Origin of the sequence: Picosynechococcus sp. PCC 8807 (assembly GCF_001693295.1) — a bacterium.
Classification (GTDB): Bacteria; Cyanobacteriota; Cyanobacteriia; order Cyanobacteriales; family MRBY01; genus MRBY01.
This window is the reverse complement of the sequence record NZ_CP016483.1, coordinates 1,936,278-1,992,863: the sequence shown is the minus strand read 5'-3', so window position 1 is coordinate 1,992,863 and position 56,586 is coordinate 1,936,278. Positions and strand designations below refer to the sequence as shown.

Genomic DNA, 56,586 nt, shown 5'->3' with positions numbered 1-56,586 from the left:
CGTCACCAAGGGCAGAAACAACAGGGCATAATAGGCCACATCCGCCGCCTGAAGGCCATCTTTCGCCATGGCAATTCTAAAAAGCTTGTCCTTATCCGGCTCCGGCACGGCTAAACCTCACTGCTGGGCTTAAAAGTCCGCTCCCAAGTAATCGGGCCGATCACCCCGTCCACTTCAAGACCCCATTTCTCTTGTAAGGTGCGGCAAGCTTTCTCACTTTCCGGGCCGTAAATTCCATCAATCTCAATGGAAATTCCCCAGAAATTTACCTGTTTTTGCCACTCCCTCACGTCATGGCCTGCCATGTATGGTTTTCTGAACTTTATAAGCCTAAAATAAGCAGATTTGCCGATTTGTGCCTGAATATCAAGAGGTCGATAAAATCCCCGACACTGGGAGACATTGCGCGATCGCCTTTGCACCATGCCCCCATTCGCATTGCTGGCCGCTGAGGTGTTGCCCTCGATGGAGCTAAATTTTCCGCCTGAGATATTTTCAACAATCCCGATATGCACCGCGAGCCGATTGCCAAAATGGAATAACGCCAAATCTCCGGGCCGTGGGGTTTTGTGCCATTGCCCAACTCGCCGCGCATACCCTTCGATGTAGGGGCAGTAAGCCGCGCCACTGGGAGCGCCGTCCTGCATTTTCGGCAAAGGAAAACCCGCCTCAGCATAAACCCAGCTCGTAAACATCGCGCACCACGGATTCCCGTCCATCCCGTACCAGCGGCCATACTTAGTTCGGTTTGACCCTGGGGGCGATTCTTTATAGCCAATTTCTGCCCGGGCCGTGCTTAAAATTTTCTCAATCACGATGACCCTCTAAATTTTCAATTTGAATGCGGATCGTCCCTGCCAAATAACTTAATTTGCGCTCTAGGCTATCCAGCCGGGTATCAGTCAAGGCCGCCAAATCATCAAATTTGCGCCACATGGTTTCAAGTTGACTTTCTACTTTCTCTAATTCAGCCGTTATCTGTTGCGGTGATTTTGCTACGGTCTGCCACTTCTCCCAAAAGGTGAGCAAGGTTTTAAGGGCGGCCCAAAAGGAAGCAATAAGGATTGTCAGGCTGACTAAAATCTGAGTGATTTCGTTCACGATTCAAGGGTTGTAATTTCCAGTTCGTAGGGCAAATTAATCGAGTCCTCGATCACCTGCCTAATTTCTCCGAGGGTCACCTGTTGCCCAGTTCCCACCAATCTCGCCTCAAGAGCGGTGATTTCCGCCTCGATTTTGGCGTGGAGCGATTCGATCAACCGACCCTCAAGGGCTGCGATATCTTCTTTCGTGGCAATTTGGGGGCAGCTCATTGTCTTCGGAATAACCTAAAAATGCGCGTTGTTTCAGACGCGGGTTCTGGAGCAGGCTCCTGGGTGGGGTAGGTGACATTGCTATCAATTTTTTCTAGGAGCTGGCACGACCAACGGCGATCAATAGCCAGCCGCCGTGCATACCGAGAATCAGAAAGCTTTACTTGGTATTGCCGCTGGGGAAGCGGATCATTCATCAAATCTGGAGGATAGGGATATTGCAAAATCTCCGGCTCATCCTTGGGGTAAAGCCTGAGCCAATTCCGATCAAACCAATAGCTAGACCCCGAAAAGTAAACCCCCCGGAGATAGCCCCAGGGATGACGCGCATTAAACCCAGCTTCTGGGACTTCCGAAAAATAGATGATTCTCAGGGCAGTAGTAGGGGAATTGGTGAAAAGTGGTAAAATTTGCCAGTCAAAGGTAGGCCGCACAACCCCTAAATTTTCCCAAACCCCAAAGCTATCAACTACTGCCATTCATCTTCTCCCATGGCCTCCAGGCGCTCGTCATACTCTCCCCCTTCGACATAATCGATCATCTCGGCCCTAGTCGCAGGGCGCATTAACCCAGTGGCATGATCCACCACAAAGGCAATTTCCTCTGATGCGTGGTTTTGCCAGCCTGGGGGCCGCGCCGTCTGCAATGTCAAATCGAACAAAGGATTATCAGGAAGGATGAGCATGGGTTAGTTCGCCGTTACGCCATAGAGAGCCGCAAAGTGCCCCTGGTTGTAAAAACCAGCATCTTTCTCCTTAAACAAACCGCCACTATTTCGCAGTTCATTTGCCTGAGAGGGGTCTGTTTTGGAGCTAAACACGGATCCGTCTTCCAGATCGTAGGAGTAGCTAGGCAGGCGCGGGAATTCTGCCCCATAGACTAGCTCTCCAGTATCTGCAGAAGTCGCAAGCCGTACCCCATATTGAGACGGGAAACCAGCCGCGGCCCCTCGACCGCCGCTATCCAGCGCATTGGAGAGAAAAGCAACCTTGATCCCGTTCACCGTGGCGAAATAGGTATCCGAGTGGTTGCCCCCTTGAATTTTGCTGGGCTTGGCACGAGTGATCGAATAGCGATCTGCTCTTAAAGCCGCAATTCTATTTGTGGAGCAATAAGACCCCTCATAACCGGTCTCTGTCCGTCTGGAAGCCCGCGCCGGCTTCGGGGAGTTTGCCCCAATCACCAGATTTTGAATAGAAACACCATTGGCGATCACCGTTTGCCCAAAGTTATCCCGGAGAGAATCCCGGAGGCGGGAACGAAAGCCATATTTAAGTTCACCACCACCTAAAGGCATGGTGACGAATACTAACGTTGCAGTTTCACGATTTCTAGCCATTTGTAAACCTCAAAATAAATAATTTATTCCCCTTTAAAACCGGAGATTAAGCCTAAAGGGTGACTACATTTACGTCGAAGGTTTGGGCCGCTTGGTCAAGGGCAACTTGCACCGTCCAAGAAGTCGTGAACTGAAGCAAACCAAGTTTAGGTAAATCTGCTGCGGCGATCCCAGTGGTGGGGTCAGTCTCAGCGGTGGCCGCAGGTGCCAGGGTAAAGGTCGTTCCTGCGGGTCGGGTAGTAGTGGTTACCCCAGAGGCAACGGAAGCCGTCCGGATCGGCAATAGATCGGGCATGGAACGAATCATCGCCGCGACAAAATCACGGTTATCAACTCCGGTGATCGCCGCCGGATCAGCACCACCGAAATCAGCTAGATCAGCGTAGGGAATCACGACGCCCTCACCAGTGATCGCGCCCTCGGCCGCAACCTCGGCAGCATTAGCGAAAAGGTCATCAATGGCAAAACCACCGACGCCAGAATTAGCCCCAGAAGCAGGTAAGGGAATTTGCCCAATGGTTTCCGTTTCCAGGTCTGCGACGTACTGACAAGAAAAGGAGAAGGTCAGGTTATCGAGACTGTCAGAAACAGAAGCCTTGGCCCGCGTGGAAGTCAGGCCCACAATGTCGGCACTGTTGGCGGAAACATAGGTATGGATCGCGTTGGCAATGGCGAGAGCTGCTTTGCTTTCCTTAGTGGCTTGGGTCTCGCTGTCAGCAAACTCCCCCGCAACTACCCCAGGCAAATCGGCGATCGGTAAAAACAAACCAGCGGGAACCCCGTTAGATGCCCCTGCGCTCACGGAACTTTCAAAGAACGTTAAAGCCATGAAAAAAATCCTCAAATAGTCCCTAGCGATTCATCCCAAAAACGCTAGAAAGCTTGTGTTGTCTAAACTCTAGCAATCGAACCTGTTAGTGTCACGTACTATCGTTAAACTAGGTCTCTGCGTAGTACGCAGTTAAAAAAACGGGAATTTAATTCCTTGGTTATCATTGTGATAATTAATTGACTGTATAGGCATGGATAAATATGGCGATTTGGTTTTGTACCCTTTACTGGGGACAAACTCCAAGCGGGCCTTGCAAAGAGTCAGAAGAAGGGGGTACAAACCCTATCACTATCGCCCCAGAGCTAGGCTGCTTTATCGCCTTGCTGAGGAAATGGATTGGACGATTGATCGGGTTTATAACCAACTATTGAAAGAACGCTCTATCCTGCTGCGGATGAACCGGGAGGTAAATAATGGCGACTTGTGATTGTAGTGGGGCAAGCCGCGCCTATGTGATTGTCAACCCGAACAGCGTCAACCGCCGGGAAATCCTAAGCCTTAATCCCCCCATCTGCCACGACGTAAAAACCAAGGGGCTGCTAATCAATGGATCGCCCTGGACTGCCCCAAAAGAGATCCAATCATGGGAGACAGAGCAGTTACCTACAGGCCCTTTATTAGTAGCAAATGGGATGTTTTCTTACAATACAGCTTTACAACAACCTATTTGTTTACAGTCCACAAATGCACCAGACATCAATGTTTTTCACCCTAGCCTTTTCTCTCAATCTGGAATTAGCAACACAACAGGGTTACAGACTCTAAGCGAGGGATTTTCTCTAGAAAATACTCGTGGAGGGGCTGCAAGCGGCCCTAGTGGAACGGTGAATTGTAGAAAATTCCATAAACACAATTGCAACTGGGGAGAAATAAGTTTTAATGGCGGCCCCTTTAGGCAATTAGGGTCTGGGCGTCTCTATTATTCTTCCCCAGGTAATTGCATTCTAACTATCACCTACACAGACAACACAACACAAGAATTAATTTATGATGAATGTCCCGCAGTTGAGCCGTTGCAATGCCTGGAAATAACCGACCAAGGGGGCGTATTAGCTGATATTTGCCCCTACAACGGAGAGCAAATAGCCTTTCAATGCGATGAGCGAAAATGTCCGCCAGAAACCTGCTGTGAATTGGAATGTGGGGGCGGTCGGGTGTGTTGTTATGGGCCGAACAGTGGGACGGCGATCGATTCTTTTATTCGGAGGACTTAATTTAATGGCGCTTACTTTACAGGACTTTGGGGGACAATTTTCCCCGACCACAATTACGTTTAATATTGCCGAGCTAAATGCAAAACTTGAGGCCGCTGGGTTGCCTAAATGGGATGAACCTAGGGACGCAATCGAGCCATTATTGTGGGTATTATTGAGGCTTTTTTATTCAACACAAATTGATTTTTCCCAGGTGAGCGGCGTTTTATTTGATGAGCAGAGTTTGCAAAATCAATCGCGCACCTTGCGGGTCAGTCGGGCTAATCTGTCGCCTGCTCTTTTGTCGCCAAGTGCTATTTCTGCCAGGGAACTTTACACTCTGCAATTTAATTTTGTGGGAGCAAATGATTTAACTGATCCAGATTTACTTTAAGGGGCGTTATGGGCTGTTTGAATGTGGGCTGTTTTACGGTGTTTGTGATTTTTGTGATTATTTCACTGCTGATTTTGTCGGGGGTCATCCTTTAAATGTCTTGTCCAAATCTGGCGACGAAATCGGATATATCGGCCCTTGAGGGAAGAATTTTAGAGGCGCTTTCGGGGCTGGCCACTAAGGATGATATTTCGCGGATAGAGTCGGCTATTGAAAGTTTTAATTCGACTATTAATAGCAAGTTTGATTCGATCAACAGTCGCCTAGGGGGAATAGAAAGTATTTTGGCGGATCATTCTGCGGCCCTAGCCAGGATAGAGGCGGCCCTGGATGGGGTAAATGGCACTGTCCAAGGATTTTGGGGCGCATTGGCCGATATTTTTGAATCTTTGGTGAGCTTAATTCGTGATCCGATTGTTTCGGCGTTGGAGGCGCAAAGGAGCTTTATTGATGGTTTATTTGGGTCGCTAGAGGCTTTTATTTCTGGCCTATTTGATGGGATAGAGGCCGCCATTTCCGGGGCGTTTGATGCAACCAGCACCTTGATCCGGGAATTTTTTGGGACGCTGAGGACTTTATTAGAGGAAGCGTTTGGATCGGTACAGACGGCATTAGGGGGCATTGATGGGAACCTGGATAATGTGCTGTCGATGTTGGGGGATTTGTCCTGGGATGTTCGGCGGGCTTTGACGGAGATAAACCAGCTAGATTCTGCCCTGTCAACGATCCAATCGGGGATTAATAATTTAGATGCAGGGCAGGACGCCCTAAACGCTCGGATTGTGGAGGTTCGGAACGGGTTAGGGGTTATTGATGGTCGCCTTGCAAGTTTGGCCGATGTCGTGGCGGCGATCAACAATCGCACCAGTGATATTTACGGCAGGCAGACAGAATTACTAAATCGAATTGCTGATGTCCTGGGGGCGATCGCCAGCGTAAACAGCGCCCTAGATGCCCTTGAATCGGAAGTAAGGGAGATTTATGGATCCATCAATGCTCTACAGGGAGAAATCAACGGAATCCCTGGGGAGGTTTGGGGTTATGGCCTGAGCTGTGGCCCTGCGGGGAGTGCAGTTTGTCGATCCCTGTCTGCTGCGGAAGATCCAGAGAAAAACTTTAGTGATGATGACCGCCAGAAGCTCGACGATATCAAGGATGACCTGGACGATTTGGGGAATGAGTTGGAGGCGATCGCCAAAGTGACAGGCGTCCCAGATTTCCCTGGAAAGCTGCCTAAATCGTTACTAGGAGATGACAACCTTAAGGGGACTGAAGAAGTTGAGAGCATTCCCCAATTCATCCTCTGGTTAACCAAACAACTCGATGCCCTAGTTGGCGAATTCCCGGTGAGCATCGAAGTCACAGACAATGATCTGACCCAATCAGGGAACCAAAAACAAACCATCCAGCTCCGGAATATCGCCGAAGCCTTTGCCGAGCTGTATGGACAGGGAGTCTTAACCACAACCCATCAATCAGTGCAAACAAATGGCCTTGTCCGGGTGGGAACCGAATTAACCTCTCTGAAAGTGATGGTGGCCGTAGCCCAGGATTTAATTATGGCCACGACTGAATTCCTTGGGTTCAAAACCAAACAGAAAAGAAGGAATATCGACACATCCTTCACCCTTAAAAAATCAGGCGATAACAATTACACCCTGGCCAATTTCCTTGACTCAGACAAAATTTCCTACAAAGGCTATGAATTTGATGACGATGACATCTTGATCGAATATCTGCCCCAGTTGATGTATGGCGTCTCCCTCATAAAAGCGGCCACTCTCCGCGGAGAAGATGACGTAAACGAGATTGAGGATCGCGTTAAGGAAGTATTGGAGGATGGGGCTTCCGCTTGGGATAAATTCCAGGAAATTGTCAACAATCCCGACTCTGAATACAACATCGATCAAGACGTGAAATTCAAAATTACTGACCGCGATGTGGAGATTGATGAATAATGGCTTTTGAGCTGGACATCGGCGATCTGATTAGCCGCCAAATTAGGGTAGAGGTGGCCCCAGAAGGCCGAGAGATTGGTGATCTTCTTGATGTTTTTGAGGATGACAGTGGGGGATTTCTTGGGAGAATCTTCTCCTTTACCAAGCAATTGATCGGGTTTGCTTTAAAGGCAATCCCGGTAATTAGATTTCCTTTTTCTTCTCTGTTTGGCTGGGCGGTCCAAGCTTTTAACTTTATTCGCTTCTTTGATTGGAATGCCTCGGACGCCGAATTACAAGCCGGAATTAAACAAAGAAATTTAGCGGTGGCTGATGCCTGGGGCGCTTTCTTTGGGCAACTGGCCGGGACGCTGGTCGTGGGAGGCTTGGGGGCACTGGGGGCGCTATATATTCCTGCCATTGGGGGGAAAATGTTGGCAATTTCTACCCTCGTCAAGCTATTTAAAGAACGGGGGGATGAGGTCTTCGAGGAATTGCGCTTTGCTGTTCGACAATCAGCAGTCGTCTTTGGAGAGAAAAAATTTATTCAAGCTTATATCCGGATCCGTCGCCTAATAAAAAATCGTTTCCCTCAGTTGAAAAACTGGGGCGCTGACGATGGCGATCGCTGGACATTTGCTGAGAAATTTGAAGAGAAAATTGACAGCATCGAAAATGATGGCCTCCGGACATTTTTAGAATCCTTCTTTGATGAATTTGAGGAAGCCTTTATCGAAGGGGGCTATGTGATTGCGGGCTATTGGGACAACCTTATGGCCCAAACCAATGAGAATCGCCTAGAAATCCTAGGGGAAGACAAGGCCGGAACCATTCAGCTCAGGGCTGGGGGAGAAGATACGCCATTCTTGCGTTACATCCAGCTCCCCTCTAATTTGGCGATCTCCGGTCTCCAGCACCAAATGAATACCTACCGGTCTTTCCAAGGACTAAGAATTGGGGAGTATGGTGGGGAGCCATCCGAGCCGGATAATACCCTACGCCCTTACCTCCGCACCGCCAAAATTATCATGCGGTCTGGGAGTGAAAAGCCACCATTCACGAATCCTGACGGCACCATTAGCAGCCGCCATCAGATCACTCTGAAATCCCTAAAGCCAGATTTACGTTGGCGAGATTTTAAGCGGGTGTTCCGTCGCCACACCTGGGGGCCATGGAAAATCGAGGTGGTACTCCAGAGCCGCGCCTCGATTTGGCTCTATGCTGACAGTCGAGAAAATGGGGTGCTATTTGCGCGGGAAATCGTGGACGAGCTGATCGAGGAAGATGCAATTCGGATCGCCGCCACGATTGAGGAAGTTGACCCAAGGGTGACCCAACGGCCCAAAGTAATTTATCCCCAGGAGGTCTATATCACCCTCAAGCGGGCGATCGCCTCTGGGAGAATTGTGGATCTGTCGGGGAAACGCTGGGAGCAACAAAAGTTTACTTATGATCTGTGGCCGGATGATGAGCCATTCGGGACGCCACAATTTATTACGAATTTTCCGGTCGATCCGACCTAATCAAAAGGTGATTTTAGGCAAAATTTAGGCAAGAATTAAAAAGAAGTCCTCAAATCCTTTCCTAGTGGCCTTTCTGGAATAACAATGGGTGTCTGCAAAACCTCCACTCCCCAGTTCGAATCTGGGTACCACCTTATTTTAAAAAAAATCAATCTTAAGCTCTCTTTATTGCAAGGATTTTTATCTATTTTTTTGGATATTTAGTTCAACCGAGACTGAGCAAAGCATGTCTTTTAGAACAACTCTAGGAGACGACAAATCACTAAAAAAACGACATAAATTTATACCCAGTTCCCCTTTAACCCAACAAAAAAAGGTCTGGAGACAAACTCCCAGACCCTGTAAATATAGTTCAACAGCTAACGACAAAGATTTTTGATCTTTCTATATTTCGCCGGATAGAGCCTTTGCTTTATCGGCCTGTTTTTGAGCAAGCATTGCGGCTGTTTTTTCTCGATCAATTTTTAGGACAACCACGCCGAGGGGCGGCAAACACAGATCAATGGAATAGGGAAGATTATGGAAGCGCCAATCTTCAGTCCAAACGCCGCCGAAGTTGAGTAGATTACTCCCCCCAAAGGTTTCGGCATCACTATTCAAAATTTCTTGATAGTAGCCCTCTTCTGGAATGCCAATTCGATAATGGCTATGGGGTTGCGGCGTAAAATTGCAGACCACAACTAAAAAATCATTGGGATCTTTTGCCCGTCGAATAAAAGAAAGAACACTATTTTGATTGTCAGAACAGTCAATCCATTGGAATCCTTCCTCTTCAAAATCCCGTTCGTAAAGGGCCGGTTCCTGTTTATAGAGACTATTTAATGCCCCGAAGAAACCTTTGAGTTTGGCGTGGGGTTCATGTTGCAGCAAATCCCAACTCAAGTCACTCCAAACATTCCACTCGTTCCATTGGCCAAATTCCATGCTCATAAACATGGTCTTTTTACCAGGATGGGTAAACATATAGGCAAATAAAGCCCGCACATTGGCAAATTTCTGCCATTCGTCCCCCGGCATTTTGCCAATAATCGAGCTCTTACCATGGACGACTTCATCGTGGGAAAGGGCCAACATGTAGTTCTCGCTGTGGTGATACCACATACTGAAGGTAATGCTGTTTTGGTGGTGCTGCCGGAACCAGGGATCCATGCTGAAGTATTTAAGATTGTCATGCATCCAACCCATGTTCCACTTGAGGTTGAAGCCGAGGCCACCGAGATAAGTGGGACGAGAAACCATGGGCCAAGCCGTGGACTCTTCGGCAACGGAAATAATTCCTGGATAGTATTTGAAGATGAGATTGTTGGTTTGACGGAGAAATTCTACGGCTTCGAGGTGTTCGTTGCCGCCGTAGTCATTGGGAAGCCACTCGCCATCTTCCCGGTCGTAGTCGAGGTAGAGCATTGATGCCACTGCATCGACCCGAATGCCATCGATGTGATATTTATCAAACCAGAATAGGGCATTGGCAATGAGGAAGTTGCGAACCTCATTGCGATTGTAGTTAAAGATCAGGGTGCCCCAGCCTTTGTGCTCACCTTTGCGGGGATCGGCGTGTTCATAGAGATGGGTGCCATCGAAGTAAGCGAGACCATGGGCATCCTTAGGGAAATGGCCAGGAACCCAGTCAACGATCACCCCGATACCATTGGCGTGGCATTGATCGATGAAATACATCAGGTCTTCGGGATTGCCAAAGCGGGAAGTGGGGGAATAGTAGCCGGTCACTTGGTAGCCCCAGGAACCGTCAAAGGGATGTTCAGCGACAGGCAGTAGCTCGATGTGGGTGTAGCCCATGTCCTTAACGTAGGGGATGAGCTTATCAACCAGTTCGTAATAGCTCAGGAAGCGGGCACCGGGTTTTTGATCGCCCACGGGAATGGGATCGACTTCACCGGAAAGGAGTTGCATTTTTTCGGTGGCGGAACCATGGAGCCAGGAGCCGAGGTGTAGTTCGTAGATGGAAACAGGATTTTTGAGGGGGTCTTGTTTGGCACGTTGTTCTAGCCAATCGTGATCCTGCCATTGGTACTGGTCGAGGTCAGCAACGATGGAGGCAGTGTCGGGGCGCACTTCCCGGAGAAAGCCGTAGGGGTCTGATTTTTCGTAGATGTGGCCGTGTTGGTTTTTGATTTCGTATTTGTATTTGGTGTTGGGGCCGAGGTCAGGAATGAAAATTCCCCAGATACCAACGTTTAAACGGCGCATTTGGTGTTTGCGACCATCCCAGTTGTTAAAGTCGCCCAGGATGGAGACGTTGCGGGCATTGGGCGCCCAAACGGCAAAGTAAACGCCTTTGATGCCATCGACTTCGACGAGGTGTGCCCCCAGTTTGTTGTAGATGCGGTGGTGATTCCCTTCGGCAAAGAGGTGGAGATCGAGATCGCTAATGTGGGGGGCTTCGGCAAAGGCATAGGGATCGTTGATGATGTGTTGGCGATCGCCTTCTTGGAGCTTCAGTTGATATTTCGGCGTCGTTTCACTCTGGAGGGTGCACTCAAAAAAGTGGGGATGATGCACCGTTGTCATCGGGTGTTCCGTTTGGGAAGGGGTATCAATCACCCAAGCTTGGCTAGCAGAAGGTAAATAAGCGCGAATTGACCAGGTTTTCGGATTGGGATCGTCGTTGGTGGGATGACAACCCAAGACAGCATGGGGGTTGTCGTGGTGGTTAGAAACAATTTGGTTGATCTGGTCTGGAGTGAGGAGAGTAGGCATTATGGCAATTACCGAAAATCGATTAGAGGTTTATTAAAGAAATTTTTTTGTTTGGCGATATGGAACAAGGCTAGCTCAGGGTAGGGTAATCCGAGGGAGATTATAGGACGTGGTGGGCGTTTGGAAATGATTGTGACAAAGAGGATAGGGGAGAAATGTCGTGTGTGATACCTTGCTCCTGATCGGAGGCCCTGGGGTTTACTTTTCAGGAAAAAAGAAGAGAAAACTATAAATTGAGCCTTATTTTAGGGGATTGATCCTCACTGTAAACGGTTTTAGCAAATCCGCAATCGTTCCCCTGGGGTATGGTTGAATTTTTTTATGGAAGTCGCTGCCACCAGTTTAAACTTCAAAAGAGATCCCGTTTGCCGCGCAATTTTGTAAAAACTCGCAGGGGATCTGTTGTTTTTAAGTTAGCTTGCAGTTGGCGATCGCCACAGCGCAAAAAAGGATTTGTCTGTTTTTCTAAAGCTAACACCGTTGGAATGGTCGGTTCCTGGCGTTGTCGTTGAGTCTGCACTCGCTGAAAACGTCTCTGAAGAGCCTCATTTTCTGGATCAACCGTCAAGGAAAATTTAATATTTTTCAGGGTGTACTCATGGGCACACCAGATATTCGTGTTATCCGGCAAATCACAAATTTGCTGGAGCGAGGCAAAAAGTTGAGCAGGCATTCCTTCCAAAAGACGACCACAGCCATTGGCAAACAACGTATCGCCACAAAATAAATCACCACTGTCTTCAGGCCGCAGGGGAGGGAAATAGTAGGCGATGTGACCTTGGGTATGGCCTGGCACAAACAAAATTTCGACGGTGCGATTAAATAAATCTAAGTGATCACCAGCCTTAAGGCTCACCGTTTGGCCTGGAATACGTCTTTTTTGTAAATCTATCTCGCTACCATACACAGCCGCTGCGGGAAAATGATTTAATAGTTGACGATTGCCATCCACATGGTCAGCGTGATGGTGCGTAATCAGAATGGTCTTAAGCGTTAAATCTTCTTTACTTAGATACTCCAGAACAACCTCAGCGTCGCCTGGATCAACAACCGCACAATCCCCTGTAGCTCGATCAACCAAGAGAAAAATATAGTTATCGTTAAAAGCTGGTAAACGAATAATTTCCATGCCGGAATGTCCCCCATGAGTCACTGATGCTGATCATAACAAGGGGGATTTTGTACGCAAAAACGAGTCATTAATCAAGGGAAATTTTATAAACCCAATCGGCAAACTCTGGATCGCGGTTTTCTGTGATTGCCGTTAGTTTTTCTCGCAATTTTTCAGTGATGGGCCGTTCGGTGGGCAAGGTATAGTTTTCGATTCGCTTCACGGGGGTGACTTTGGCCGCCGTCCCACTTAAAAAGACCTCATCGGCAATTAGAAGCTCTGATTTATCAATGGGGCGTTCGATCACGTCAATACCCAGATGTTTAGCAAGGGTAACGACGCTGTCACGGGTAATGCCTTCGAGAATATCCTGGTCAGAACCAGGGGTGATCAGTTTGCCATCCCGGACGATAAAGACGTTCATTCCAGATGCTTCACAAACTTTCCCTTGAGAATTCATTAGCAATGCTTCATCAAATCCAGAGGCGACGGCTTCGGTTTTGGCTAGGGCCGAGGCAATGTAAGCACCGCTAATTTTGCCCCGGAGTGGAAAACTCCGGTCTTCTTGGCGTGTCCAGGAGCTGATGCGACAAGCGATCCCGTCGGGGGAAAGGTAATCACCCAGTTCTAAACCATAGACGAAGAAATCTTTTTCAATGTTGTGGAGGCGGGGGGCAATGCCTAAATCAGAGGTATAGACAAAGGGGCGAATATAAAAGGATTTTGTGGGCCGATTTTGTTTTACAAAGTCCACAATGACGTGTTCAATTTTGTCAGCCGGGAGATCGAAATGGAGAAATTTTGCGCTGTTGCTAAGACGGCGGCAGTGGCGTTCGAGACGAAATAAAAGAATTTGGTTTGCGTCGGCGGGATCAGGAATACCCCGTAAGCCCCCAAAAGCCCCTGTTCCATAGTGGAGTGCGTGGGTTGCAATGGAAATATTTGCATCAATGAAGGGAACAAATTTTCCTTGGAAATAGGCAGTGGGAAGGAAATTATGCATGGGTTGGGGGCAAACGGTAGGGTGCGAAATGAATTACAGAAAGGATAATGAAGCAAGGAATTTATCTTACCGCACCTGAATCTTTGGGATTCAGCCAGCCCTTGAGGTTTTGCAACTGCTTGGCAGAGGCTTGGGGATTTTTCACGACTTGATAACTGCTCGGTTGGGGGGCAGCGAGGGTGACGGCAAGGGTTTTCAGTTGGTCTTGGTGAAAAATCGTGATCGAAATTGTATCACCTGCTTGGTAGTTCTGAAGGCGATGGTTGAGTTGTTCGGCATTGGTGCGATAGTTGGCGATCGCCAGGAGTTCATCTTCTGGATCAATGCCCGCTTGATAGGCCGGGGAATCAACATTGACCGTTTGCACCAGGGTGCGATTGTTTTGGTCGGTGACGGTGAGACCCAGGTAGGGGAGATCTTTGTTGGTGTAGACGGGTTTGATCTGTAGGCCGAAGGTTTCGAGGGCTTCGCCGAGGGGAAGTTCTGCCGTGGTATGAAGAAATTCGTGGAAAAAGTCACTCAGGTCAAAGCCCGCCACCTCACTAATTACCTGCTCCACTTGGGCCGGGGTAAAGCCAATTTCTGGTTTGCCAAATTTTTCCCACATGATCCGCAACACATCATCTAGGGATTTTTGGTTTTGGTGGCGATCGCGGATTTTGAGATCCAGCAGCATTGCCACGAGAGCACCCTTGAGATAGTAGGACATCTGGTTATTGTTGCTATGGGCCTCGCGGCGGTAAAGCTTAATCCAGGCATCAAAACTCGATTCGGCTAGGGGCTGCACCAAACGCCCAGGGGTGAGGAGGTAGCGGGTGATGTCCTTGCTGAGGCTTTCAAGGAAAAAGGCCTTGTCATAGATGCCAGCCCACAACGGAATGAGCAGATCGTAGTAACTGGTCACACCTTCGGCAAACCAAAGGGAAGGGGTGTAATTTTCTGTTTCGTAGTCAAAGGTTTCGAGTTCCTTGGGGCGAATGCGCTTCACATTCCAGAGGTGGAAAAACTCGTGGGCCACCAACTGCATAAAGCGGTTGTACTGGTCGGATTTTTGGAAGCCAAACCGAGGATAGTTTAAAGAGCAACTTTCTTTATGTTCGAGGCCCCCATAGCCACTGCTAGACAGGTGCAACAAAAACATATATTCGTCGTAGGGCAACTCACCGCCGAAAATTTTGGCCTCGGTCTGGATGATTTTTTTGGTATCGGCGATCGCCTTTTCCGCTTCAAAATTGCCTTCCCCCCAAACGACCCAACAGTGGGGCTTCCCTTCACAGAGGAACTCATAATTTTCATGGAGACCCACCTCCACAGGGCTATCCACCAACACATCAAAATTTTCGACCCAGAAACAATTTTCCTGGTCTTCGATCAGAGGCAAGGTGGTATTCACTTCCCAGGCGATGTGGGGCGGTTCGACGGTCAGAGTGCAAGCTTGGTCTTGGTAGCCCGGAATAAAGCAAAATAAAGCCGCACCGTTGAAATAACCGTGGGTTCCATCGAGGTGATTGGTGCGGACGGTGAGGTCATTGGCAAAAACCCGATAGTGGACTTGGATGTCTGAGGTGTCAGTGGTTTCAACTTGCCAGTGGTTTTTCGTCACTTTGCGCCAACTGAGGTCAACACCTGCCGCTGTAGTCGCCCGAAAATCCTGGAGATGGCGGGAATATTCGCGCACCATATAGGAGCCAGGCGTCCATACGGGCATTTTTAGATCCAAAACTGCGGCTTCCCATTGGCTAATGTGAATGGTTACCTCAAATAGGTGGGTTTGGGGTTGGGGCATTGCCACTTGATAGGCGATCGCCACCGTATTTTGCGCGCTTGGGGCTGGCGTTGCCATGGAAGTTGCCGTATGAACCATCAGAAAAAATTTACTCCTATGCTCGGTTGGCTAAATTTGTCAGTTGCTTAAAGTTGATCAAATGAATGCGACCTTCACCCATTTCGATCCACCCTTTCCCTTCCAGTTTAGACAGAATCATCTCAACTTCTTTCGTGCTGATATCAGCCACATCGGCCAGGTCAGACACCGACAATTGAATAATTTCTAGGCCCTGTTCCGTCGGTTGACCGTAGTTTTCTGCCAGGAGGAGGAGAGTTTTGACTAACTTGAGGGCGGGGGGCTGCTTGCGCCAAGAAAACCGGGCATTGGCATTACGGAGGCGGCGCACCATGAGTTGCAGCATTTTGTGGTGCAATTGGGGGTCTTTAAACAGTAGCTGGATAAACCGTTGGGCCGAAACGCTAAACAGTTTGACTGGCGAAAGGGCCACCACATCCGTGGAACGGGGCGATTCATCTAGTACTGACATTTCCCCAAAAAAATCACCTTTGCCCATAATTGCGAGGGTCACAGTTTCACCATCCCCTGTGAGGCGGCGCACCTTAACCCAGCCGGATTCGATGAAATAGACGGCATTGCCCCAGGAGTCTTCCATTAAGACGGTTCGTTCGGCGGGATAGTCATGCTCGGTGGTGACAGACAGGAGCCATTCGATGGTTTCGGGGTTTGCGGTGCTAAAGAGGGGGAAAAGCTCGCTAAAAGCTTCAATGTCCATGAAATCTTGCCAGGATGTGCAGAATGAAACAATACAACGAATACAAGGTGATTGGCTGTTAGGCGCTATTTTCGCACGTTTTCTTTTCAGAATAGCTCACTTTCTGGTGAGGTCTAAATGGGGCGATCGCCCTACGGGAAAAGTCAGCCCCCTCACATTACAGTTTTTGTCACGATAACCATGGCGCGGGGTGTCCTTATTCATAATTTGTAGTGAAGCACTCTTGGAATGCAAAAGGCGCGTGTTAAATACCCTTGATCTAAAGCGAACCCTAGCAAAGGACACCTACAAAGAACAATTAGAGGAGTTGATGCAGCAATTGCGGTCTTTGCAAAATGCCTGTTGGCAGCACCAATTACCCGTAACGGTCGTCCTCGAAGGCTGGGCGGCGGCTGGCAAGGGCGCTTTAGTCAAAAAAATGACCAACTACATGGATCCCCGTGGGTTTTCGGTGTTACCGATCTTTGAACCCTCAGCCCGTGAGAAGCAATATCCATTTCTTTGGCGCTTTTGGCATAAGCTCCCGGCGAAGGGGAGCATCGCTTTTTTCTACCACAGTTGGTACACCCACGTCCTCGAAGACCGTCTGTTTGAGCGGCTGGATCCGGTGGAAGTGCCCCTGGTGACGCGGGAAATTAATGCTTTTGAGCGGCAGCTAGTAGACGATGGTATGGCGATCGCCAAATTTTGGATTCATCTATCCCAAAAAGAATTAAAAAAACGCCTCAAAACCGCCGAGGCCGATGAATTAGAAGCCTGGCGAGTTCGTCCGGAAGATTGGCAACAGGCGAAAAACTACAAAGAATATCGGCACCTCGCGGAGGAAATGTTGATCTACTCCAGCACCGGTGCCGCTCCCTGGATTCTTGTCGAGGGCAACGATTACCGGTGGTCGGAAATCAAGGTGCTCTCCCAACTGGTAGCGACCATTGTCGAAGCCTTGGATCGCCGCAAAATCACTATTCCTGAAGCGGTTCATATTCGTCCCCAGTCCCAACTCTTGCCCACGGAACCAGACTTTCTTGCCAAGGTGGATTTAAGCCTAGAACTAGAGGACAAAGACTACAAAAAACGTCTCCGGGCGGCCCAAATTAAATTACGGCAACTGCAACTCAAGATTCACCAAGAAAAATTACCAGTTCTGCTGTTGTTTGAAGGCTGGGATGCTGCGGGCAAAGGGGGGGCCATTAAACGCTTAACTGATGTCCTCGATCCCCGTAGCTACAAAGTCGATGCCTTTGGTGCGCCTACCGAAGAAGAAAACCGTTACCATTACCTCTGGCGTTTTTCTCGCCATTTACCCGGTATGGGGACGATTGGTATTTTTGACCGCAGTTGGTACGGGCGCGTTTTAGTTGAACGGGTCGAAGGCTTTGCGACGGAGGCAGAATGGAAGCGGGCCTATCGCGAAATCAATGAGTTTGAAGCCCAGCTAATTCATAAGGGTTATGTGCTTGTAAAATTTTGGCTCCACATTGACCCGGATGAACAACTAAAACGGTTTGAGCAACGACAGGACAATATTTTTAAAAAATATAAGCTGACCGACGAAGATTGGCGCAACCGAGGAAAATGGGATCAATATGCGGTAGCCATTAATCAGGCGATCGCCCGCACCAGTACCCCCGCCGCCCCCTGGACGATTGTGCCGGCCAATGACAAACTTTATGCCCGTGTTTTCGTGATTGAGACCGTTATCGAAGCCATTGAGTACAAGCTCAAACGTTTAAAAAATGGTGAGGCCATTGTCTAAACCAAAAAAAGCCGTCCCCTCGGAACGGCCTTGTGTTCACCTGAGATAGATGATCAATGATCACCAGGAGAAAACATTATGCTCAGCTTCGTCCCTAGAATTGAATATCAGTGAAAGTAAACACTTTTTTATCAACTTCTTGATCGTTTTCTAGGTAAGTAATTTCCCGACGGGTGAGGACATAGTAACCGCTAACTTTTTCGAAGCTATCCCGGAAAAGGCTCTTACCCGCTTTGGGTTCTTTGGTGGCCGCATCAAAATAGACCGAATCATAGCCCAAAGAAAGATAGCCTTCGTCGGTATTGAGCACGTCAAAGGTATTGATGTTAACGATGATGTCGCGGATCTTGCGGTTCACAAAGGTAACGACATTATTTTTGATTTTGTAGGAATTCCCCATGGACGCGCCAGTCACTTGGATTTCCTGGGCACCGTCGGCAAACTTTTCGCCAAATTCAAAGCTATTTTTGCCGTGGCTGTCTTCAAAGGAGCGGCGTACTCGGTGGACAGTGATTTCCCACAGTTGACCTTCGATTTCTTTTTTTGCTGCTTCGGCTTCAATCCCTGTGACCTCAAAGGACATATCGGCTTTGATGGCTACTGTGCCGGTGTAGCTCTGGTCGCCGTGGGTAAAGGTAACGGTGGCAGTAAAGCCGGGAAAATCTTGATCCCAGGTGTAGCGGTTTTCGTAGGCGGCCCGAAAGGCATCCTGGGCGGTGAGAGTCTGTGTCATAGTGTGCTCCAGCGCTTGCGTGTAATCACTGTTATTTCAACTTTTCTAAGATAACAGGTTCGTTTAAGTACAATCTACTAATAAAAGAGTTTTTCAATATTATTGAGAATTTAATTAACTATTTTTGGGCGATCATGTTGTTTTTGATCTTGTCAGGGGCTAGCGCTAGGAGTTGTTGGGGGTTACCTTACATAGGTCGGTCTCTGTGGCCTGTTTTCTACACTGTCTAAAAACCTTTGATGAGTCCTGTACTGCAATTGGCGATCGCCACCCTGATTTTGGGAACCTCCGGCGTCTTTATCAAACTGGCCGCTTTGTCTCCCCTCGTGATGACCTTTTTTCGGGCGGGCATTCCCCTAATCTTCGTCTCAGGCTTATTCCTCTACCGTCGGGAACCCCTTTTTTGGGGCGCAACTCCTTTTTTGTTGCTCATTTCCTTTCTCGATGCCGTGCGGGGACTGTGCTACATCATTGGCTTTAGCTATGCCGACCTCAGCAGTGCCGTCGTGATCCTCTACACCTGGCCCCTATTTACGACCCTATTGAGTTGGATTTTTCTCAAAGAAACAATTCCCCGCCGTAACCTGTGGCTATTGCCCTGCTTCATTTTGGGGATCATCGTTATCTACGCTGATGCGGAAATTAGTCTATCGAGCCGGAGCTTCTTGGGTCTTACCAGCGTTCTCATTGCTGCCGTTTTGGTAGCGTCTACCGTGGTGATGTACAAAGTTAAAGCCGCTGATTTTTCGGTATATCGGCTGATTTTTTACCAAAACCTTGTGGGTGGCGTCGTTTCCTTTCCTTTTCTACTGGGAACTCAACCTTGGCCCAACTTATTTCAGTTCACCATGGGAGGGATTTACGGGATTTCCATCGGGATTATTGGTTTTATGCTGTTTTTTTCTGCCCTCAGTAAGCTCAAAGCTTCGACCACAGCCCTACTCTGTTATCTCGAAATTTTAAGCACTATTGTCTGTGGCATCGTCTTTTTCCAAGAAGAGCTTTCCGTAAATATTATCCTGGGCGCTTCCCTAATTTTAGGAGGGAGTTTCTGTTTGAAAAAAACCGGCGATGTTGCCCCCTAGGTCAGGACGTCAGCCCCCAACAATTTTTGGTATTTGCGCTGGAGTTCCTGTTGCATCAGGGGATATTGCTCTAGGAGAGGATCAATTTTGAGCAATTGTTCTGCCGCTTGTCGGGCAATAAGTAAAACCTCTTGATCTTCTGTCAGACTGGCTAGGGCAAAATCTGGTAGCCCCGACTGTTTCGTCCCCAGCACTTCCCCCGGCCCCCGCAGGCGTAGATCCATTTCTGAGATAAAAAAACCGTCGGTGGATTGCTCCAACACCCGGAGACGAGTTTGGGAATCAGGATTTTTACTATTGGTGACGAGCAAACAGTGGGATTGATGTTGACCCCGACCGACACGCCCCCGCAACTGGTGCAACTGGGAGAGGCCAAAGCGTTCGGCATTTTCGATCAGCATTACCGTCGCATTGGGCACATCAACCCCCACTTCGATCACAGTGGTGGAAACAATAATGTGGTTTTGGTTATCGCGGAAAGCATTGAGGGCGGCGTCTTTTTCCTCGGATTTCATGCGGCCGTGCAGTAAACCCACGTTAAAGCTCTTGAACACTTGCTCAGAAAGCCTTTGGTGTTCGGCGACGGCGGCCTTAGCTTCGAGTTTTTCGGATTCTTCAATTAGCGGAAAAATGACGTAGGCTTGGCGACCCTGGGCTACTTCCCGCTTAATCAGTTCGTAGGCTTTGTGGCGATCGCCTCCTTTAATCACCCGAGTATCAATGGGTTGGCGGCCGGGGGGCAGCTCATCAATTTGACTAACATCCAAGTCCCCATGGAGGGTGAGGGCCAAACTCCGGGGAATCGGGGTGGCGGTCATGGTGAGGACGTGGGGGGCTTTTCCCTTGGCGAGGAGTTTACCTCGTTGTTGGACGCCGAAGCGGTGTTGTTCGTCGATCACCACCAGACCAAGGTTTTGAAACTGTACCGGATCTTCAATCAGGGCGTGGGTGCCGACGAGAACTTTAAGTTCTCCCGTGTTTAGTTGGCTGTGGATCTCCCGGCGTTTTTTCGTTTTTGTCGAGCCCGTGAGCAGTTCTACGGGCAGATGGAGCAAGTTAAACCAGCCCACCAATTTCCGGTAATGCTGCTCGGCAAGGACTTCGGTGGGCGCCATGAGAGCGGCTTGGTAGCCGGACTGGATCGCGGCGAGGATTGCAAAGACCGCCACCACGGTTTTCCCGGCCCCCACATCCCCCTGGACGAGGCGATTCATCGGTGTTGACTGGGCCAGATCCGCAAGAATTTCAGTGATCACCCGTTGCTGAGCGTTGGTGAGTTGGAAGGGCAGCAGTTTTTCAAAACGTTTAATGAGTTCCCCCTGGGGAATAAACACAGCACTTTTTTGGCTCGCTTTCTCCTGTTGCCGCCGTTGGAGGAAACCCAGTTGCAAATAGAAAAATTCATCAAAAACCAGCCGTTGCCGCGCCTGTTGGAGAATTTCGGCATTTTCTGGGAAATGAATATTGGCGATCGCCTCTTGGAGTTTCATCAGCCCATGTTGCTCCCGAAAAGCGTTGGGAAAAGCATCCTTAAGCTGCGCAATGGCAGGTAGAGAGTTAATGACCACTTTCCGAATTAGGTCAGCGGGAACTCCTTCCGTGAGGGGATAAACGGGCAATACTCGGCCAATTTTCAGGGATTTAATATCAGCGCCACTGCTGTCGAGCACTTCAATTTCTGGGTTGTCGAGGGTGAGGCCATATTTATTTTTTTTCACCAATCCCGACGCGGCGATCGCCACCCCCTGGGGATACTGTCGTTTGAGTTTTTCCTGCCAACCCCGATTACTGTAACGGGTGCCCGCATAGAAACGACTGAGCTTAATGCGGCCACTGCTATCCCGCAGCCACAACTCGAAAATACTGAGCTTCTGGTTTTTCGGGCTGGTAAAAATATTGCAGCGCACCACATGGCCCACCAGGGTCACCGTTTCCCCTGCTTCTAGGTCGGTGATTTTGACCTGCTTGGCATAGTCGATGTGCTGTCGGGGGTAGTAAAAGAGTGCATCCCGCACTGTCTCTAAACCTAGCTTTGCCAATTGGTTGCTGCGTTTCGGCCCGATGCCTGGCAAATACATCAACGGTTGATCTAGGGAAATTCTCTTGCCATAGGTTGAACTTTTGACATTACTTTCACAAACCGATTGGGTGCGGGGCACTTTCGCTTTGGGAGCAATCTGGCTTGGCTGTTCTAGTTCTTGTTTAAGTTGCTGCAAAAAACGCCTCGCCCCAGCTACCAAAAGACGGCGATCGCCTAACGTTGCCACGGGGTAATCGGCAAATTTCTGGGCAAATGCCTGCCACCGGCGTCGCTGATCCGGATCAATGCCTGCCGGGGGAACTGCGCCAAAACTCAGGCAAAGAAATTCACTAAAACGATGCTGATGGCCCTGGAGATCCTGAAAGCCCCGTTCCACTTCGATGGATAAGGCTTTTTGTAATCGCAAAAAATCCGGCTGATTCATAACACCATAAACAAAAACGTAGGCTAACCCCTCTGCCAACATTAAACCTTATCTGCTAATAAGCTTGTACCGCAATGGAAACGGTAATCACACAGCAAAGGAGATCCAACATCCCACGGTGATTGTAGAAGTCCTTTCTCCCAGCACCGCCAACTATGACCAAAGCCGTAAACTAAAGCTCTATCGGCAAATCCCCAGCCTCCAGGAATATGTTTTAATCGACAGTCAACAAATTTCTGTGGCCCTTTACCAGCGGCAATCGGGGCGGACGTGGGGTTACAGCGACTACGGCCCCGACGAAACCTTTTGGCTCCCCAGTATTGAATTTGAATGTGCTGTGGCTGATCTTTATGAAAATGCGATTCTTGAGACTCTTGATGACGAATAGAAAGGCGATCGCCCTTCGCCCAAACACCCAAAATATTAGATGATGGTCTGTGCTGTCCGTTTCCCTGGCTGATGACCCGCACCCTCTATCTCCACGGCTTCGCTTCTAGTCCCCAATCCCGCAAAGCCCAATATTTTGCTGAACATATCCCTGATCTCGTTATTCCCGATCTCAATCAAGACGATTTCAGTGGCTTGACCATTTCCCGACAACTGGCGCAGCTTAAACCCCTGCTCACAGAACCCAGTTACATCATTGGTTCAAGTTTGGGGGGCCTTACTGCGGCAATCCTGGCGGAACAATGTCCAGAACTGATTAAAAAAATTGTTTTACTGGCCCCGGCTTTCCAATTCACCACCAATTGGCATCGTCGCTTAGGCGAAACCACCATCGCAAAATGGCAAAAAGAAATTTATCGTCCGGTGTTTCACTACAGCTACCAGCGGGAAATTCCTCTCCACTATAACTTTTTTCAAGATGCAGAAACTTACGCGAATTATTCGTTTAAAAATACAACATCAACGTTAATTCTCCACGGCATTCATGATGAAACAGTACCCATTCAAGTAAGCGAATATTATTGTAAAGATCGACCCTGGACAATGTTGATTTCTCTCGACAGTGACCACAGTTTAGGTAATTGCTTAGACACGCTTGTGCAAGAAACAAAACAGTTTTTATTTGGGGGTTAACCGATGCGGATTTTATGTCTCAGTAATGGCCACGGAGAAGATGCGATCGCCGTCCAAATCCTCAGCGCCATCCAAGCCCAAAACCCGGAAGCAAGCCTCGCTGCGTTGCCTATTGTTGGTACAGGTCATGCCTACCAAAAATTAGATATACCAATCATTGGTCGTACCCAGCAAATGCCTTCCGGGGGCTTTGTTTATATGGATAATCGGCAATTAATGCGGGATCTCAAAGGGGGTTTACTGCAGCTCACTTGGCAACAATATCAGGCTGTGAAACGCTGGAAAAATCAAGGAAAAGAAAAGTCCTTAATTCTTGCGGTGGGTGATATTGTCCCCCTTATTTTTGCCTGGCTCAGTGGGTGTCAATATGCTTTTGTGGGGACAGCAAAGTCAGAATATTATTTGCGCGATCGCCAGGGAAATTGGCTCCCGAAAACCTCTGCCCTCGAAAAGTGGTTTGGATCAGTTTATTTGCCTTGGGAACGGTGGCTGCTCAGTCGGAAAAATTGTGTCGCTGTCTATCCACGCGATCGCCTCACCACCGATGTTTTAACAACCTACAAGATTCCCGCCGTGAATCTGGGCAATCCCATGATGGATGGTCTCGAACCTCCTGAAAATTTGCCCCAGAAGGAAACAAAACAAACTTTGACCTTTGTCTTGCTGCCCGGTTCGCGCCCCCCGGAAGCCCTGCACAATTGGCAAAAAATTCTTCAGGCCGCACAATTATTTGTGGAAAAGTACCAGGCGGTGAATTTTATTGCGGCGATCGCCCCTAGTCTCGACCCAAAAGAATTCTTCGACTGTTTGTCCTCTTTAGGTTGGCAAAAACTCGATTCTCAGCCCACTGAACTCACGTTTGGTGATCCTGAAGCCCAGGTTTTCCAGCAAAATAAAGCTCAGCTTGTCTTCACCCAACATCGCTATGCCGAAAGTTTGCACTGTGCTGATTTGGCGATCGCCATGGCGGGTACGGCTACCGAACAATTTGTTGGCCTTGGAAAGCCTGCTTTGACCATCGTCGGTGCTGGCCCCCAATTTACCCCGGCCTTCGCTGAGGCCCAAACCCGGCTCCTGGGAGAATCCGTGCTTCTTTGTTCTAGCCCCAAAGCCGTTCCTGACAAAGTGGATTTTCTGCTGAGTCATCCTGATTTACTCCAGGCGATCGCCATTAACGGCCAGGAACGCATGGGTACGGCTGGTGCAGCGAACCGTATCGCTAGTCATCTTTTGGCACTTTAATATTTAGAGAAGAAACAACCTAAACGGAATTGAGGCGTGGGAAACGATTCTCTGCTTGGAGCGCCTGATAAAAAGTTGTCACCTCTGCCGTGGGCAACCGTTGCAAACTGGCGAGCAGCACCTCTCCCTGCTGTATAAAGTCCACGAGATTCAGGCCACCGTAAACTTCTTCTTCCGTCTGGCGGAGGCGACGTAGCCCTTCTCCCATGAGAATTGTCGCGCCCCTGAGATTATCATTACTGAGGTGATAACAAGCCACGGCAATTTGCAAAATACCTTGGTAAAGAGACTTTTCTGGCTCCATAGCCTCAAACCACAGAGCCTCGAGGGTATCGTGGCACGCATAAAACTGTTGAGTGTTTAGTTGCTCTACCCCCACGAAAAAAGTCTCTGGAATTGTCATCGGCTCTATCCTTTCATGCTCGCCGCTACTTCTTTGACGTAATCCAGTTCAATTTCCTGCTTATCGCCAGCGAAATCGTTGTCTTCGGTGATAAAGAGCATACAGTGACAATCATTGCGCTCCCGCATGGGGACACAGGGGCAGTTCCAAAAGGCATTGTCGACTTCCGCTTTTTTGTCTTCGTAATGGCGACAGGGACAGAGGGGCGCACCCAATTCTTCTTTATGTTTAGCGAGGCCTTCGATCACAACTGCCGTTACCGAAGGATCGACACAAAAATAGGTGCCTGTGCGTTGGGCATATTTTTCGGCAAAGTTTTTCATCAACTCTAAAGCCTTGTCGGAAGCATTGTTCTCAGCAGTCATCGCGGTATTTTCTGGTGTATGGGACTGTTTATACGATAGTACGCTTTCGTGAATTTCCTCAACTGCTTGGGGTCTGTGCCCTGGAAACTTCGCTAGCATTTAAGGAGTCATATTATTCAGCGGGCGATCGCCTGGGAGAATTTTTCAACCAAAAGTCTCCTCGTCCAGTGCCTAGCAACAAATATTGGCGAAAACCATTGATTTCTGGTCGAAATTGCGAAATTTGTCTGCTGAAGCATCTACATAAATATTGACTTTTGCTGTAGTGAGGTTTGAACAATGACTGGTTTAATTATTTTTGCGGTCTATTCCCTAGCCCTGGGTTCTGTATTTTATTATCTCAACCAACCCTATAATCGCGATTGGTGGCTCAAAGTGACTACCATGAATCCATTTTGTGTCTACTACTTTGGCCCTTTTTCCAGTGAAAAAATAGCCCGCTGTCATCTGGCGGGTTACCAAGAAGACTTGGAACGAGAACAGGCCACAATTACCCAGGTTGTTTTAAATCAAACGATGCCCCCAGCACAACTGACTATTTGTCCGGAAGAAGCATAAATAACAAAGATTAACAGTAACCTGAATGAATATCTCTGCGAGTCAAATAATTCAGGGGTTGTACTTTCTATTTCTATTGAAGTTTATCGTCGCCTATTGGCCGTAGCCGCGCCAAACCCCCACTAAAACCCCCTGTAAATCGACATTGAGCGCATCGGTTTTTATTTCGTCATACTTGGGGTTTGCTGGCTTAAGAACAACTTTTTTTCCTTCCCGATAAAAGTGCTTTAGGGTTGTGCCGTCCCCTGTCACACGCGCCGCGACAATAGTGCCATTTTTAACACGGTCTGGGTCAAATACTTTTTGCATGATCGCGTAGTCCCCTTCAGTAATGAAGGCCTCAATCATGCTGTCACCGGTGACTTTGAGGGCATAACAATTAGGTTGGTTGACGACTTGATTGAGGATCAGGGTCTCACTTTGATCATCCGTAAAAGGTTCAACCAGGCCACCAGCGGTAATTGTCCCCAGAATCGGCAGACCTTCTCGCTGTTGTTGGGGGCGCAAAATCTTGAGAGTACGGGCTTTGCCATCGATCCAGTCGATGTATTTTTTCTTGCGCAGTCGTTCTAAACGGCTTTGGATTGGTGCTGGCGATCGCAAATTCATCGCGACCATCATCTGGCGAATGGATGGGGCATGTTGGTTTGTCTGGATGTAGTAAACAAGCCAATCGTAGAGTTCTTGTTGGGCGACGGTTAATTTTTGCATAGTCGAAATATTGCGCCAGTGCCACGAGCTTAATCACTTTCAAGGGACAAGCCACAGGCGTGAAGGCGTTGAATGTTTATGGTGCCATGGTACAAAACACATGATCTTAAGATGATTTGTACTAAACTATGTTCCCAATGGCAACAACTTCACGGCCAATCTGTAATATTTTTTGAGCTTTATCGCGTTTGATCTCCCTCGCAACCCTGACTTGAATTCGCCAAAAACAAGCCACAATGACAGAGAAAGGGGGATTAAGTGCGTTAGATTGTTGAGCAGGCATATTTTGGGTGGAAAATAAGGATATGGCTGAATATATCCACGGGTATGATCCAGAGGAACAACAACGTCTCGTTGATCAAGCACGCTACTGGGGCGATCGCCTGTTGTTAAAAGATCTCGCATTTGACCCCAAGGCGAAAATTTTAGACATTGGTTGTGGCGTCGGTGCTGTCCTCGGAATCATCGGTGAAAAGTTTCCCACCCTAACCTTTGCGGGCATTGACCACCAACCCCGTCAAATTGCCTATGCCACAGAATATTTACGTCGCCTGGGGTTCAAGACTGACCTACAGGTGGGAGATGCCTACGCTTTGCCCTGGGCAGAAAATACCTTTGATTTTGCCCTGACCGTGTGGCTCCTGGAGCACGTGCCCGATCCAGCGGGAATTATTGCTGAAGCGTTGCGGGTTTTACGACCAGGGGGCAAAATTTGCCTAACAGAAACCGATTACCAGAGCCTCCTGATTTATCCGTCCCATCCTGATTTTGACTATTTTCAGCAGGCCCTCTGCGAGTTATTCCAGGTTGCAGACGGCAATCCCTATGTTGGTCGCAGCTTAGGGGGATATTTAGAACAGGCGGGCTTTACTGAGGTCAAAAATGAGGCGATCGCCGTTCACCATTGGCACAGTCCCCAAAATCAAGACCTCAAAGGCTTAGTCGATCATCTCGACACCTGGATCAAACTGATGATCCCCCAGATGGTAGAGAAATTAGGCAAAAATCCCGACCGCCTCGAAAACGGCTTGACCCACTTCCGCCAAGTGCCCAATCATCCCCACGGCGCAATTACTCTAACCATTTATCGCGCCACAGGAATCAAATAACTAAAAAGTTTGGGGTACTTTTATGCCTTCAATAATGACTGCATTCTCAGTACGACTTGATAACTCGATCGCACTAATATCCTCAATTTCACTATCAAACGCTGCCTTATCCATTGCAGTAAAACCAGTATCATGAATGATACTTAGTAATGTTGGTGTATCGTACATACATTTGTGAGGAAACTGATAAAAAGGTGCCAATTTTCGCTTGATAACATTTTGATTTTGGGTTCCATACAGAACGCCCAAATTATGTACAAAATCATCTGCTCTCATATTTTGATTTAAGTAACTCTCAACAAATTTTCTGAGATCTGGTACAACAATCCTTAACAGACCATTATCTTTTAATACTCGGTAGCACTCCATCAAAAAATGTTGCCCTTCCTCTTTTGTAAGGTGCTCTAATGTATGCGAACTATAGATCACGTCAACACTTTGATCTTTCCAAGGAAATGTTTTTGTCAAATCGTGTAAAACAATATTGTCGTTCCAGTCTAGATTAAATAAATGAAGTTTAGAGTTTATAAATTTAAAGAAGGGAAACTTCATCAATCTAGCTCCAAGAGAATAATCCACATTAATCCAATTCTCTGGAACCTGATCACCACAACCGAGATTTAATTTAATCTTTTTTTTCATAATATTTTAAGTAAACTTAAATATTATTATTCAGCATTCTTTTAGTTTAGTAGTTTTATTTTTAGTTTACGACAAAAAAAGGATAACAAATTGTTATCCTCTTATATGGCTTATCTATTGTTGTTTATTCCTTCTGTAACACTGTTTTAAATAGAGGGATTAGTGGCCGAAGGACTTCTCTCAATGACCTGATCAATGAGGCCATAATCCTTTGCTTCCGCCGCAGACATGAAGAAATCGCGGTCTGTATCAATCTCAATCTTTTCTAAAGGTTGGCCTGTGTGGTCAGCCAGGTGTTGATTGAGCTTGCCTTTGAGATAAAGAATTTCTTTGGCTTGAATTTCAATATCCGTCGCCTGACCCTGGGCACCGCCTAGGGGTTGGTGGATCATAATCCGGGAGTTGGGTAAGCTCATGCGCTTCCCTTTGGCCCCAGCACTCAGCAGAAACGCCCCCATACTGGCCGCTAGACCAATACAGATCGTACAAACATCCGGACGCACTTGGTTCATCGTATCGAAGATCCCCATGCCGGCTGAGACAGAACCCCCCGGAGAATTGATGTAGAGGTAAATATCCTTTTCGGGATCATCGGCTTCGAGGAATAACAACTGTGCCACGATGAGATTAGCAATTTCGTCGTTGACTTGGGTGCCGAGGAACACAATGCGCTCCCGGAGTAGACGAGAGTAAATATCAAAGGCACGTTCGCCCCGACCAGAACTTTCGATAACGGTTGGAATCATGGGGTCTGTAAGCTCGTTGTTGTTTATGTCTTATTTGTTTGATTGTAATGGATTCAGTTGGCAGCGGTGGCGTTTCGGCTAGCTGAAAATCACTTTTTCGAGTTCTGTTAAGGCTGTTTCTAGGTCCTCATTGACAATTTCATGGTCGAACTCGTGGCTCATGGCCAATTCTTCTTTTGCCCGGACGAGCCGTTTGGCGATCGCCACCTCTGGATCATTACCTCGCCCCCGTAGCCGCTGTTCTAACTCTTCAAAGGACGGTGGCAAAATAAAGATTCTGAGGGCATCTGCATAGATTTCTTTAACTTGGTTGGCCCCAATGACCTCGATTTCGAGGATGACAAAGTTTCCCTGTTGAATTTGTGTTTTCACCGGAGGCAGAGGGGTGCCATAGTAATTTCCCGCATACTCGGCCCATTCGAGGAGCTCCCCCGCAGCGATCATCGTCTCAAATTGTTCACGGGTTTTGAAAAAATAGTCTTGCCCATCCACTTCTCCAGGGCGGGGCTGACGGGTTGTTGCTGAGATCGAGAGAAATAAATTTTGGTGGCGCGGCAGTAAAGAACGAACTAAGGTTCCTTTACCAACACCACTGGGCCCTGTGAGGACAATTAATTTTCCGGGGGTGGTCATGGATTCGGCGGCGACGGGAGATGATAACTCAACCGTTAAACTTTGGTCATCGCCATGGCGGGATCTTTTTGCACAACAAAGCGATGGGCCACTGTCTCTGGTTGGATCGCTGATAGTACCACATGGCTGGAATCTGTAATAATCACTGCTCGGGTACGTCTACCATAGGTGGCATCAATTAATTGGCCGCGATCGCGCGCATCGCTAATGATCCGTTTGATCGGTGCAGACTCAGGACTCACAATCGCAATGACACGATTGGCAGAGACAATATTACCGAAACCGATATTAATTAATTGTATTTCCATAGGTCGCTTGAGCTTTCACTAGCAGCAGCCAGTTAAGATTACAGATGGTTGATCGAGCACTTATAACTCAAGTCCAATGGTAGCGAGAAAAAATCGGAGATACAACGATTTAAGGGCAAAAATAATATAAATTTCTTGATTTTTACAGTTGTTTACCCATGGGACGAAAAATCTCGCCTATCTTAAAGCAAAAGCACCATTCTTGCCCTACATTGCATAGATTTATTACGGAGATCTAGCTTCTCCGCAGATTCATTAGTCGGGGTGGCAACGCGGTATCTCTTGATCCCTAAGATGCTCAGCGGCAGATAGTAACAGAATCACCTCGGCTTCTGTGGAATAGCAGATCACCACCCCAGCATAATTGCTGAAAATTGGGGCTAATTGGTGGAGTAATTAGAATACAAATGTCCCATGGCTTCAGCAACCCGTTAAGCCCTTTGTAAGAATGTGCTGTCGTACCCGATAAAAGCAAAACTGAATTGATTACAATGGAGGGCAACCGCACAAGATTCGGTCGAGTCAATCTCCCCTTTAAGCTGATCTAAAAGCGTTCGAGACTTGCAAGTTTCTCGCACACAGCGTTTTTAGGGTCAAGCCCAGGGGTTTCCAGGGGGCTTTTTCCAACCGTTTTTCCGGTGGGGAAGTCAGAAGGAAAGTAGATTGTTGACTTTGACCTGTCCCAATGGGGTGATTTGCGCCATTCCTCCCCCCTTTTTTCTTCGCTTTCAGATCTCCATGAAAAAGATTGCTCTGTCTTTGCCTCGTTGCCCAGATACTTTTGTAAAGGGTGCCCTGAGAACGTTATCTGTTTTAGTTTTGTTGACTGTGCCCAGTTTGTCTCGTCCGGCGATCGCCGCGATGGAAGATAGTCCGAAAGCCATCGTTGATGAAATGTGGCAGATCGTCTACACAGAATCCGTTGCCAAAAATTTTGAGCCGGAATCTTGGCTAAAACTCCGCGAAGATTTATTAAGCCAGAACTACGATACCTATGACACGGCCTATCGTCAAATTCGTGGTGCCCTCAGAACCTTGGGAGACCCCTACACGCGATTCCTTGATCCAGAGGAGTTTGAAACCCTAACCAGCCAAACCACCGGCGAACTATCTGGCATTGGCATCCGCATGGAAATTAATGCAGAAACTGGGATCTTGACGGTGGTCGATGTCCTCCCGGATTCTCCGGCAGAGGCGGCGGGAGTCCAAGCAGAAGATCAGATTATGCAGATCGATGGTCAGGTGACCGCTCTTTTGAGCCTAGAGCAGTCTTCGGAACTGATTCGGGGCCTAGAAGGGACTGAAGTGAATTTAAAAATTCGTCGCCGCGACCAGTCTTCCCTAGATCTTGCGATTACGCGAGCAAAAATTGAATTGGCCACGGTGAACTACGGGGTACAAACCATCGGGGACGAAAAAGTTGGCTACATTCGCCTTGATGAGTTTAGTTCCCATGCCGCTGAGCAAATGTATAACGCGATCCAGGATCTAAAGGCGGAAACGGTTACGGGTTTTGTACTGGATCTCCGGGGAAATCCTGGGGGCTTACTCTACTCCAGCGTTGATATTGCCCGGATGTGGATGGAAGAAGGAGCAATCGTTCGCACAGTGGATCGCAAAGGGGGCGATCGCCAATTTAGCGCCAACCAAACAGCGATTACCGATTTACCCCTCGTCGTGCTTGTGGATGAAAACTCTGCCAGTGCCAGCGAAATCTTAGCGGCGGCCCTCAAGGACAACCAACGGGCAACCCTGGTGGGGACTCGCACCTACGGCAAGGGCACCGTCCAATCAGTCCATGAATTATCCAACGGTGCGGGCCTGGCAGTCACAATCTCCCGGTACTATCCCCCCAGTGGCATGAGTATCAATATGAATGGGGTTAGTCCTGACATTACCGTAGAACTAGATAATGAACAGTTCACGCAACTGCGTCTCGATCCGAGTTTGATCGGGACGAGTGCTGATCCCCAGTTTCTCAAGGCAGTCAATATTCTCCAGAACCAGCGCCTTAGTGAAACTCCAGGCAAACAAGCCCCCCTCAGCGCCCGCTCGTCTGGTGCCATCTCCAATTAAGCACCTCCCGCTGCTTTGATCGTCTGCAGTTCCCGTAGATGAGTAACCCAGAAACATTTGTTACAATCATTTACAATGCAACCCATTCAACTGTAGGCGATCGCATCGGATAAACTATGCCATACCAGACCCGTACCCCCGCGACCCCGGTCAATTCGGTTATCGAACAGCCCGCCCAGGAGTCCGAGCTGTGGCGTTACAATCCAGAGGCGATCGAAGCCAAATACCGCAATCGTCCCTTTGCTGTTCTGGGACGCCTCCTCACCATTATTTCCAGCTTTAGTGGCCTGCTACTCAGAATTTGGTGGGCTAAGGCCACTGGAAACAACAACAATCCTAAAGCCCAACAGAAACAAGCCGATCACCTCAAGGCGATTCTGACGAAATTAGGTCCTACCTACATCAAAATTGGCCAAGCCCTCTCTACCCGTCCTGACCTCGTCCCTCCCGTCTATCTGACAGAGCTAACCAGTCTTCAGGATCAACTCCCTTCCTTTCCGAATGAAATTGCCTTTCGCTTCATTGAAGAAGAATTAGGACAACCCCCCGAAAAAATCTACGCCGAGATCTCAGATCATCCCCTTGCTGCCGCCTCCCTCGGCCAAGTCTATCAAGCTCGCCTCAAAACCGGCGAAAAAGTTGCCGTAAAAGTTCAGCGCCCTGACCTGCAACAGCGCATCAACCTCGATATTTTTATCATGCGGCGCATTGCCCGCTGGCTTCAAAATAATGTCAAACAAGTCCGCTCCGACCTAATTGGCATTACCGACGAATTTGCAGCGCGTATCTTCGAAGAAATGAACTATGCCCAGGAAGGGCGTAACGCAGAGAAATTCAAGAAACTCTACGGCGGCATGGCAGAAATCTATGTGCCGAAAATTTATTGGAAATATACCGGTAAGCGCGTCCTCACCATGGAGTGGCTCGATGGGACGAAGCTAACTAACCTCAAGGAAGTCGCTGCCAAAGGGATTGATGCCACCCATTTAGTCGAAGTCGGGGTGGAATGTTCCCTGCGCCAACTCCTAGAGTTTGGCTTTTTCCATGCCGATCCCCACCCCGGTAATCTTTTAGCCCTTGATGATGGTCGCCTTGCTTATCTAGACTTTGGCATGATGAGCATGATCGAACCCTATCAACGTTATGGGTTAATCGAAGCTGTGGTGCACCTAGTTAACCGCGATTTTGAAGCCCTGGCCCATGACTATGTCAAATTAGATTTTCTCAAGCCAGATACTGATCTTGCGCCCATCGTGCCTGCCCTAAGCACCGTTTTTAATAATGCTTTGGGAGCTAGTGTTGCGGAACTTAATTTTAAGAGCATCACGGATCAAATGTCGGGCATTATGTACGAATTTCCGTTTAAGGTGCCTGCCTACTACGCTTTGATTATTCGTTCGATGGTGACCCTCGAAGGGATTGCCATTGGTGTTGATCCAGAATTTAAAGTCTTGAGTAAAGCTTATCCCTATGTTGCAAAGCGCTTGTTGACCGATAATTCTCCGGAATTACGTCATTCTCTGAAGGATTTATTGTTTAAAGAAGGCAGTTTTCGCTGGAATCGCCTCGAAAATTTGCTGAACAATGCGAAGGATTCTACCGACTACGATCTTAAAGGGGCGGTTAATCAAGCCATTGACTATATCTTTTCAGAACGGGGTGAATTTATCCGGGAGCGCCTTGCCGAAGAAATTATTCAATCGGTGGATATCCTCGGACGTAATACCTTCCAAAACATTACCAGTTTGGTACAAGAGCAGTTGGGTCAAAAGCCGACCCACAACCAGACTAGGGAGATGAGTGCAGAAGACCGGGCGAACCTGGTGCACATTCAAAATATTTGGCGCATCCTCCAGGAAACCCCTGATTTTGACCCGATGTTTATTTTGCCTTTGATTCCTAAAGTGCTCATTAAGCCGGAAACGCAACAATTAGGTCAGAAAATCGCTGAAGGACTCTTGCAGCGCATTGCCGCCCGCTTCATCCGTAATGTTTTGTTGGCCGATCCCAACGGAGATAAGACTCGTCAGCGGGAGGTGATCCGTTATCCTGGGTCTCTGCCGCTGCCAAAGTCTGCGTTACGGTAATGTCTTAGGGAAATGGGTTGCTTTTTTGCGTAAAATTGAGCAAATATTAGCAATCTAAAAGACATTGTGGAGCCATGACACAATCTAAACCATATCAACCTATTTTATTGCGCTTGCTCCATGGCCTAACGGCGATTCTGGTATTGCTGGCTTTAGATACAGGGTTTTGGGTTTACGACATTTATGATGGTCGCTGGGGCCGTTTGGGTCTGCCACAGATTGAAGCGATGCAGGGCATCCATGGAACGATCGCCTTAACATTCTTTTTATTGCTACCGTTCTTTGCGGTGTACAGTTTTCGTCTGGGCGATCGCCGTTTGTTGCAGCCGAATTCCCTGACGCAATTAAAGCAACTGGGAAAACCGATTTGGTGGGTTTCGGCCCATCGACTGATTAATACAGGCATGCTGCTGGCGGGAACCTTAGCTGTCGTTACAGGCCGGATGATGAAGGAAGAATGGCTACCGGCAGGAGAACTCAATCATTTCGCCTACCTTGGTCATCTGTTGGCCTGGGGGGTCATGTTTGGGGCGCTGGCTTTGCACTTACTTTTGGGCATTAAAGTTGGAGGTGTCCCCCTATTAACTTCGATGGTTAGTCTGGGGAAACGGGAAGGCGATCGCCCCAAAAACTGGTTACAGGGATTCCAGCAGCGGCAGAGCTTGTTACTGAAATCCCTAGAAATCATTGTCGGTTTAGGGGTGCTTTTTGCCTTGGTTGTGCCCTTGTTTAGTTTTTAGAAATAGGGATTTTCCCAAGTTCCAGTAAAGACAATTTCCGCGAAGGGTTTGCGGCTACGGGGGCTCTGTTCCCGTTCCTGGAGGGCTTCTGGGGCTGTAGTAATATCACCCGGATAGCCAATGGCCACGGCAGCAGCCGGTTCAAAGCCAGCGGGAATTTTGTAGCGGTCACGGGCTTTGTCTTTATCGAAACCGCCCATTTGGTGTACCCGCAGACCGAGGGCTTCAGCTTGGATCGTTAAACTGGTCAAGGCTTGGCCCACATCATACATTCCGTAGGGATTCGGGTTATCATTGCGGGTAAATCGCTGTTTTCCGACAGAAATCATCAGAATGTATGCGTTTTTTGCCCAGGTCTGGTTTGTTTCCATCAGGCAGTCCAACATTTTGCCATAGGCAGCAGCATCAGCTTTTGTGGCCATCAAAAACCGCCAAGGCTGTTCATTAAAACAAGAGGAAGCCCACCGGGCGGCTTCTAATAAGCTCCCAATTTTTTCTGCTTCGACGGGGCGATCGCCATCAAAGATGACCGTACTAAACCGTTGACGCAGTAGGGAGTGAATTGGATATTGAGTTTGGGCGGGTTTTTCCATGGAACTTACGACAGAATAATGGGCAATAGAAAGAAAACTAAATTCCAGCTTTAGGATAACGACTTTTGGGTTGGATGTTTGGTGGATTATTGATGGATTAACTTTTATCTGGGCTAGTTATGGTTGCCTCTTCCCCTAGAACAGCGGGTCAAAATGTACGTCGCTTAGCCTTTAGACGTCGCCTCCAGTCCTGGCGGGCTTTCTTGGCGGCGGGAGGACTCCCGGTCTTGGTGGTGTTCATGTTTCCGGTCTTGGCGATTGGTCTAGGGTTTATTGCGGCCATCGTCATTGTGGCGATCGCCGCCTTTGGGGCAATGGGTTTTATTTTCCGGGGTTTAGATCTTTGGCAAGCCGCAAACCGTGCCGTTCAGGGGGCGAAAGCCGAGGAAAATGTCGCCAAAATTCTCCAGGAACTAGAGCCCCAGGGGTGGTCTTTTGAATATGGGATGCGCCTTGATGATGGCCTGGGGGATGCCGATGTGATTTGCTTTTCGCCCCAGCAAAAAACCTATGTCATTGATGTCAAATCCCATAAAGGCACGGTGATTTTCCAGGATCATCGGCTCCATCGCCGCATGGGACGCACGATCTATGGCTTTAAGAAGGATTTCTTACAAATTGTGATGAAGCAGGCGCTCCAGGTACGCGATAAAAAAAAGCTTGATTTTGTCACGCCACTGCTGGTGTTCACCCGTGCCCAGTTGGCTGTTTCTCACAAAAAAATTCGCGGGGTTTATGTCATTGGCCAAGCGGATTTGGTGGCAAAGTTGCAGGAATTGGGTTGAGCGCTGGGGTAGCTGTGGTCGTTCAAGGCGGTGGCGAATTACGTCATTTCTCAAAAATTTGATCGAGAAACAATTCAGACTCGCTTACGATCAAGGTAACAGCATCTCCCTGGACACGACAGATTTTTTATGCTCCACGATTTTCAATTGTCTATCTTGGCCCTGGGCCATGACCAGTATCAATTGCGTTTGAGTTCGGCGATCGCCCCTGGTGCGGAACCCATCATGGCAGTGGTCACTTGGCAACCGGAAGCTTGGCTGGCAACCTGGGCCAATTACCCCCTAGAGACCTGGGGGAAAATGCTGTTTACGGCCCTCTTTACGGGAGAGATTTACGAGCATTGGCAGGACATGGTGGCGATCGCCAAAGTGGATAATCTTCCCATTCACGTTTATTTGGGCTTACCGGATGGGATTTTGTGGTTTCTGCCATGGGAGGCGATGTTTATCGAACCGCAAAATTACACAGTCCACTTTTCTCGGCAACGGGACAGGGCCATTGGTGCCGACAATTCTGAAAATTTAGATACAGCGGTTGATTTGTCTTGGTTGGGGGAGACAGAACCCGAAGAGGATGTTGCTTTTATCCAAGATATTTTTGCGAATATGCCCGAACCGTCCGAGACGGAGACGGATACTGAGAATGATCATCGGGGAATGCTCTTGATTCCCTCCTGGCGCTCCCTATTGGCTTTTCCCCGTAGCCTCCTAGGGTTGGGTTTGATCATCATGCTCACTCTGGGGGGCATTCTACTGGGCCGACATTTACAAAATCTCTCTGTAACGCAGACCACCACGGAGGGGATCATGCGCCTGACGGAAAAGGAATTAGAAAAGCTCGCTGATGCGGACTTGGTGCAGTTGGCCCAGGCAGATATTGACCAAGATAATTGGGGCAATGCAGAGATGATCCTCGCTGAACTCCTCGATCGCCAGGCCTTTGGTATGGTGCAACCGTTACTGTTTGATCCGGCGATCGCCCCGGAGAATGAAACCATTGCTTTTTTGCGGGGGCGCTATATCTGGCAAACAACCTTGGCCGCCGTCCCACCATCGCCAACCCAAGCAACGGCGATCGCCACGGTGCAAGACAATTGGGACATAGCTCTAGCCCAACAGCCCAACGACCCCGAAATTTTAATGGCCCTGGGTTTTGTCCATTACCTCAATGCAGATTACGAAGCCGCTAATGATCGTTGGTATGAAGCCTTAGCGGCGGCAACGACCCAGGATTTCCCCCCAGTCCTCCAGGCAGAGATTTATGCGGGCCTGGCGATTAGTATGTACGATTTGGCCCAAGGGCAACCCACCGACGTTGACCAGGAAATTCTTGTGGGGAAAGCCGAAAAACTCCGGGCGATCGCCCTAGATCTCGATCGTTCCCAGCTCAACCCCCGTCGCCTCGAACAAAGTTGGTTGTGGTTTCCTGAGGCGATCGCCACTTGGCAAACCCTGCTCGCTTTAGAAGAATCTCCCTAGGTCATATCCGGGGCATACATTCGATCAACTTGAGCGCAAAAATCTTGCAAACCATTACGGCTTAAGCACGAGACCCCCTGATGGGGCGGACTTGGGGGACAATGGGGTGAAATAAATCCCACGATAATAACCCTATTATGTCCGAACAAAACATTGAATCCATCCTCCAGGAGCAGCGCCTTTTTTCGCCTGCACCAGACTTTGCTGCCGAGGCCCAGATCAAGAGCTTAGACCAGTACCAAGCCCTCTACGACCGGGCGAAAAATGACCCCGAAGGCTTTTGGGGGGAACTCGCCGAACAGGAATTGGAATGGTTTGAGAAATGGGACAAGGTGCTCGATTGGCAACCGCCCTTCGCCAAATGGTTTGTCAACGGGAAAATTAACATTTCCTACAATTGCCTCGACCGTCATCTCAAAACCTGGCGCAAAAATAAAGCCGCCCTCATCTGGGAAGGGGAACCCGGTGACTCCCGCACTCTCACCTATGCCCAGCTACACCACGAGGTCTGCCAGTTTGCCAATGCGATGAAAAAGTTGGGCGTCAAAAAAGGCGATCGCGTCGGGATTTATATGCCAATGATCCCCGAAGCCGTCGTTGCCCTCCTCGCCTGTGCCCGCATTGGTGCGCCCCACACCGTCGTCTTTGGTGGCTTTAGTGCCGAAGCCCTCCGCAGTCGCCTTGAAGATGCCGAAGCCAAACTGGTAATCACCGCCGACGGGGGCTTCCGCAAAGATAAAGCGGTGCCCCTCAAGGATCAAGTAGATGCGGCGATCGCCGATCACCATGCCCCCAGCGTTGAGAATGTCTTAGTCGTTCAACGCACCAAAGAGCCCGTCCACATGGAAGCCGGGCGGGATCACTGGTGGCATGATTTGCAAAAAGAAGTCTCCGCTGACTGTCCCGCCGAGCCGATGGATGCCGAAGATATGCTCTTTATCCTTTATACCAGCGGCACCACGGGTAAACCCAAGGGCGTTGTCCATACTACGGGCGGTTATAATCTCTATACCCATATAACGACCAAGTGGATCTTTGATCTCAAAGATGATGACGTGTATTGGTGTGGTGCTGATGTGGGTTGGATTACAGGCCACAGTTACATTACCTATGGCCCTCTATCTAATGGGGCAACGGTCTTAATGTATGAAGGCGCACCCCGTCCGTCTAATCCCGGTTGCTATTGGGAAATTATTCAAAAATATGGTGTCACCATTTTCTACACAGCACCCACGGCGATTCGGGCCTTTATCAAAATGGGTGAAGACATTCCAAATAAATATGACATGAGTTCCCTACGCCTCTTAGGAACCGTGGGTGAACCGATTAATCCAGAAGCTTGGATGTGGTACCACCGGGTCATTGGTGGCGAGCGCTGCCCCATTGTTGATACATGGTGGCAAACGGAAACCGGTGGTGTGATGATTACACCTTTACCCGGTGCAACTCCCACAAAACCCGGCTCTGCGACTCGTCCTTTTCCGGGGATTGTGGCGGATGTCGTTGACCTTGATGGAAATTCCGTCGGTGACAACGAAGGCGGCTACCTGGTGGTGAAACAACCCTGGCCTGGGATGATGCGCACGGTTTATGGCAATCCCGAACGCTTCCGGTCTACCTATTGGGAGCACATCGCCCCGAAAGATGGACAATACCTTTATTTCGCAGGTGACGGGGCACGCCGTGACCAAGATGGCTATTTTTGGATTATGGGTCGTGTTGATGATGTCTTAAATGTTTCGGGCCATCGCCTCGGCACCATGGAAGTGGAATCGGCCCTCGTTTCTCACCCTGCCGTCGCCGAAGCAGCCGTGGTTGGAAAGCCAGATCCGGTTAAGGGGGAAGAGGTATTTGCCTTTGTCACCCTTGAGGGCACCTACAGTCCGAGCGACGATCTCGTAACGGAACTCAAGGCCCATGTGGTGAAAGAAATTGGGGCGATCGCCCGTCCGGGAGAAATCCGTTTTGCCGATGTAATGCCCAAAACCCGTTCTGGGAAAATCATGCGGCGTTTGTTGCGAAACCTAGCCGCAGGCCAGGAAATTGTGGGCGATACTTCTACCCTCGAAGACCGCAGCGTCCTCGATCAACTCCGGGGCTAACCCCCCATTCTCCCTTGAGGGAGATGTCCAGAGGACAGAGGGTGTCTTCCCTTGAGGGGAGTCGGAGGGAAAATTTCCATTAGGTGTCCCTCCGACTGCTTGCTTTGACCTAGTTCCCTTCGATAAAGGCGAAACGACCCTGTTGACCCGATTCATCCATTTCAATTTGGGCCACAAAAAATTCCTTCTGGACAATTTCCCCTTCCTCTGTGAAGGAAATTTCACCCAAAGGCGTGACGTAGGTACCTGCAAAAATTTCGTCTCGCAGTTGTCGTCGCAAGTCCGGTAGAGCAAGAGTTTCTAATGGCGTTTTTTCATCGAGGCTGCTGAGGGCTTCAACAAAAACTTGGATCGCCGTGAATGCCTGGGCACTAAATTGGGGCGGCTCTTTTTGGTTTTGTTGAAAATAGGCGTCCCGAAACGCGCGGTTAATCTCATTATCTAACTCGGCACTGTAGGCTTGGGCCACCAACACCCCATCACATTTTGCTTGGCAGACGGGGAAAATATTAGAAGTATTTAAGCCGTTCCCCCCAACAATAATGCCGTTGTAACCTAATTCTCGCAGTTGCTTCACCAGGTTGCCCGCATCGGCTGCTAACCCCGAAATAATCACTAGATCTGGTTGAACATTGAGTGCGGCAGTCACCTGGGCTTGAAAATCAGTGTCGGTGGTTTGAAATCTTTGTACCGTGACTAATTCCAGGCCAAAATCTTGCACAGCCGTCTGGAAAGTTTCTGTTTCTGACTTACTAAAGGCATCATTTTGGGCGAAGAAAACCGCAACGCGCTGTAGTTCTGGGTTGAGCTTGAGGGCTTGGGCCACGGCATTGGGAGCAACCACCGAGACAGGGGCAGAAACTCGGCCAATAAATGTACCAATCTGCGGGATCCCTTCGGCGGTATTGGAAGGGCCAAGGACGGGAACTTGGGCCCGGTCGGCGATCGGATCGGCGGCAAAGGCTTGTTGGGAAAGGGTCGGGCCAACGATACCGACCACTTTATCTTGGTTGATCAGGGTATTAAAGGCGTTGATGGCGCCCTGCTCATCGGCAGCCACATCCTGGAGAATGATCTTTAGGGGTTTACCGTTGATGCCGCCGTTTTCGTTGAAGTAGGTTTCCGCAATTTGGGTGCCGAGGATCTGCTCTTGGCCAAATAAAGCAACATTACTGGTCTGGGCGACGGCGACTCCCAGGGGAATTTCTGTCAGATTGCCATTATTATTACCGGCATCCGTAGGAGGAGACGGGGAATTACAGGCAATCACCAGCACCGCCGTCAAAAAGGCGATCGCCCCCTGGAGCAAGCGTCGATATTTAAACATAAAAATTTCTATAGAGTCTTGATATAACAGACATCCAGAATACTGCGAAGCTCGATGCTCCTTCAACTGCTTGCTGCTTGATTGGCAGCGATGGGGAATCAGTAACTCCTAATGAATCGTTACAGGCAGACGAGGGCCGTGAAAAAACTAGACACCAATAACGCTAGCCCCGAAATGATCCCGATTTCTTGAATTTCTTTTTTGAGTTCCATGGTTTGACAGCTCCACTAGCAAAATATGCAACGAAGAAATATCGATTTTGCTTGTTTTTAAGTATAAATACTCAAGTGCTGTTTGCCCACCCTTGGCCCCAAGGGAAATCACTGGAGGTAGAGATTTAGCCCGTTAAATGTCATCAAAGCCAAATCATGAGACCAAAGAATGCCGTCAATTCGTTTTCGATCTGATTGGATTCATTCTTACTTAGGGAAAGATATAAGATAGAACTTTCTCCTAGATAGGCGTAAAGCTTAATTTAAGGTGCTAAGATCATTAAAGAACTATTAACCTATATTTTTTTCTTATCCGTAATCCGAAAAAATTCTTAAGAATTGCTTTTATCGCTGATTTTGCAACGAACAAGCCTTGATTTCACCTTGGCCCATTCGTCAGAATAGCCCCCATTATTTCCTTGTCGTCTGTTCTTCCCCCAAAACCATGTCCCAAGCCTTTAGTGCCACAGAAATTCGTAACACGATGAAGCAGGAGGGGTTGCGCATCACGCCCCAGCGGTTTGCGGTCTATGCCAATCTACTCGGTCGGCAGGATCATCCCACGGTAGAACAGATCCTAGAGGATGTGAATGCGGATTTACCCATTGCTTCTAAGGCCAGTGTTTACAGTGCCCTGACGGTCTTGCGGGAAGTGAATCTTGTGCGAGAGGTGCTCTTAGATGAAGGCGTAACTCGGTATGACGCCAATGTTAATCCGCACCACCATTTCGTCTGTCGAGACTGCGGGGCCATCCAGGATCTGCCTTGGCAAGCCTTTAGTTGTTTTGATTTGGGTCAGTTTGCGACGCAAGTTACCGCCGAGAGCTATGAAGTAACCGTCAAGGGACTCTGTGCGGACTGCCGTGCTTAACTTGTTTAAATAATCTGGGATTTCGTCTCGACTAGCCTGGGTTAATCCTTGCTGTTTGGCAGCCTTGGTCAGAACCCTTAACCTCATGAAGGTTTTGTCCGGGGCGATCGCCAAATCAGGTATTTTGGAATCTAGACTGGATTGTTAGGAAGGATTTTATTGCGTGAAACTTTTTGTGTATCACACGCCTGAGGCGACGCCAACGGATCAACTCCCCGATTGTGCTGTGGTTATTGACGTACTGCGGGCCACCACGACCATCGCTACGGCACTCCACGCTGGAGCAGAAGCAGTACAAACCTTTGCTGACCTCGATGAACTGTTTCAATTTAGTGAAACTTGGCAGCAAACCCCCTTTCTCCGGGCTGGGGAACGGGGCGGGCAACAGGTAGAAGGCTGTGAGCTTGGCAATTCTCCCCGCAGTTGTACCCCAGAAATGGTGGCTGGGAAGCGCCTCTTCTTAACAACCACCAACGGCACGAGGGCCCTCAAGCGCGTTGAGCAAGCACCCACAGTGATTACCGCAGCCCAAGTGAATCGCCAGAGCGTGGTGAAGTTTCTCCAGACAGAACAGCCAGACACCGTTTGGTTCGTTGGTTCCGGTTGGCAGGGGGATTATTCCCTCGAAGATACCGTCTGTGCTGGGGCGATCGCCAAGGCCCTGTGGAATGGGGACAGTGACCAGTTAGGGAATGACGAAGTGATTGGGGCAATTTCCCTTTATCAACAGTGGCAGCAAGATTTATTTGGCCTCTTCAAGCTCGCGAGCCACGGCCAGCGTCTCCTGCGCTTAGACAATGAAATCGATATTCGCTATTGTGCCCAAAGCGATACCCTGGCGGTTTTACCGATCCAAACAGAGCCGGGTGTTCTCAAAGCCTATCGCCACTAAAAAAAATTAAGGGAGCCATGAAAAAAGGGTTCCACACGGAACCCCCAAGTCTGCTTCTGTGACAGATTTAGACAAATTTACTTATAAAGCTCAGTGGAGAGCCGGAAAGCCAAAACACCAGGAATGAGGGCAATGGCAAGGGCCACTAACACTTGGGTATCAGAAATTCCCATAATTTTAAAGACTCCGAATATAAACTGAGGTTTATCCCTTAATTTGCGATATTGTCTCTGGTTTCCCCAAGGTTTTGTAACAAGACGCAACATATCACCCCAACCTGCACCCATTCACCAAAAATGCGTCGCTTTAACCTTGATTCTGAGAAGTTTCTGCCGTTGACTGGATAGTTTGTTTACAATGGCCTTAAGGTGACCCATTTGCCGCCACAGCAACCCGACGGGCGGTCTTTTTTTGTCTTGAATTGTTCTCAAAAGTTTACTGTGTCGAATTTTTCCCATGCTCGAGCAAATTCTTCATCCCCAGTTGCATTTCAGCTTAGAAACGTCTTTCATTCTCGTGATTTTGGTGGCCCTAGAAGCTGTTCTTTCAGCCGATAATGCCATTGCCCTCGCAGCGATCGCCCAGGGGTTAGCCAGTCCGACCCAACAACGCAAGGCCCTCAACATTGGTTTGATGGTGGCTTACATTCTCAGAATCACCCTTATTTTTACGGCAACCTGGGTGATCCACTATTGGCAAGTAGAACTTTTGGGGGCATTGTATTTGCTGTGGCTGGTTTTTCGCTACTTTACCTCCCCTGAAGATGATAAAAATCACCACCATAGCCTAGAGTTCAAGTCCCTCTGGCAAGCGATCCCGATGATTGCGGTCACGGATTTAGCCTTTTCCCTCGATAGCGTCACAACGGCGATCGCCGTCGCGGAAGACATTTGGTTGATTGTGCTTGGGGGCACCATTGGCGTTCTGACCCTCCGCTTTCTGGCGGGGCTGTTTATCCGCTGGCTCGATGAATTTACCAACTTAGAAGATGCAGGCTTTGTGACCGTGGGCTTTGTGGGGGTTCGTCTCCTCCTTAAGGCGGTTTATCCCAGTTTTGTGATGCCTGAATGGCTGATGATCACGGCGATCGCCGCCATGTTTATTTGGGGATTTTCTAAACGCAACCCTGATTTTGTCCCCCAAGAGGACTCGCCATCGCCCTAATTTGTGCCTGGATCCCTTAGTCCGCCGTAGTTTCCCCTACGGCCCATTTGTCATTCTCAGTAACTTTACATTTATTAAATAAACTTAATAAAAATCTAATTTTTTGGTAAAATAAATTCATAAATAAAAATTAAGTATTTCGATTCTCGTTTTTTCACCAAGGTTAAATCGCTGCTTCGTCAGTACAGACCTTGCCTGTTTCCTTTATTGGACAACTCACTTTTTCCGCAGCCCTGGCGAATCCAGTCTAGGGAGTAGCTTCTTATTTTCATTTTTTAAATTTCGTCCTTTCTAGCCGAGTTGACCTATGAAAACTGCCAAATACTCCGCCGATCCTGTCCGTACCTATCTCAAAGAAATTGGAAGAGTTCCCCTTTTAACCCACGAAGAGGAAGTCCTTTATTCTCGCCGTGTCCAGAAAATGGTCAACCTAGAGAAGCTTAAAGCCGAATTAGCAGAGAAGCAGGATCAAGAGCCGAGCCTCAAGGAATGGGCCCAGGCAGCGAACCTTTCCCAGCGGGAGCTGAAAAAGCAACTCCTTCTAGGGAAGCAGGCAAAACAAAAAATGGTCGAAGCGAACCTCCGCCTTGTGGTCTCAGTGGCGAAAAAATACATTAAGCGCAATATGGATCTCCTCGATTTGATTCAAGAGGGCACCATCGGCATGCAGCGGGGGGTAGAAAAATTTGACCCGACCAAGGGTTATCGTTTCTCGACCTATGCTTATTGGTGGATCCGGCAGGCAATCACCCGGGCGATCGCCGAAAAAAGTCGCACGATTCGCCTCCCGATTCATATCACCGAAAAGCTCAATAAAATTAAGAAAGCCCAGCGCCAACTGGCCCAGACTAACGGACGTTCTGCCTCAATCCCAGAACTAGCCGATGAACTAGGTTTAACCACCAAGCAAGTCAGGGACTACCTCGAAAAATCCCGCCAGCCCCTTTCCCTAGACCTGCGGGTTGGCGATAACAACGACACGGAACTGATCGAGCTCCTCGAAGACGACGGCTTGACCCCCGATGATTATGCGACCCATGCGGCCTTAAAACGGGATTTGGCGCGGATGTTAAATGATTTGACCGCCCAACAACAGGAAGTTTTAACCCTCCGCTTTGGTCTCCGGGATGGGACGCCCCACACCCTCGCAAAAATCGGTGAACACCTAAGCATCAGCCGGGAGCGGGTACGTCAAATTGAACGGGAGGCCCTTGCGAAACTCCGCAAACGAAAAGCGGAAATGGGTGAATATTTAGCCAGTTAATTGCTCAGTCAAAGGATAATTTGGCGATCGCCTAGGGGGAAAAAATCGTAAAAATGCCACCGCAAAAGTTCGGTTACACTCCCCTCTAGGTTGTCAATAAGTTGTTACATTAGCCTTAGTTAGTATTGCATCAAAACACAGTGATTCAACCCATCACTTCCATTGAGCATCTAGGAGGAAAGACTGGTGAATAACGAAGCCCAAAGTTTTTATGGTCTCACAGGTAACAAACAACAAGGTTCAGACGAGCTTTGGCATTATGTCCAGTCTTTGTCTCCAGAAATGATTGCCCATATGTCAAAGCCTCAATCTCCAGCGGTTAATCAAGTGATTGAGCGTAATATTGTTGGGTTATTGGGGGTTTTATCCCACGCCGATGGATTTAATGTATCGGTCAATATGAGCCGTGAACAGCTTGGTCAACTGTTGGCCTCGGCAATGATGAGCGGCTACTTTATCCGTAACGCCGAGCAACGGTTTCAGATCGAAAAATCTCTCCAGGAACAGGATCTTAATTTACCCGATTAAAGTTTATTCTCTGGCAATGATTTAGACTGTAAAATTCAGGAAACTTCAAGGGGAAAGCCTCCCCTTTTTTATTGTTTATTTATCTGCATAAGTAATTTAAACTCTGGCTCTGTGAGCGTAGCTAATATATCCAGACAAACCCGTTCCTATTAAAAATAAACCTTGGCCTTTAACGAGCCAATTTCCCCAGTGGACATAGGGTGTTTTTTTATCGCTTAAATATATTTGTGCGCTGTAGGTGACAAATTCATTTAGGGAAGATAACCACAAAGTTTTTCCGGTGGGGTCAATCACGCCCGAATGACCCGTATTGTTTGCCCGCACTAACCAGCGACCATTGGCGATCGCCTGCATCACATCGAGGGCATGGTGTTGGGCTGGCATGGTTTCACTGTAGTGGGCGTCATTGGAAGCCACAATGATAAACTCTCCCCCGGCGGCGGTTTGGCGACGAAAATGTTCTGGATAGGCAGATTCATAGCAAATAGCGATGGTGGCTGGGCCGAGGGGTGTTTGCATCACTGCTGGGTTTTGGCCCCGCACCAGGTGGGCATCGAGGGGCGACAGGCGATTAATGATCTTGCCCAGGACAGCTTCAAAGGGAATATATTCCCCCAGGGGCACGAGGCGCTGTTTGTTGTAGCGGCTGAATACATAGCCTTGGCGATCCAGGGCAAATAGGCTGTTGGTAAAGTTATTTGCTTCACTACCAAAAGCCCCCAGGACGAGGGGGACGTTTTCTGTGCGGATCAGGCGGGGCCAAAAGGTTGCTTGGAGAATTTGTTCAATGCGAAAGGGTAAGGCCGTCTCCGGGGTGATAATCAAGTCTAGGGGCTGTTGGGCAAGGGTTTCATAGCCCGCGCGATAATTGGCGATCGCCAACTGATTACCATCTTGGTAGAGTTTAATTTCGTTGGGAATATTCCCCTGAATAATGCCGATTTGGGCAGGGCGATCGCTGGTAACGGGCGTTGTCTGCAGTAGCGACCAGCCAATCAGGTGAGCACTACCTAGAAGAATTAGAGTGAGTACCCCCAACAGACCACTGCAACGGTGGAAGCGCACAGTCCCAGTCGCATCGAAACAGGCCTCCGCAAGACAGCCATTCACCAGCACAATAAGCCAAGAAATGGTGGTAAATCCCGACAGTTGAGCCAATTGTAAAATCGCTAAATTATGGGGACTCTGGCTAAAGGCAAGGAAGTGCCAAAAGAGATCACTCTGGCTCCAGAGATATTCGATCACACACCACAAGGACGCCCCATAAATAACCCGGTAAAGTCGTCCGGCAAAGCTTAAAGGCCCGAAGGAAGCACGAAATTCCTCGAAACAAACCATCCCTAACGCCCAGAGCACCGGGATGCCCGCCCCCCACAGGGTGATAATGATCCAGCAAAGAATGGCGATCGCCAAACTCCACAACCAAGGCACTCCCATCCAGGTCATCGGGTGAATCCCCGTAATCCAAAACAGCGTAAAACCCTGGTACCCCAAACCCCAATAAAAGCTCAACCAGAGGGGCTGTTTATATCTCTGGTAAAAATTACGCATCGCCCGTAGCCCTTTACGACCTTGAGCAGACGGGGATGACTTAGTCCTTTGGGGCGATCGCCCAAGATATATCCAGAGGGGGATCAGGGCGATCCAGGCTAGATACCAAGCTTCGACGGGGGCCGAGGCCATGCCCATCAGTACCCCTGCCCCTAATACGAGAAATCTAGGAGCCCAGATGGGGCGGAAACTGCTGCGTACGAACATCATCGCTATAGCGTTGGACTGCGTTGGTAATCAGATTGTCTAAGTCTAAATATTGTTTGGCAAAGGGGGGCGCTTTTTCACTGAGGCCCAAAAGATCCGCCGTTACCAGCACTTGCCCATCACAATGGCGTCCCGCGCCGATGCCAATGGTCGGAATTGTCAGTTTTTCGGTAATCGTCTGTGCCAGGGTCGCTGGAATATGTTCTAAGACCACCGCAAAGGCCCCGGCCTGTTCGAGGGCGATCGCCTCTTGGATTACCCGTGTCGCTTCTAGTTCCGTATTGCCCTGTTGCCGATAACCCAGGGTATGCACCGATTGGGGAGTGAGGCCCACATGACCCATCACCGGTACGCCTAAGCGAGTGAGACGTTCCACCGTTTCGGCCATCGCTGGGTGTCCCCCTTCCAGTTTGATCGCCTGGGCGGTGGTTTCCTTGAGAATCCGACCCGCCGTATGGATCGCTTGGGAAAGGCTTTCTTGGTAAGTTAAAAAGGGAAGATCGCTGACCACTAAGGCATTCTTGACCCCCCGACAAACAGCCTGGGTATGGTGAATCATCGCCTCTAGGGTCACAGGCAGCGTATTTTCATAGCCGAGGGCCACCATCGCGAGGGAGTCCCCCACTAGGATGACGTCGACCCCAGCTTGATCGACTAAGCGGGCGATCGCATAGTCCCAGGCCGTCAGGGTCACGATGGGTCGTGCCGTTTTTTTATAGTTTTGTAGTGTTCTCGGTGTAACCCGCATCAATCGTTCTCTAGGGCACAATAAAGCTGACCGGGCAGTGGTGAGCAACACCCCAAAGCGGCTTGAATTGCCACCGCTGGTGTTGGACTTTTCCGGTAATACCTGAGCTATTATGCCCCAAATCAAAATTCTGGGGAAATTCCGGCGTTCGTGCCCCCAGATTTGCCCCAGTGATCACTACAATTTTTGCTTTCGGTTTTGACTCTTTAAAAGAGGCCGATTCTTAACCTTGCCAGTTGGCCCAATCCTGGGGCTTAAGGAACCGTTCATAGAGTTCTGCTTCTGGGGTGCCAGGCTCTGGGCTATAGCTATATTCCCAACGCACCAGGGGCGGTAAAGACATCAAAATCGATTCGGTACGGCCATTGGTCTGCAAGCCGAAAATAGTTCCCCGGTCATAGACGAGGTTAAATTCGACGTAGCGGCCCCGGCGGTAAAGCTGGAATTGTCGTTCGCGATCGCCATATTCTGTGTTGCGTCGCCGTTCAATGATCGGCACATAGGAATCGAGGAAGGAACCACCACAGTCTTGCACAAACGCAAAAAGATCTTCCCAACTGCGCTGGGGCTGTTCCCCTAAATCTTTACTGTAGGCAGCAGCAGCTTTATCGGGGTGGGGGCCTTTATACAGTTCCCCGGTGCCATCTTGATAGTCGAAGAACAATCCACCGACTCCACGGGTTTCGTCCCGGTGCTTCAGGTAGAAATATTCATCACACCAGCGCTTAAAGACGTTGTAATACTCCTTGTGGTGGCGATCGCAGGCGGCTTGGTAAGTTTTATGGAAGTGGGCCGCATCCTCAGCAAAGGGATAGTAGGGCGTCAAATCTGCACCACCGCCAAACCACCAGACAGAGCCAGCTTCAAAATAACGATAGTTGAGGTGAACCGTTGGGATGTAAGGATTGCGGGGATGCAAAACCATTGATGTGCCCGTGGCATAGAACCCGTGGCCTGCGGCTTCAGGACGCTGCTTCAAAATCGAAGGCGGCAATTGATCGCCCCACACCTCAGAGAAATTGACGCCCCCCTGTTCGAGGACATTCCCCTCACGCATTACCCGGGAACGACCGCCGCCGCCCTCCTGGCGCTGCCAAGAATCTTCCTGGAATTTTCCTTTTCCATCGGCCACCTCTAATCCCTGACAAATTTTGTCCTGGATTTGCTGCATAAACTGGCTCACCCGTTCTTTGGAATCACTAGGGGGCACAGGCTTAGCGGGGCTGGCATTGGTGGATTCTGTTTGCAAAGCTGTCATGGTTGCGTGGGAAGAAGTTTTATCTATTTATTAAAAGGGTTTACCTGATGGCCCAAAGGCTGATGTTGCAAGGCTTCTTTAGGTCGACACAGGTCAAACTAGTATTCCAGACTAACCTGAATTGGCACGTTTTCGGCCTCAGTGAATGTGATTTTTCATGAAGTTTGTAACGAATAATTAAAAAGCTGCCTCCTGTGAATTCGTCGCCTGAGGTTATCCCCAGAGGCAAGGCGATCGCCCCCAATCCCGCTCTAAGGTTAAGAATAGATTAACTATATCCTTACGGACTTTTCCGTTTTAAAACCCTGATACAAAGGAAATTCCTAAAAAGCTTCGGTGTATACTAAAACCAAGGTTAAGAAAAAGTAAATTATGACTTAATCCTTTCATTACCTATTGGCGTGTCCAGGAGATTTGAACAATGCATCATGTTGCTAATCCAACCACCCCCCAAACTTCGATCCCTTTTCCCCTCAAAACAGATCGAAATGTGCCGACCCGCCTTGTAGCTCACTGGTTAACAGATGCGAATGGTAAGCTCTATCGAATCTGGGTCAGCGAAAAAATTTAGTCTCCTCGTCCCAACAAATTCCATCCAGCAAAAATCCCACAGAGTCACTGACGGATTCTGTGGGATAGTTTGTAAGTTTTTAAGATTAAAGCAAAATTAAAAGAACTTCAGCCTACTCCGACTTCGGCGTTGCTCCAAACTGTTCGATTAAAATATGCTTCACAGTTGCCTTGAGGGTTTCCCCACAGGGCACTTTCTGAGCTACCGGCGCACCGAGGCTTGCATGGTTACCGACCGTTCCCCCAGTGAGCACATTGACCGCTTCGACAATTGCACCATCAACTTTCGCTTTAGAGCCGATAAAGCCGATATCACCCACCTGAGCTTGACCACAGGAATTTGGGCAGCCAGTCCAGTGCATTCGTACCCGTTGGGGAATATCTAATTCGGCATCCAATTCGCGGGCCAGGGCTAACCCCTGTTCTTTCGTCTCCACAAGGGCAAAATTGCAGTAGCGATTTCCCGTGCAAGACACAAAGGAACGTACTAGGGTCGAAGGATTCACCGAGAATTTTTCTAGTAACGGTTCCTGGAGTAGCGCCTCAACGTTTTCGCTTTTGACGTAGGGAATAATGAAATTCTCTTCTACTGTGGCCCGAATTTCGCCATTGCCATAGGTTTCTGCGAGGCGTGCTACCTCGAACATGTCCTCTGCGGTCAAGCGTCCGGCGGGGACATGCAAGCCCACGTAGTGATAACCTGCTTGTTTTTGGGCATAGACACCGATGTGATCTCGCTTATCCATGGTTAAAGCGTGTTCTGGGGCTGCCGGTTCTAGGGATTGGCCAATTTCTGCTTCTAATCTCGCCCGGAAAGCATCGACACCCCACGCTTCAACCAGCCACAATACCCGCGCTTTGGCCCGATTTCCCCGGAGACCCTCCTCGGCACTGTGGCGGGTATATAGCGCTAAAATGCCACGACTGACCGCAAGGACAGCCTCATTGGGGGGAACCCAAACATTAATCGAAATCCCTTCGGCTTGCCGTTGGGCAGAAAAATATCCGCCAACCAGGACATTAAAGCCAAATTTCCCATCCTTAAAGGCCGGGACAAAACCAATGTCATTAATTTCTACGTGGGAAGAATTATCCGGCGCTCCTTCTAGACAGATATTAAACTTCCGGGGGAGGTCGCTAAATTCGAGACTGCCTTCACCGTAATTGGTGATCATATTTTGGAGTTGGGCCGCGAGTTCCCGGGTATCAAAATATTCTTCTGGATCGATACCAGCAACGGGGGACCCTGTAATGTTGCGCACGTTATCGTGGCCAGACTGTACCGTGGTGAGGCCCACTTGCTTTAATTTCGTCAAAATCTCTGGGGTGTCTTCCAGTCGAATGCCGCGTAATTGGATGTTTTGGCGGGTTGTAATGTCGGCACTCCCGTCTTCGCCGTAGCGTTGCACAATTTCTGCTAGGGCGCGCACTTGGGCACTGTTGAGGATGCCGTGGGGAGTCCGCAGACGCAGCATAAATTTACCTGGGGTCACCGGTCGGTGAAAAAGTCCCAGAAATTTAAGACGAATGATTAAGTCATCTTGATCCATGGCTTCCCAGCCAGCCTGGGCCAGGGTTGCCAACTCATCTTTAATCGCTAAGCCGGGTTTGGCTTGTTTGGCTTGTTCGATTTTTGTGAGTTTGATTTTTTGGATTGTGGCGGCGTCAGTCATGGAGTTAATCCTGATTTCAATACTGATGTTGCTATGGGCGTCGGCTGGATATCCAGGGTGATTTGACCAAGGTAAACATTCAGTCAGGGAGATTTTGTAGTGTTAACTACGGGCCTGGCTCGCTTTTGCGAAATCAGAATATTGATGATGCGATCACCGCATTCAATCGACAGGAGGAACTTAGGTGCTAACCAGTCCAGTTTGGGGAGAACTGGCACTGGCAATATGTTGAACCGGAATGCGCCCGGCCAGATGAGCGAGGCGGCCGGCAGTGGTGGCTAACCCCATGGCTCGCCCCATTTGTACGGGATCTCTAGCGAGGGCGATCGCCGAATTGACCAGTAGCGCATCGGCTCCCAATTCCATCCCGTAGGCCGCTTCACTAGGGGAGCCAATCCCTGCATCAATCACCACGGGAACCTTGCTCTGTTCAATAATAATTTTGATGTTGGCTTCATTTTGAATCCCCTGGCCCGACCCAATGGGAGAACCGAGGGGCATCACCGTAGCACAGCCCACTTCCTCTAGGCGTTTCGCCAACAGAGGATCGGCATTGATATAGGGCAGCACCGCAAACCCTTCTTTGACCAATTGTGCTGCGGCTTCGAGGGTACCAATGGGATCTGGTAGCAGGTAGCGAGCATCGGGGATCACTTCTAATTTGACAAAATTATTATCTTCTTGGCCTAACAGACGGGCCATTTCCCGACCCAAACGGGCTACCCGAATCGCTTCTTCAGCAGTTTTACACCCTGCCGTATTGGGCAACATCCAAATTTTTTGCCAGTCGAGGGCTTCGGCAAGTCCTTCGTGGCCTGGGGCTTTGGTTTGGACGCGACGCACTGCCACCGTGACAATTTCGCAACCGCTGGCTTCAACACTTTGTTGCATTGCGGCAATTGAGGGATATTTCCCCGTTCCTGTCATCAAACGCGAGGTAAAGCGACGACCGGCAATGACCAGCTGATCAGAGGTTTCCGTGGGGTTTAGCGTTGCAGTTGTGGTTTTGGGGCTGATAAAAAAGCTCGGCATTGAACCGTTTTGACCATTCTGACTGTTGTGACCGTTTTGCATGGGTTGATGGGTTGGGTTATCTAAAAAGCGTTGGTAAGAAAAATGTTGGAGGAGGGGATCTGCTTGGTTGCGGATTAGGCGATCGCCAATGAGTTTCGCCGTGATGGGGGCCAATAAAATGCCATTGCGATAATGACCCGTGGCATAGGTGAGATTTTCACAAGGGGATGCCCCCAGAATCGGTTTTTCATCGGGAGTTGCGGGCCGAAAACCCCACCAGAGTTCCGTGATTTCCCAATCTTTGAGTTTCGGCAACAGTTGAATCGCTTTATTCAGCAGGGTTTGGATCCCTTGGGGGGTATTGTTGGGTTGCCACTGTACAGTTTCTGCGGTGGCCCCAATGATTAGGGTGCCATTGGTGCGCGGCACGAGGTACAGATTATCACCAAAAATCACCCGCCGGAGGGCCTCAGGATTCGGCATCCTCAGGGACATCATTTCCCCTTTAATCGGATAAACGGGCAGGGGCGTGATCTGACTCGACCAGGAACCTGCGGCCAAAACATAATGGCCCGCTTGGAATAGCCCTTGATCAGTCTGCACCGCTTGCACTTGCCCCTGGATTTGTTGGAGACCCAAAACAGTGACGCCTTCTTTAATCACCACCCCCAGACCCCGCGCTGCTTGGAGTAGGGCTTGGCTCAAACGGCGGTTGTCTACTTGGCCATCTTCGGGGTGCCACCAGGCTCCTACCACTCCATCACCAAAACCAGGTTCATGGTGGGCCAGTTGGGCGCGGTCTAGCCAAACAGAAGCACTATCGGTCACGGTTTGGCTCGGCGCAACGGATTTGGGAGCAAAGATACCACAGGGCAAGTAACCCACATCGACGCCACTGAGTTGTTCAATTTTGCGACACCAGTCGGCGTACATATTGCGCGATCGCCGCCCCAATTCGAGCATTGTCCCCGTTAAGCCTTCGGCCTCCGGGGCGAGCATTCCGGCAGCGGCATGGCAGGCAGCCTCAGTAAAGTTTCGATTCAGGATTGTCACGGCACAACCCTGTTGTTGCAATTCGACGGCGATCGCCAAACCAATGATCCCGCCTCCTAAAATTAAAACGTCCGCTTGCTGTGCCATTTTTTCCATCACCTTAAATTCCTTCCGGTGCCTTCCTTTAAGCTACAACGGCCAAGATTTTTGCGGCAACCTTGACTTGTAAATAAAAAATCCCCACTCCAAGTAGCAGGGATATCACGTTAGGGTACTGACATTAACCAGCCATCACAGGGGCTTTAAACTGTTGCCAATTCCTTTTGGCCACGTCCCGTTAATTTTTCAACCTCTGCCAGTTCTTGCATCACCTGATCGAAAGCATCTGGGGTGAGGGATTGGGGGCCATCGGAAAGGGCTTTCTTGGGGTTGGGGTGAACTTCGATCATCAGCGAATCTGTGCCAATGGCGATCGCCCCTTTAGCCAGCGAGAGAACAAATTCAGACTTCCCTGTACCGTGGCTCGGATCGATCATCATCGGTAAGTGGGTCAAACTGCGCAACACCGGAATCACCGATAGATCTAAAACATTGCGCGTGTACTTACTATCGAAGGTGCGAATGCCCCGTTCACAGAGGATCACCTGGGAATTCCCTTCCGCCAAAATATATTCTGCAGCCATTAACCAGTCGTCAATGGTGGCGGCCATCCCACGCTTCAACAACACCGGCTTGTTTTGAGCTCCGATCTTTTTCAGCAGGGCAAAGTTTTGCATATTGCGCGCCCCGATTTGGAGCACATCGGCAACCTCAGCAATTTTTTCGACATCCGCCGTGTCCATCACTTCTGTGATAATCCCTAGACCGGAGGCTTCCCGCGCTGCAGCCAACAATTCTAAAGCACTTTCGCCGTGGCCCTGGAACGCGTAGGGAGAAGTTCTTGGCTTGTAGGCCCCACCCCGGAGGAATTTTGCCCCGGCCGCTTTGACCCGGAGGGCAGTTTCCACGATCATTTCTTCGTTTTCGACGGAGCAAGGACCAGCGACGACAACCACCGGATGATTGGGGCCGAAGGTGACATCCCCGTTCGGAGTAGGCACAACGACCTCGCTGTATTGACCATGACGGTACTCAAGACTGACCCGCTTAAAGGGCTTTTCTACCCGGAGTACACTTTCGATCCAGGGGCTCATCTCTTGGATCAATTCAATGTTAAAAGTGGCGGTGTCTCCCACTAGGCCGATGACCACTTTGTGGGCCCCAACAATTTTTTCGGGGGTTAGGCCTAATTCTTTAAGCTCACTCCCTAAACGGTTGATTTCGGCTTCAGGGGTGCCAACTTTCATGACTACGATCATGGTATTTCCTCGAAGATTACGACAGGTAAAAGAAATTTTATTTATGGAATAACGGTGTAATAGGGCGCTCTTTTATAGATAACGTTCTTTAAAAACTAAATTGTCGGCGATCGCCACCCTCCCAGTCTTATCTTGACACATTCACCTGAGAAAATTTTGATAACCGACAAGGCTGCATACGTGATATTTAAGCTCGGAAACCCTGAAAAACCAAGGGTCGAAACTTTAAGATTTGCTGCGGGCTTCCCGGCGACTGGCACGCCAGGCCTGGACCATCCGGCCAAGGTTCAGACTAAATTCTTCCCAACCGAGACGGCTCCCCGGACGATTTTCATCCCAGGACGTGGAGAGAATGCCGTAACTCAACCCCACAACCCCCAAACCGAAACAGCCTAGGCTCACTAGGAGCACGGCAATGGTGGGCAACTCCAGCAGTTCGCGGGAAACAATATAGTAGGACACAACAAAAGATGTGATCCCCAAGGCCGTGGGAATCCCAGAAAATAAGGCCATCCGACGAATCATCCGTTTGCTCACTGCATCGGGGATCGCCGATAAACTGGCCTCATCCTTTGGCGATCGCCTAGGCGAAGTTGATCCTGAACTAGACTGGGTCGCTGTTGTTGCCGGGGGCTTTTTGGGAGCCTTTTGCTTCGTTTGCTTTGGCTCGAAGGGGAGTCGATCTCGCTTCGGTTCAGAGGACATGGGTTGGGTAAAAACTTAACGACGAATTCCGAGGCGACCAATCAAGGTTTGATAACGTTCTTGGTCGTTAGATTTAATAAATTGTAAAAGGCGCTTCCGCTTCCCAATCATTTTTAACAAACCACGCCGGGAGGAATGGTCTTTTTTGTTGACCTTGAGATGTTCGGTCAGTTGGTTAATGCGCTCCGTGAGGAAGGCCACTTGGAGATCCGCAGACCCAGTATCAGTTTCGTGTACCTGATACTCGCCCATGAGTTCCTGTTTACGCTCTTGCGTTAAAGCCATAATCTGTTTTTGTAGAAAATAAAATACAAATATTGCAGTCCATTATGCTAACACTGTTTGCTCCGAAAGCCTATGGACAGACGGAATCTTTTTGACCACAGCAACACAGGCATCCCTGTGGGGCAAAATAGCTGGAGATTGACCCACTACCAACCGCTAATAGCATAGAGGGGACTAGTTTCCGAAGCCGCAGTCGCCGTTGCCGGAGAGGTCTGGATACGCTCTTCCATACAAAATGTCGTTGTGTTAAAGCCCCCAAAGCGTTTTACAGTGCTGGTACGCAGACGTAAATTTGGGTTGGCAAACCAAAACCGTTCGTAGATTGTCATGGTTTCGTATTCGGTGGT

At 49.1% G+C, this 56,586-nt stretch carries 55 protein-coding genes (2 of these 55 running past the window's edge); 21 read left to right on the top strand and 34 right to left on the bottom strand.

What is annotated here, in order from left to right; genetic code table 11:
* The 8 genes in view from AWQ24_RS09660 to AWQ24_RS09625 are tightly spaced (at most 52 nt apart) and all read right to left on the bottom strand, a layout consistent with a single transcriptional unit that may run on beyond the window.
* Window positions 1–69, bottom strand: the 5' portion of a protein-coding gene (locus AWQ24_RS09660) for a hypothetical protein (RefSeq protein ID WP_065716695.1). 141 nt of this gene lie to the left of the window's left edge; 69 of the gene's 210 nt are visible here — the first part of the coding sequence; it begins with the start codon at window positions 67–69; its stop codon lies beyond the left edge, outside the window.
* A 41-nt stretch (window positions 70–110) separates the two neighbouring features.
* Window positions 111–815 carry a peptidoglycan-binding protein gene (locus AWQ24_RS09655; RefSeq protein WP_065716694.1) on the bottom strand — a complete coding sequence of 235 codons (705 nt, stop codon included), beginning with the start codon at window positions 813–815 and terminating at the stop codon, window positions 111–113.
* On the bottom strand, window positions 808–1,101 hold the full coding sequence (locus AWQ24_RS09650) for a hypothetical protein (protein WP_065714349.1): 294 nt from the start codon (window positions 1,099–1,101) through the stop codon (window positions 808–810). The genes AWQ24_RS09655 and AWQ24_RS09650 overlap by 8 nt, the downstream gene beginning before the upstream one ends.
* Window positions 1,098–1,313, bottom strand: coding sequence for a hypothetical protein (locus AWQ24_RS09645; RefSeq protein WP_065716693.1), 216 nt, complete (start codon window positions 1,311–1,313; stop codon window positions 1,098–1,100). The genes AWQ24_RS09650 and AWQ24_RS09645 overlap by 4 nt, the downstream gene beginning before the upstream one ends.
* Complete coding sequence (locus tag AWQ24_RS09640) at window positions 1,310–1,792, bottom strand: hypothetical protein (RefSeq protein ID WP_065716692.1); 483 nt, start codon at window positions 1,790–1,792, stop codon at window positions 1,310–1,312. Before AWQ24_RS09640 ends, AWQ24_RS09645 begins: the two co-directional genes overlap by 4 nt.
* Complete coding sequence (locus tag AWQ24_RS09635) at window positions 1,783–1,998, bottom strand: hypothetical protein (RefSeq protein ID WP_065716691.1); 216 nt, start codon at window positions 1,996–1,998, stop codon at window positions 1,783–1,785. The genes AWQ24_RS09640 and AWQ24_RS09635 overlap by 10 nt, the downstream gene beginning before the upstream one ends.
* Window positions 1,999–2,001: 3 nt before the next feature.
* On the bottom strand, window positions 2,002–2,652 hold the full coding sequence (locus AWQ24_RS09630; RefSeq protein WP_157096851.1) for a hypothetical protein: 651 nt from the start codon (window positions 2,650–2,652) through the stop codon (window positions 2,002–2,004).
* Between the two features lie 52 nt (window positions 2,653–2,704).
* Window positions 2,705–3,481, bottom strand: a complete 777-nt coding sequence (locus tag AWQ24_RS09625) for a hypothetical protein (protein WP_065716689.1) — start codon at window positions 3,479–3,481, stop codon at window positions 2,705–2,707.
* 1,101 nt (window positions 3,482–4,582) lie between these two features.
* Here AWQ24_RS09625 and AWQ24_RS09620 point away from each other — a divergent pair.
* The 3 genes from AWQ24_RS09620 (at window position 4,583) to AWQ24_RS09610 (ending at window position 8,531) form a co-directional block, all read left to right on the top strand.
* A complete protein-coding gene (locus AWQ24_RS09620; protein WP_065716688.1) occupies window positions 4,583–5,071 on the top strand; it encodes a hypothetical protein in 489 nt (162 codons plus the stop codon).
* 284 nt (window positions 5,072–5,355) lie between these two features.
* A complete protein-coding gene (locus AWQ24_RS09615; protein ID WP_157096850.1) occupies window positions 5,356–7,029 on the top strand; it encodes a hypothetical protein in 1,674 nt (557 codons plus the stop codon).
* A complete protein-coding gene (locus tag AWQ24_RS09610) occupies window positions 7,029–8,531 on the top strand; it encodes a hypothetical protein (protein ID WP_065716686.1) in 1,503 nt (500 codons plus the stop codon). The genes AWQ24_RS09615 and AWQ24_RS09610 overlap by 1 nt, the downstream gene beginning before the upstream one ends.
* A 384-nt stretch (window positions 8,532–8,915) precedes the next feature.
* Here the strand turns inward: AWQ24_RS09610 and glgB are convergent, their stop codons facing one another.
* From glgB to AWQ24_RS09585, 5 genes are all read right to left on the bottom strand, one after another.
* Window positions 8,916–11,249 (bottom strand): 1,4-alpha-glucan branching protein GlgB, encoded by a 2,334-nt coding sequence (gene glgB, locus AWQ24_RS09605; protein WP_012307476.1) that lies wholly within the window; start codon window positions 11,247–11,249, stop codon window positions 8,916–8,918.
* 349 nt (window positions 11,250–11,598) lie between these two features.
* The gene (gene gloB / locus AWQ24_RS09600) at window positions 11,599–12,378 is read right to left on the bottom strand and encodes a hydroxyacylglutathione hydrolase (RefSeq protein WP_065716685.1); all 780 of its coding nucleotides are present in this window, start codon (window positions 12,376–12,378) and stop codon (window positions 11,599–11,601) included.
* A gap of 70 nt (window positions 12,379–12,448) precedes the next feature.
* Entirely contained in the window at window positions 12,449–13,363 is a 915-nt protein-coding gene (locus AWQ24_RS09595) for a branched-chain amino acid transaminase (RefSeq protein WP_065716684.1), read from the bottom strand.
* Between the two features lie 61 nt (window positions 13,364–13,424).
* A complete protein-coding gene (locus AWQ24_RS09590; RefSeq protein WP_065716683.1) occupies window positions 13,425–15,227 on the bottom strand; it encodes a M61 family metallopeptidase in 1,803 nt (600 codons plus the stop codon).
* Window positions 15,228–15,243: 16 nt separating this feature from the next.
* A complete protein-coding gene (locus AWQ24_RS09585) occupies window positions 15,244–15,924 on the bottom strand; it encodes a Crp/Fnr family transcriptional regulator (protein WP_062434797.1) in 681 nt (226 codons plus the stop codon).
* 241 nt (window positions 15,925–16,165) lie between these two features.
* Between AWQ24_RS09585 and pap the strand changes: the two genes are divergently transcribed.
* Window positions 16,166–17,677, top strand: coding sequence for a polyphosphate:AMP phosphotransferase (pap, locus tag AWQ24_RS09580; RefSeq protein ID WP_065716682.1), 1,512 nt, complete (start codon window positions 16,166–16,168; stop codon window positions 17,675–17,677).
* A 94-nt stretch (window positions 17,678–17,771) separates the two neighbouring features.
* On the opposite strand, the gene AWQ24_RS09575 is transcribed toward pap, so the two are convergent.
* Entirely contained in the window at window positions 17,772–18,410 is a 639-nt protein-coding gene (locus AWQ24_RS09575; RefSeq protein ID WP_012307469.1) for a DUF3386 domain-containing protein, read from the bottom strand.
* A 239-nt stretch (window positions 18,411–18,649) separates the two neighbouring features.
* Between AWQ24_RS09575 and AWQ24_RS09570 the strand changes: the two genes are divergently transcribed.
* The gene (locus tag AWQ24_RS09570; protein WP_065716681.1) at window positions 18,650–19,495 is read left to right on the top strand and encodes a DMT family transporter; all 846 of its coding nucleotides are present in this window, start codon (window positions 18,650–18,652) and stop codon (window positions 19,493–19,495) included.
* Here the strand turns inward: AWQ24_RS09570 and recG are convergent.
* On the bottom strand, window positions 19,492–21,960 hold the full coding sequence (recG, locus tag AWQ24_RS09565; RefSeq protein WP_065717352.1) for an ATP-dependent DNA helicase RecG: 2,469 nt from the start codon (window positions 21,958–21,960) through the stop codon (window positions 19,492–19,494). The two genes, AWQ24_RS09570 and recG, sit on opposite strands and share 4 nt — an antisense overlap.
* Before the next feature lie 64 nt (window positions 21,961–22,024).
* Between recG and AWQ24_RS09560 the strand changes: the two genes are divergently transcribed.
* From AWQ24_RS09560 to AWQ24_RS09550, 3 genes are all read left to right on the top strand, one after another.
* On the top strand, window positions 22,025–22,348 hold the full coding sequence (locus tag AWQ24_RS09560) for a Uma2 family endonuclease (protein ID WP_315862302.1): 324 nt from the start codon (window positions 22,025–22,027) through the stop codon (window positions 22,346–22,348).
* 71 nt (window positions 22,349–22,419) lie between these two features.
* Window positions 22,420–23,040 (top strand): YqiA/YcfP family alpha/beta fold hydrolase, encoded by a 621-nt coding sequence (locus AWQ24_RS09555; protein WP_030006398.1) that lies wholly within the window; start codon window positions 22,420–22,422, stop codon window positions 23,038–23,040.
* Between the two features lie 3 nt (window positions 23,041–23,043).
* Window positions 23,044–24,282: a lipid-A-disaccharide synthase-related protein gene (locus AWQ24_RS09550; RefSeq protein WP_065716680.1), complete on the top strand. Its 1,239-nt coding sequence runs from the start codon at window positions 23,044–23,046 to the stop codon at window positions 24,280–24,282.
* A 19-nt stretch (window positions 24,283–24,301) separates the two neighbouring features.
* Here AWQ24_RS09550 and AWQ24_RS09545 read toward each other — a convergent pair whose 3' ends face one another.
* Together AWQ24_RS09545 and AWQ24_RS09540 are read right to left on the bottom strand one after the other, a co-directional pair.
* Window positions 24,302–24,685 (bottom strand): DUF309 domain-containing protein, encoded by a 384-nt coding sequence (locus AWQ24_RS09545; RefSeq protein ID WP_065716679.1) that lies wholly within the window; start codon window positions 24,683–24,685, stop codon window positions 24,302–24,304.
* Window positions 24,686–24,690: 5 nt separating this feature from the next.
* Entirely contained in the window at window positions 24,691–25,050 is a 360-nt protein-coding gene (locus tag AWQ24_RS09540; protein ID WP_012307462.1) for a ferredoxin-thioredoxin reductase catalytic domain-containing protein, read from the bottom strand.
* Window positions 25,051–25,329: 279 nt separating this feature from the next.
* Here AWQ24_RS09540 and AWQ24_RS09535 point away from each other — a divergent pair, with 279 nt between their 5' ends.
* Window positions 25,330–25,608, top strand: coding sequence for a DUF1816 domain-containing protein (locus AWQ24_RS09535; RefSeq protein ID WP_012307461.1), 279 nt, complete (start codon window positions 25,330–25,332; stop codon window positions 25,606–25,608).
* A gap of 93 nt (window positions 25,609–25,701) precedes the next feature.
* On the opposite strand, the gene lexA is transcribed toward AWQ24_RS09535, so the two are convergent.
* Window positions 25,702–26,319, bottom strand: coding sequence for a transcriptional repressor LexA (lexA, locus tag AWQ24_RS09530; protein ID WP_012307460.1), 618 nt, complete (start codon window positions 26,317–26,319; stop codon window positions 25,702–25,704).
* 305 nt (window positions 26,320–26,624) lie between these two features.
* On the opposite strand from lexA, the gene AWQ24_RS09525 reads away from it, so the two are divergent.
* Window positions 26,625–27,428, top strand: coding sequence for a class I SAM-dependent methyltransferase (locus tag AWQ24_RS09525; protein WP_083993516.1), 804 nt, complete (start codon window positions 26,625–26,627; stop codon window positions 27,426–27,428).
* Here AWQ24_RS09525 and AWQ24_RS09520 read toward each other — a convergent pair whose 3' ends face one another.
* From AWQ24_RS09520 to remA, 4 genes are all read right to left on the bottom strand, one after another.
* The gene (locus AWQ24_RS09520; protein ID WP_065716677.1) at window positions 27,429–28,070 is read right to left on the bottom strand and encodes a methyltransferase domain-containing protein; all 642 of its coding nucleotides are present in this window, start codon (window positions 28,068–28,070) and stop codon (window positions 27,429–27,431) included.
* Between the two features lie 146 nt (window positions 28,071–28,216).
* Window positions 28,217–28,816, bottom strand: a complete 600-nt coding sequence (gene clpP / locus AWQ24_RS09515; protein ID WP_065716676.1) for an ATP-dependent Clp endopeptidase proteolytic subunit ClpP — start codon at window positions 28,814–28,816, stop codon at window positions 28,217–28,219.
* 78 nt (window positions 28,817–28,894) lie between these two features.
* Window positions 28,895–29,449 (bottom strand): guanylate kinase, encoded by a 555-nt coding sequence (gene gmk / locus AWQ24_RS09510; RefSeq protein ID WP_065716675.1) that lies wholly within the window; start codon window positions 29,447–29,449, stop codon window positions 28,895–28,897.
* Window positions 29,450–29,484: 35 nt separating this feature from the next.
* Window positions 29,485–29,757: an extracellular matrix/biofilm regulator RemA gene (gene remA / locus AWQ24_RS09505; protein ID WP_012307456.1), complete on the bottom strand. Its 273-nt coding sequence runs from the start codon at window positions 29,755–29,757 to the stop codon at window positions 29,485–29,487.
* Window positions 29,758–30,495: 738 nt separating this feature from the next.
* Between remA and AWQ24_RS09500 the strand changes: the two genes are divergently transcribed.
* The 3 genes from AWQ24_RS09500 to AWQ24_RS09490 all read left to right on the top strand — a co-directional run bounded on the left by AWQ24_RS09500 (window position 30,496) and on the right by AWQ24_RS09490 (window position 34,660).
* Window positions 30,496–31,833, top strand: coding sequence for a S41 family peptidase (locus tag AWQ24_RS09500; RefSeq protein WP_049761732.1), 1,338 nt, complete (start codon window positions 30,496–30,498; stop codon window positions 31,831–31,833).
* Between the two features lie 116 nt (window positions 31,834–31,949).
* Window positions 31,950–33,920 carry an AarF/ABC1/UbiB kinase family protein gene (locus tag AWQ24_RS09495; RefSeq protein WP_065716674.1) on the top strand — a complete coding sequence of 657 codons (1,971 nt, stop codon included), beginning with the start codon at window positions 31,950–31,952 and terminating at the stop codon, window positions 33,918–33,920.
* A gap of 74 nt (window positions 33,921–33,994) precedes the next feature.
* On the top strand, window positions 33,995–34,660 hold the full coding sequence (locus AWQ24_RS09490; RefSeq protein WP_065716673.1) for a cytochrome b/b6 domain-containing protein: 666 nt from the start codon (window positions 33,995–33,997) through the stop codon (window positions 34,658–34,660).
* Here AWQ24_RS09490 and AWQ24_RS09485 read toward each other — a convergent pair.
* Window positions 34,657–35,253 carry a nitroreductase family protein gene (locus AWQ24_RS09485; protein WP_065716672.1) on the bottom strand — a complete coding sequence of 199 codons (597 nt, stop codon included), beginning with the start codon at window positions 35,251–35,253 and terminating at the stop codon, window positions 34,657–34,659. The two genes, AWQ24_RS09490 and AWQ24_RS09485, sit on opposite strands and share 4 nt — an antisense overlap.
* 119 nt (window positions 35,254–35,372) lie before the next feature.
* On the opposite strand from AWQ24_RS09485, the gene AWQ24_RS09480 reads away from it, so the two are divergent.
* From AWQ24_RS09480 to acs, 3 genes are all read left to right on the top strand, one after another.
* A complete protein-coding gene (locus AWQ24_RS09480; RefSeq protein ID WP_065710934.1) occupies window positions 35,373–36,038 on the top strand; it encodes a nuclease-related domain-containing protein in 666 nt (221 codons plus the stop codon).
* A gap of 129 nt (window positions 36,039–36,167) precedes the next feature.
* On the top strand, window positions 36,168–37,517 hold the full coding sequence (locus tag AWQ24_RS09475) for a hypothetical protein (RefSeq protein ID WP_065716671.1): 1,350 nt from the start codon (window positions 36,168–36,170) through the stop codon (window positions 37,515–37,517).
* A gap of 137 nt (window positions 37,518–37,654) precedes the next feature.
* Window positions 37,655–39,619 carry an acetate--CoA ligase gene (acs, locus tag AWQ24_RS09470; RefSeq protein ID WP_065716670.1) on the top strand — a complete coding sequence of 655 codons (1,965 nt, stop codon included), beginning with the start codon at window positions 37,655–37,657 and terminating at the stop codon, window positions 39,617–39,619.
* Between the two features lie 109 nt (window positions 39,620–39,728).
* Here acs and AWQ24_RS09465 read toward each other — a convergent pair whose 3' ends face one another.
* Window positions 39,729–40,946 (bottom strand): ABC transporter substrate-binding protein, encoded by a 1,218-nt coding sequence (locus AWQ24_RS09465; protein WP_065716669.1) that lies wholly within the window; start codon window positions 40,944–40,946, stop codon window positions 39,729–39,731.
* A gap of 657 nt (window positions 40,947–41,603) precedes the next feature.
* On the opposite strand from AWQ24_RS09465, the gene AWQ24_RS09460 reads away from it, so the two are divergent.
* Both AWQ24_RS09460 and AWQ24_RS09455 read left to right on the top strand, forming a co-directional pair.
* Complete coding sequence (locus AWQ24_RS09460; protein ID WP_030006386.1) at window positions 41,604–42,029, top strand: Fur family transcriptional regulator; 426 nt, start codon at window positions 41,604–41,606, stop codon at window positions 42,027–42,029.
* A 163-nt stretch (window positions 42,030–42,192) separates the two neighbouring features.
* The gene (locus tag AWQ24_RS09455; RefSeq protein WP_065716668.1) at window positions 42,193–42,921 is read left to right on the top strand and encodes a 2-phosphosulfolactate phosphatase family protein; all 729 of its coding nucleotides are present in this window, start codon (window positions 42,193–42,195) and stop codon (window positions 42,919–42,921) included.
* A gap of 77 nt (window positions 42,922–42,998) precedes the next feature.
* On the opposite strand, the gene psaM is transcribed toward AWQ24_RS09455, so the two are convergent.
* Window positions 42,999–43,094: a photosystem I reaction center subunit XII gene (gene psaM / locus AWQ24_RS09450; RefSeq protein ID WP_012307445.1), complete on the bottom strand. Its 96-nt coding sequence runs from the start codon at window positions 43,092–43,094 to the stop codon at window positions 42,999–43,001.
* 283 nt (window positions 43,095–43,377) lie between these two features.
* Between psaM and AWQ24_RS09445 the strand changes: the two genes are divergently transcribed.
* From AWQ24_RS09445 to AWQ24_RS09435, 3 genes are all read left to right on the top strand, one after another.
* The gene (locus AWQ24_RS09445) at window positions 43,378–44,085 is read left to right on the top strand and encodes a TerC family protein (RefSeq protein WP_030006384.1); all 708 of its coding nucleotides are present in this window, start codon (window positions 43,378–43,380) and stop codon (window positions 44,083–44,085) included.
* Between the two features lie 307 nt (window positions 44,086–44,392).
* A complete protein-coding gene (locus AWQ24_RS09440; protein WP_030006383.1) occupies window positions 44,393–45,349 on the top strand; it encodes an RNA polymerase sigma factor, RpoD/SigA family in 957 nt (318 codons plus the stop codon).
* Window positions 45,350–45,535: 186 nt separating this feature from the next.
* Window positions 45,536–45,877 (top strand): DUF760 domain-containing protein, encoded by a 342-nt coding sequence (locus tag AWQ24_RS09435; protein WP_030006382.1) that lies wholly within the window; start codon window positions 45,536–45,538, stop codon window positions 45,875–45,877.
* Between the two features lie 96 nt (window positions 45,878–45,973).
* Here the strand turns inward: AWQ24_RS09435 and lnt are convergent, their stop codons facing one another.
* The 9 genes from lnt to AWQ24_RS09390 form a co-directional block, all read right to left on the bottom strand.
* Window positions 45,974–47,638 (bottom strand): apolipoprotein N-acyltransferase, encoded by a 1,665-nt coding sequence (gene lnt, locus AWQ24_RS09430; protein WP_232318800.1) that lies wholly within the window; start codon window positions 47,636–47,638, stop codon window positions 45,974–45,976.
* Window positions 47,595–48,383: a 3-methyl-2-oxobutanoate hydroxymethyltransferase gene (gene panB, locus AWQ24_RS09425; protein WP_012307440.1), complete on the bottom strand. Its 789-nt coding sequence runs from the start codon at window positions 48,381–48,383 to the stop codon at window positions 47,595–47,597. The genes lnt and panB overlap by 44 nt, the downstream gene beginning before the upstream one ends.
* Before the next feature lie 223 nt (window positions 48,384–48,606).
* Window positions 48,607–49,641: an oxygen-dependent coproporphyrinogen oxidase gene (gene hemF / locus AWQ24_RS09420; protein ID WP_065716666.1), complete on the bottom strand. Its 1,035-nt coding sequence runs from the start codon at window positions 49,639–49,641 to the stop codon at window positions 48,607–48,609.
* Window positions 49,642–50,324: 683 nt separating this feature from the next.
* Window positions 50,325–51,884: a ferredoxin--nitrite reductase gene (locus tag AWQ24_RS09415; RefSeq protein ID WP_065716665.1), complete on the bottom strand. Its 1,560-nt coding sequence runs from the start codon at window positions 51,882–51,884 to the stop codon at window positions 50,325–50,327.
* Between the two features lie 180 nt (window positions 51,885–52,064).
* Window positions 52,065–54,038, bottom strand: a complete 1,974-nt coding sequence (thiO, locus tag AWQ24_RS16715; RefSeq protein WP_065717351.1) for a glycine oxidase ThiO — start codon at window positions 54,036–54,038, stop codon at window positions 52,065–52,067.
* Window positions 54,039–54,193: 155 nt separating this feature from the next.
* Window positions 54,194–55,249: a 3-deoxy-7-phosphoheptulonate synthase gene (gene aroF / locus AWQ24_RS09405; RefSeq protein ID WP_065716664.1), complete on the bottom strand. Its 1,056-nt coding sequence runs from the start codon at window positions 55,247–55,249 to the stop codon at window positions 54,194–54,196.
* A 225-nt stretch (window positions 55,250–55,474) separates the two neighbouring features.
* Window positions 55,475–55,954, bottom strand: a complete 480-nt coding sequence (locus AWQ24_RS09400; RefSeq protein WP_065716663.1) for a PAM68 family protein — start codon at window positions 55,952–55,954, stop codon at window positions 55,475–55,477.
* A 15-nt stretch (window positions 55,955–55,969) separates the two neighbouring features.
* Window positions 55,970–56,239: a 30S ribosomal protein S15 gene (gene rpsO, locus AWQ24_RS09395; RefSeq protein ID WP_012307434.1), complete on the bottom strand. Its 270-nt coding sequence runs from the start codon at window positions 56,237–56,239 to the stop codon at window positions 55,970–55,972.
* A 146-nt stretch (window positions 56,240–56,385) separates the two neighbouring features.
* Window positions 56,386–56,586: the 3' end of a phycobiliprotein lyase gene (locus AWQ24_RS09390; protein WP_065716662.1), read on the bottom strand. The gene runs 396 nt beyond the window's last position; 201 of the gene's 597 nt are visible here — the last part of the coding sequence; its start codon lies beyond the right edge, outside the window — the gene reads right to left on this strand; it ends in the stop codon at window positions 56,386–56,388.

Coding starts and splice junctions, on each gene's coding strand:
- AWQ24_RS09610 (WP_065716686.1), top strand. CDS start 7,029: ATGGCTTTTGAGCTGGACATCGGCGATCTGATTAGCCGCCAAATTAGG.
- AWQ24_RS09490 (WP_065716673.1), top strand. CDS start 33,995: ATGACACAATCTAAACCATATCAACCTATTTTATTGCGCTTGCTCCAT.
- AWQ24_RS09555 (WP_030006398.1), top strand. CDS start 22,420: ATGACCCGCACCCTCTATCTCCACGGCTTCGCTTCTAGTCCCCAATCC.
- AWQ24_RS09595 (WP_065716684.1), bottom strand. CDS start 13,363: ATGCATAATTTCCTTCCCACTGCCTATTTCCAAGGAAAATTTGTTCCC.
- aroF (WP_065716664.1), bottom strand. CDS start 55,249: ATGATCGTAGTCATGAAAGTTGGCACCCCTGAAGCCGAAATCAACCGT.
- AWQ24_RS09465 (WP_065716669.1), bottom strand. CDS start 40,946: ATGTTTAAATATCGACGCTTGCTCCAGGGGGCGATCGCCTTTTTGACG.
- hemF (WP_065716666.1), bottom strand. CDS start 49,641: ATGACAGCTTTGCAAACAGAATCCACCAATGCCAGCCCCGCTAAGCCT.
- AWQ24_RS09640 (WP_065716692.1), bottom strand. CDS start 1,792: ATGGCAGTAGTTGATAGCTTTGGGGTTTGGGAAAATTTAGGGGTTGTG.
- AWQ24_RS09540 (WP_012307462.1), bottom strand. CDS start 25,050: ATGACTGCTGAGAACAATGCTTCCGACAAGGCTTTAGAGTTGATGAAA.
- AWQ24_RS09495 (WP_065716674.1), top strand. CDS start 31,950: ATGCCATACCAGACCCGTACCCCCGCGACCCCGGTCAATTCGGTTATC.
- AWQ24_RS09635 (WP_065716691.1), bottom strand. CDS start 1,998: ATGCTCATCCTTCCTGATAATCCTTTGTTCGATTTGACATTGCAGACG.
- rpsO (WP_012307434.1), bottom strand. CDS start 56,239: ATGGCTTTAACGCAAGAGCGTAAACAGGAACTCATGGGCGAGTATCAG.
- AWQ24_RS09585 (WP_062434797.1), bottom strand. CDS start 15,924: ATGGACATTGAAGCTTTTAGCGAGCTTTTCCCCCTCTTTAGCACCGCA.
- AWQ24_RS09545 (WP_065716679.1), bottom strand. CDS start 24,685: ATGACAATTCCAGAGACTTTTTTCGTGGGGGTAGAGCAACTAAACACT.
- AWQ24_RS09590 (WP_065716683.1), bottom strand. CDS start 15,227: ATGGTTCATACGGCAACTTCCATGGCAACGCCAGCCCCAAGCGCGCAA.
- AWQ24_RS09480 (WP_065710934.1), top strand. CDS start 35,373: ATGGTTGCCTCTTCCCCTAGAACAGCGGGTCAAAATGTACGTCGCTTA.
- glgB (WP_012307476.1), bottom strand. CDS start 11,249: ATGCCTACTCTCCTCACTCCAGACCAGATCAACCAAATTGTTTCTAAC.
- AWQ24_RS09460 (WP_030006386.1), top strand. CDS start 41,604: ATGTCCCAAGCCTTTAGTGCCACAGAAATTCGTAACACGATGAAGCAG.
- clpP (WP_065716676.1), bottom strand. CDS start 28,816: ATGATTCCAACCGTTATCGAAAGTTCTGGTCGGGGCGAACGTGCCTTT.
- AWQ24_RS09645 (WP_065716693.1), bottom strand. CDS start 1,313: ATGAGCTGCCCCCAAATTGCCACGAAAGAAGATATCGCAGCCCTTGAG.
- thiO (WP_065717351.1), bottom strand. CDS start 54,038: ATGGCACAGCAAGCGGACGTTTTAATTTTAGGAGGCGGGATCATTGGT.
- AWQ24_RS09575 (WP_012307469.1), bottom strand. CDS start 18,410: ATGACACAGACTCTCACCGCCCAGGATGCCTTTCGGGCCGCCTACGAA.
- AWQ24_RS09630 (WP_157096851.1), bottom strand. CDS start 2,652: ATGGCTAGAAATCGTGAAACTGCAACGTTAGTATTCGTCACCATGCCT.
- AWQ24_RS09520 (WP_065716677.1), bottom strand. CDS start 28,070: ATGAAAAAAAAGATTAAATTAAATCTCGGTTGTGGTGATCAGGTTCCA.
- AWQ24_RS09620 (WP_065716688.1), top strand. CDS start 4,583: ATGAGCGAAAATGTCCGCCAGAAACCTGCTGTGAATTGGAATGTGGGG.
- AWQ24_RS09570 (WP_065716681.1), top strand. CDS start 18,650: ATGAGTCCTGTACTGCAATTGGCGATCGCCACCCTGATTTTGGGAACC.
- AWQ24_RS09445 (WP_030006384.1), top strand. CDS start 43,378: ATGCTCGAGCAAATTCTTCATCCCCAGTTGCATTTCAGCTTAGAAACG.
- gmk (WP_065716675.1), bottom strand. CDS start 29,449: ATGACCACCCCCGGAAAATTAATTGTCCTCACAGGGCCCAGTGGTGTT.
- AWQ24_RS09475 (WP_065716671.1), top strand. CDS start 36,168: ATGCTCCACGATTTTCAATTGTCTATCTTGGCCCTGGGCCATGACCAG.
- recG (WP_065717352.1), bottom strand. CDS start 21,960: ATGAATCAGCCGGATTTTTTGCGATTACAAAAAGCCTTATCCATCGAA.
- panB (WP_012307440.1), bottom strand. CDS start 48,383: ATGCGGGTTACACCGAGAACACTACAAAACTATAAAAAAACGGCACGA.
- acs (WP_065716670.1), top strand. CDS start 37,655: ATGTCCGAACAAAACATTGAATCCATCCTCCAGGAGCAGCGCCTTTTT.
- AWQ24_RS09535 (WP_012307461.1), top strand. CDS start 25,330: ATGACTGGTTTAATTATTTTTGCGGTCTATTCCCTAGCCCTGGGTTCT.
- AWQ24_RS09525 (WP_083993516.1), top strand. CDS start 26,625: ATGGCTGAATATATCCACGGGTATGATCCAGAGGAACAACAACGTCTC.
- AWQ24_RS09500 (WP_049761732.1), top strand. CDS start 30,496: ATGAAAAAGATTGCTCTGTCTTTGCCTCGTTGCCCAGATACTTTTGTA.
- psaM (WP_012307445.1), bottom strand. CDS start 43,094: ATGGGAATTTCTGATACCCAAGTGTTAGTGGCCCTTGCCATTGCCCTC.
- AWQ24_RS09415 (WP_065716665.1), bottom strand. CDS start 51,884: ATGACTGACGCCGCCACAATCCAAAAAATCAAACTCACAAAAATCGAA.
- lnt (WP_232318800.1), bottom strand. CDS start 47,638: ATGATGTTCGTACGCAGCAGTTTCCGCCCCATCTGGGCTCCTAGATTT.
- remA (WP_012307456.1), bottom strand. CDS start 29,757: ATGGAAATACAATTAATTAATATCGGTTTCGGTAATATTGTCTCTGCC.
- lexA (WP_012307460.1), bottom strand. CDS start 26,319: ATGCAAAAATTAACCGTCGCCCAACAAGAACTCTACGATTGGCTTGTT.
- AWQ24_RS09400 (WP_065716663.1), bottom strand. CDS start 55,954: ATGTCCTCTGAACCGAAGCGAGATCGACTCCCCTTCGAGCCAAAGCAA.
- AWQ24_RS09625 (WP_065716689.1), bottom strand. CDS start 3,481: ATGGCTTTAACGTTCTTTGAAAGTTCCGTGAGCGCAGGGGCATCTAAC.
- AWQ24_RS09550 (WP_065716680.1), top strand. CDS start 23,044: ATGCGGATTTTATGTCTCAGTAATGGCCACGGAGAAGATGCGATCGCC.
- AWQ24_RS09440 (WP_030006383.1), top strand. CDS start 44,393: ATGAAAACTGCCAAATACTCCGCCGATCCTGTCCGTACCTATCTCAAA.
- gloB (WP_065716685.1), bottom strand. CDS start 12,378: ATGGAAATTATTCGTTTACCAGCTTTTAACGATAACTATATTTTTCTC.
- AWQ24_RS09485 (WP_065716672.1), bottom strand. CDS start 35,253: ATGGAAAAACCCGCCCAAACTCAATATCCAATTCACTCCCTACTGCGT.